Origin of the sequence: Aquisphaera insulae (assembly GCF_011064615.1) — a bacterium.
In the GTDB taxonomy this organism is placed as follows: domain Bacteria; phylum Planctomycetota; class Planctomycetia; order Isosphaerales; family Isosphaeraceae; genus Aquisphaera; species Aquisphaera insulae.
This window is the reverse complement of the sequence record NZ_JAALJH010000031.1, coordinates 1-57671: the sequence shown is the minus strand read 5'-3', so window position 1 is coordinate 57671 and position 57671 is coordinate 1. Positions and strand designations below refer to the sequence as shown.

The following is a 57671-nucleotide window of genomic DNA, read 5'->3' as shown; positions in this document are numbered from 1 at the left end:
ACCTCGGCCCGATCAGGGCTGGCCCTGCTTCATGTGCGTGACGTCGCGGCAAGCGGTGGCGCACTCCCTGAGGGACTCGATGACCTGGCCCTTCGCCTCGAACGTCGCCGCCTCGGCGATGGTCGCGGCGCGGTCGCAGACATACGCGCAGGACGAGCACGCCGGGGCGCGGAACGGGCTGTCGCGGAGGACCATGGTCGCGGCGAGCGTGGCGAACTCGCGGACGTCCACGAGTGCCCGATGCAGCTTGATCAGGGCGTCGCGATCGCCGCGGCCGGCCTTCATGTCGTCCAGGAGCTGATAGGCGATGACCAGGCAGAGCTTCGCGAGTCGCTCGCATCGCTCCAGGCAAGCCGTCCGCGGAGACTTGACGGCGACACCGACCCCGTGATTCGCCTCGGGCGGATCGTCGCCGTCGCCGGCTGCATCGCGCGCCACCGCCGCCGCCGCGACCAGCGGGCTCGCGCCCAGAGCTCCGAGCATCTCGCGACGTCGCATGCCCTACCTCCTCGGTTTCGGTGTGGTCGCCGCCCCTGCAAGGCTAGGGAAGCCAGGCCCCCCCGTCAACCCCGCGGCACCCCGGCGATTGCCGGGCCGTCGCCGGCCTCGATACACTACATGGGATCGGCTGCCAGCGAGGAGGTTTGATGACAAGCTCAAGTGACGCCAGCGTCGCCGGCGACCCGTTCGACCTGAATCGATTCGAGATCGCCCAGCGAGGCGATTACGATCAGGCCCTGGCGGAGATTCGCGCCGGCCGCAAGCGATCGCACTGGATGTGGTACGTGTTCCCGCAGCTCGAGGGCCTGGGCTTCAGCTCGATGTCGCGGCGGTACGCGATCACGAGCCTTGACGAGGCGCGGGCCTATCTCGCCCATCCGGTGCTCGGCCCGCGGCTGGTCGAGATCGGCGAGGCCGCGCTCGGCGTCGCGGACCGCTCCGCGCGCGAGATCTTCGGCTCGCCGGACGACATGAAGCTCCGCTCCTGCGCCACCCTCTTCGCGGCCGTCGCCCCGGCGGGCTCGGTGTTCGAACGCCTCCTGGTACGGTTCTTCCAGGGCCGCCCGGATGAGGAGACGCTCCGCCTCCTGGGCATCAAGCCGCCGGCGGAATGACCCATGGCAACGACGGGATCGCCGCCGCAACACGAGATCCGCCCTGGTGTCCCGGGCGACGCGTCGGAACTCTCTCGCCTCTTCGCCGAGTTGCGGCATCCGTCGTCGGCGGAGTCGATCGCCGGCCGCTGGGCGGAATGGTCCGCCGAGGGTAACTCCGCGCTGGTCGCCGCGATGCCCGATGGTGGGCTCCTCGGCGCGGCAATGCTCCATCGGACGATCGTCCTCCACCGGCCGAAGCCCGTGGGGCGGATCACGGCCCTGATCGTCGACGCGCGATATCGCGGCCAGGGCATCGGCCGGGCCCTCGTCGCCGCCGCCGAATCCGCCCTCTCGGCCTCCGGCTGCGGCCTCATCGAGATCACCAGCAACCGCCGGCTCGTCGAGGCCCATGCCTTCTACGAACGCCTCGGCTATGCGGCGTCGAGCTTCCGGTTCGTCAAGGAGCTCGCCGTACCGTCCCCGGATCGAGGATGACCATGCGTCGGATCGCCGGTTATCCCCTCTGGCTCGGTCATGCGGGGGATGCTCGGGATGTCGCCGGATTGCACGAGGCGGGACTCGGGGCCGTCGTCGAGCTGGCGATCGACGAGCCGCCGGCCTCCTTGCCGCGCGACATGATCCACGCCCGCTTCCCCCTGATCGACGGCGCCGGCAATCCGCCCTGGCTGCTGCGGGCGGCCGTGGAGCTGGTCGTCCTCCTGCTGCGTGCGGATGTCCCGACGCTCGTCTGCTGCGGCGCGGGCCTGAGCCGCACGCCGGCCGTCGCGGGGGTGGCCATCGCCCTGGTGCGGGGCTGCTCGCCCGAGGACGGCCTGGCGATCGTCACCCGGAACGGGCCCGCCGACATTGCCCCGGGCCTCTGGACGGAGCTTCGATCGGCCATTGTTGGGAAGGCCGGGGAGGAGAGCTTGGAGGGCGGTTGCTGACAATCTCCATCGCGTCCGCCCCTTTCCGTCAGCATTCCCGACGGCGGTCCTCGATTGTATCCGCTTGCGGCAGGAGCCTACGATTTCAAGAATCCATGGGGCGGTCCCGGCGCGACCGCGTCACGGTGGTGACTCTACCGGGAGATCCAAAGGTAGGAGAAGGTTGGTCCGCGGCAAGGGGGTGGAGGATGACGAGTCGCAGGGAGTTTCTCGGGATGTCGGCGGCGATGCTGGCGGCCGGCGGGGTGGGTGGAACGGCGATGGGCCGGGCCGACAAGTCGCGGTCGATCCTGATGCTGGGAGGGACGGGGTTCCTCGGGCCGCAGGTCGTCGAGGCGGCCGTCCGCCGGGGGCACCGGGTCACGCTCTTCAATCGCGGCAAGACGCGGCCGGGGCTCTTCCCGGGCCTGGAGAAGCTGCACGGAGACCGCGAGACGGGGGACCTCGAGGCGCTCAAGGGGCGAAAGTTCGACGCCGTCGTGGACACCTCGGCGAACGTCCCCCGGTGGGTGAAGCAGGCGGCGGACGTACTGGGCCCGGACCTGGGCCAGTATGTCTACATCTCGTCCGTCTCGGTCTACAGCGACCTGAGCAAGCCCGGCGCCGACGAGTCGGCGGCGGTGGCCACGATCGCCGATCCGAAGGTGGAGAAGGTGGACGGCCAGACCTACGGGGCCCTCAAGGCCCTGAGCGAGAAGGCGGCGGAGGCGGCCTGTCCCGGCAAGGCCGCGGTGGTCCGGCCCGGCCTGATCGTCGGGCCCGAGGATCCGAGCGACCGGTTCACCTACTGGCCCGTCCGGATCGCCCGCGGCGGCGAGGTGCTGGCACCGGGGGCGCCCGACGACCCGATCCAGCTCATCGACGTCCGCGACCTGGGGGAGTTCCTCGTCCGCCTGATCGAGGACCGGACCATGGGCGTCTTCAATGCCCTCGGCCCGGCGGAGTCGCTCTCGATGGGCCGGACCCTCGCCGCCTGCAAGGCGGCGTCCGGCAGCGATGCCACCTTCACCTGGGCCGACGCCGCGTTCCTGGAGAAGGAAGGCGTCCAGCCGTGGAGCGACATGCCCGCCTGGGTGCCCAACGGCGGCGAGTCGGCCGGGTTTGCGAAGGTCAGCAACGCCCGCGCCATCAAGGCCGGGCTGACGTTCCGGCCCATCCTGGACACGGCGAAGGCGACCCTCGACTGGTTCAGGGCCCAGTCGCCGGAACGTCGGGCCAAGCTGCGGGCGGGGATCACGCCGGAGCGCGAGGCGAAGGTCCTGGCGGCGTGGAAGTCCCGGCTCCCCCGGCCGTGATCGGCCGCGCGAGGTCCGCGTGTTCGATCCGGGTGCTGGTCGATGTCCGCGACGGCGAGGCCGGGCCGCTCCGCCGGGCGATGGCCTTCCTCTTCTGCCTCCTGGCGGCGAACTACCTAATCCGCCCGGTCCGCGACGCCATGGGGATCGCCGCGGGGCCGGCGCATCTCCCCGCGCTCTTCCTCGGTACGCTCGCGATGATGCTGGTGGCCGCGCCCGTGCTCTCGGCCCGGCTCCGCCGCCCGGGTCGTCCCCTCCTGCCCCTCGCCGCGCGGGGGGCGCAGCTCGTCCTGGTGGGATTCTACGTCGCCTTCCAGTCGCTCGGACCGGCCGGGTATGAGATCGCCGCCCGGGTCTTCTTCGTCTGGGCGAGCGTGGTGAACCTGCTGGCCGTCTCGGTCGGGTGGGGGACGCTGGCGGGGTGCTTCGGCAACGAGCCCGCGCACCGGCTCTTCGGCCTGATCGCGGCGGGCGGGACGCTCGGCGCCACCTTCGGCTCATCCGTCGCCGGCCTCCTGGCCGCCCGCGCCGGGGCCGCTTCGCCCTTGCTCGCGGCCGCGGCCTGCCTCGAGCTCGGCCGGCTCGCCGCGAGCAGGCTGCCGCGGCCGAACGCTCGCCCGGATCTCGCTGCCGATGGAGGCGACCTTCCCCGGCCGCCCGGGCAGGAGCCTCGCCGCCGTTCGCCCTACCCGATCGGCCTGGGGTTGTGGACCCTCCTCTTCACGTCGAGCTCCGCGATCATCTACATGGAGCAGGCGCGGATCGTCGCGACCTCCCTGGGCGAACCTTCCACGCGGGCCGCCTTCTTCGCGCGGGTGGACCTGTTGGTGAACCTGCTGGGCCTGTTCCTCCAGGTCGTCGTCGCCGGCCGCCTGCTCTCGATCCTCGGCGCGGGGGTCGCGACGGCCCTCCTCCCCATCGTCACGCTCGCCGGGGTGGTTTTCCTGGACCTGCGGCCGGGGCTGGCCACGCTCCAGTGGTTCCAGGTCGTCCGCCGAAGCGTCGACTACGCGATCGCCCGCCCCGCCCGCGAGGTCTTCTGCACGGCGCTCGCCCGCGACGAGATGCTCCGCGCCAAGGGGCTCATCGACACGGCCGTCTATCGCGCCGGCGACGCCGCGGGGGCATGGCTGTACGGGATCCTCGCCGCGATGCCGGGCCTGGGCCCGGCTGCGTCGCTCGCCATCGTGCCCATCGCGGTCGCCTGGTTCGCCCTCAGCCTGGCGCTCGGCCGGGCCATGAATCGGCGGACGGCCGAACTGGCGTCCGCGCCGTTCCACCCCGAGGACTTGCCGTCGGCTCCCCCTTGATCCGCGGCGAGCCGTGACGGATACCGGTGTCATGAGCGACGACCATCAGGATGCGACCTCGACGATCCCGTCCGCCGCGACGCCCGCACCGGCCTGGGCCGTGGCCGTCCGGCACCTTACCGACTTCCTCACGACCGACCTCGGCGGCGGCCCTCGGCCCTGGACGTTCGCCTGGGTGATCAACTTCCAGAAGACCGGCACGTTTCCCTTCCTGGCGCTGCTGATCGCCTGGTATCACACCACGAGCATCGCGGCGTGGATCTACCTGGCGATGCACGGCAGTTACGGGCTGGCCTGGTTCATCAAGGACCTGGCCTTCCCGGACCCGGCCTGGCAGAGGCGGATCACGATCCTGGGGGGGCTCAACGTCTTCTTCGGCGTGCTCGCCTGGTACTGGGTCTTCGGCTGGCTCCTGATCTCGGGGACGTCGCGGCCGGACTATCCGCTCCCCGATCGCGCCTGGTTCTGCCTCTGCATCAGCCTCTGCCTGGTCGGCACTGCGATCATGATCGCCGCGGACGCGCAGAAGTTCTTCACGCTCCGGCTGAGGAAGGGCCTGATCACCGATGGGATGTTCCGCCACGTCCGGCACCCGAACTACCTTGGCGAGATGATGATCTACGGGAGCTTCGCCCTGATGGTCTGGCACTGGCTGCCGTTCGTCGTGCTGGGCTGCGTCTGGGCCCTGGTCTTCGCGGTCAACATGATCACGAAGGAGGCCAGCCTGTCCCGCCATCCCGAGTGGGCCGAGTACCGCCGCCGGACCTGGTGGCTGTTGCCGCCGGTGCTGTAGGAGGAGCCCATGAGATTTCGACCGTTCCATGCGGGCGGGGTCCGAGGGCTTCGGGGCCTGCTCCGGAAATACGGCTATCCCGTGCTGGCGATACTGGTCCTCGTCTCCACGGGTTATGGATTCTGGTACTGGTATGAGTACATGGCTGAGGCGTCTCTGTCCGCGAGCGGATACCTGCGCGACGTGACCGAACCCATCTCGCTGGTGTCCTTCGAGGACTATCGAGGTTTCAGCGACAACCAATGGGTCAAGGTCCGCTTCCAGGATGCGAACGGCGTCGAGCGAGAGGCGACCTACGTAAGCTACCATTTCGGTTCGCCCATGCGTGAGTTCTTGCTGGGGGACAAAGAGGTCTCCCCGGGCGGCCGCGAGGAGCGGGCCTTGCTCGGGCTTCTCGAAAGGTGGTCTCGGAGCGATGCGGAGGCGGGAGAGATCTTCGACGGCCATTATGATGCGTACGATCGCTTTGCATTGAGCGATCGCATAGGTGCGAAACTCGCCGCCGTGTACCTGATCAAGGTCCTCCGCGGCCGAAGCAGGGTGCCCTGACGATCGGCGCATTGGCCGGCCATTGCCACGTCTCCTCTGCCGATCGACGAATTCCTCACGTCAGGATCTCGACGGCGATGGCGGCGCACGCGGCGAGCTGGGCGTCGTTGGTGAGGAACAGCCTGCAGCCATGCGTCGTCGCGGAGGCCAGGTGCAGGGCGTCGGGGAGCTTGATCTTCAGGCCAGAGGCGACCCGGATTTCGGCGGCACGCTCGCAGACGGCGGCCGTCAGGGGGAGCATCTCGACCGCCGCGCTAGAGAAGAACCGCTGGTAATCCGCAAGCACGGCGGGATCCCCCGCTCGGAGGGGACCAATCAGGCACTCCGAACGTGCCAGGTCGCACACGGCCAGGGTATATCCGTCCGCCCTGGCCTCCGCCAATCGGGCCACCAGCTTCGGCGCCCAGAGGGGGTTCCTCTCGACGAGATAGATGACGCAGTTGGTATCGAGGCAGACTCTCATGGCCGCCCCTCACGGAGGCGCCGGGATTCCGCCTGGAGCCGCTCGATGGCCTGGAGGCGTTCCTCCCAACCTTCCCTCATGTCACGCCGTTCCGCCTCCACCTGTTCGGCGGAACGGGGCACGAACCCACGAGCTTCCTGATCCGCCCAGATGGACTGCATCATGTCCCAAAATGAGTCGCCGGGCGGCACATCCGGTAGAGGTAGCACGATGAGCCGGACTCGACCCGCAGGCAGTTTCGCCGGCGCGTCGAGCACCAACGTCCCGTCGGGTTGTACGATCCCCTCGATGACGAAGTCGTGCGAACTCATGGCAACCTCCCGAAAGCGTCCTGCGGGATCTAATGGATTGTACCGGAGGGACTGCTGCCTGGTCAGTATGACAACGGCAGAGGAATCGCCGAATCCGCGGGATCTCCCTCCCCCTCCCGGAACGCTGCCTGGTCGGCACCGCGATCATGATCGCCGCGGACGCGCAGAAGTACTTCACGCTCCGGCTGCGGAAGGGCCTGATCACCGATGGGATGTTCCGCCACGTCCGGCACCCGAACTACCTTGGCGAGATGATGATCTACGGGAGCTTCGCCCTGATGGTCTGGCACTGGCTGCCGTTCGTCGTGCTGGGCTGCGTCTGGGCCCTGGTCTTCGCGGTCAACATGATCACGAAGGAGGCCAGCCTGTCCCGCCATCCCGAGTGGGCCGAGTACCGCCGCCGGACCTGGTGGCTGTTGCCGCCGGTGCTGTAAGGCCGGCCCGCGGGGCTGCGTCGAGGGTTGACCCGTCGGGGACAGGAATCGATGATAGGCCGAACGGCGCCGTCCCGCCGGGTCGTCTGCCTCTCCGGAGAGATCGTCCGTGACCGCCGGCCGCTGCCGAGGACCCATGGGCCGCAACCTCGCCCGCCTGCTGATGCTGGCGGCCGCGATCGCGTGCGCAATCGGCTCGCCGGCGACCGCGGCTCCGTCGATCTCCGCGTCCGCGACGCCGGCCGACGACCACGGGCGCCACTGCAAGTGCGGCGACTGCGACCCGAAGACCTGCTGCTGCGGCCCACTCAGGACCGTGGCTCCGGGCCCCGACGCCTCTCCGTCGTCGCCGAGTCCCTCGCGGCCGTCCCCCTGTCTGAGGTCGATCCCCTGCGGCAGCCATCCGGGGCTCCCTTCCAGCTCCATCGGCGTGCCGGGGGCGGCCTCCGCGACGCTCGCCGCGGGACTTGAGGCTCCTATCCTGCCGATCTGGCGACATCGCTCCCCGACGATCCCCTGCGATCGACCCGCACGGCGGGCCTCTCGCCTCGACGACCCGCCGGAAGCCATCGGCCGCGCCTGATCCCATCCGGGACGTCCGTTTCCGACGTGACGCGTCATGTTGGCCCGGCCTCGCCGGGGCGTCACGCCCGCGGCTCGTCGACCGCCATCGCATGGTACTCCGAAGTCAGCCCGATCCTGCAGCCGAGGAATCGTCGGTGCAGGCTCTGTTCGCGAGTCGGTCCGCCCGGTGGCGTTCCCTCGCGATGGCTGCGAGCAATTTCAGGGCGGGTTGTGTGGTTACATCGTCCGATTCCTGCGGATCGATTCGAGGAGAGGCATCCGTGATGAAGCACCTTGCATTCGCGATCCTGGCGATCGTCCTCGGCTGGGCCGGGATCGCTTACGCCCTGGCCAGGCTGCGGTCGGAGCTGGGGATCGAGCCCTTCCCCCAGCAGCCGCCCATCATCGTCGAGTCGATCAACTCGCACATCGCGACGGCGGAGATGCGGTCGGCGGCACGGTCGATGGAGAGCCGCGAGGCGCCGGCCTTCCAGGCCGAGGCGGACGACGGCAAGAGCTATTCGCTCCGCGACCTGGCCGGGGAGGGGCCCCTGGCGCTGATCTTCATCAAGGACGGTTGCCCGTGCAGCGTGGCCGCCGCCCCCTATTTCAACCGACTCCGCGACGACTACGGGGATCGCGTCCGCTTCTTCGGCATCATCGACGGCGATCCGCCGGTGGCGCGGCGGTGGGCGAAGGCCCACCAGCCGAGATTCCCGCTCCTCTCCGACCCGCGACTCGATCTGGTCCATGAATACAAGGTGGAGAACTCGGCGTACCTCGCCCTCGTCGCCCGGGGCGGGACCATCGTGAAATGCTGGCCGGGGTACTCGGTCGGCATGCTCGAGGAAGCGAACGCGGAGCTCGCCCGCCTCGCCGGCGTCGAGGCGAAGCCCGTGAATTCGACCGGCGCACCGATCGAGATGTACACGGGCTGCCCCTACTGACCGCGTACCATCAAGGGTGCCCTTCGACTTCCACAACGGGGGACTGCTGGATGATTGGCCCGAACAGGGGCGGCAACTCGCATGGAATACCCCCGGAAACCAAAGGCGACGGCGACGCCCGAATGACCGACCCGATGACTCGGGCTTATCCTCGTCCGAAACCACGAACCCGGAGCGCGACATGAAGCGAGTCTTGCTGCTGATCCTCATCTCCATCCCCGCGACGGCACGGGCGCACGACGCGTGGATCCAGTCCAACGCCAGCATCGTTCGAGTCGGCGATGCGGTGCATCTCGACCTGATGCTCGGCAACCATGGCAACGAGCATCGCGATTACAGGCTCGCCGGCAAGACCTCGCTCGAGGGGGGGACATTCGAGGTGATCACGCCGGACGGCAAGCGATATGACCTGAAGGAACGCCTGGCGGACACCGGATACACCCCTCAGGAAGGCTACTGGACGACGCGGTTCGAGCCGGCCGCGCCCGGCCTCCACGTCGCCGGCCACACCTCGGACCGAGTGATGAGCTATGCGCCGGAACGGTCCATCAAGAGCGCCAAGGTGTTCTTCCTCGCGAGCCCGAGCCTGGACAAGGTCCCCGCGGCCCATCCCGGCTTCGATCGGCCGCTCGGCCACGCCCTGGAGCTGGTCCCCATCGTCAGCCCCGTCGCCCCGATGGGCCCCGGGACCGCGATCCGGGTCCGGCTCCTCTACAAGGGCAAGCCGCTGGCGGGCGAGCGAGTCTCGTTCATCCCTCGGGGCGGATCCCTCAAGCCGGGCGTCGACGAACGCTTCGAGCGGACGACCGACGCCAACGGCGAGGCCTCGTTCGAGCCGACCGAGGCGAACTACTACCTGATCGCCGCCCACAGGACCGAGCCCGAGGAGGGGGGGACGCTCGACGGCAAGCCGTATCGGTTCACGAAGTACGGCGCCACGATGACCATCCTCGTGCCGCGGCTGTGTCCCTGCTGCGGCGGCTAGGCCGTCGCCCGCGAGGGCCCCATCTCGCCGCCTGAACCTCGAGCGGTGATCGCGGGGATTCGCCGGCGGGTGCACTTGCAGTCATCGCTGGGCTCTTCTAGGATTGCGTGATCACAGATCGATACCGACCTGCCGATGACCAACCGCGAAGAGGGGCCTACGATGTTGTCCGCCGCCTGGCTCACCCGGCAAGGGGATCGTGCTTGCTTGAGAAGGCGAGGCCGTCGCCCGCGCCGCAACATCGTGCCGCAAGGCTGGGTCGGCGACGTGCTCCTGGAGGGCCGCGTCCTGCTGGCGGGCCTCCTGATGCCGACGGACACCGTCTCGAAGGACGACGGCGTGAGCGCCGTCCTCCACGACGGCGGACTCGTGACGCCGACCCCGTCGACTCAGCAATACGTCAAGCAGATCACGATCACGAACAATAGCAGCGAGACGATCTACCCCTTCCTCGAGGATGCGAACAGCCGCACGGCGACCCCCGGCTCTCCCACGCCGGCCACGGACTATACCGGGACCGGGATGTTCGATCCGTTCGACCCGCTCAATCACGAATACCGGGGCTACATCGGCTATACCGAGCTGGTCAACGGCAAGACCGTGACCTACGCGGGCCTGCAGCCCGGCAGCGCCATCACGATCAACGTCCCGATCGCCTTCTGGGATGCGGGCCGCATCATCATCACGACGGACGCCGCCGACCTGTTCGGGGGGGGAGGGAACGGGAACCCGTTCCTGTACTACGACCAGGATACCCAGGTGACCTACTATGGGTCGGTGGCCGACAACACCCTCTCCTTCGCCCCGGTCTACAATTCGTTCGTCCTCGACAGCGGCGCCAATGCCTACGTGCCGTCCGCGGCCCAGTGGCAGCCGCCGACGAACCTGGCGACCGGGATGTCGGTGACCGGTCCCGGCATCCCCGGCGGCACCACCATCACGGTCGGGAGCGACACCCATAGCATCACCCTGGTTCCTCCCCAGGGGACCACGATCACGACCCCGACGGGCGTGCAGCAGTTCACCTTCACCAGCACCGCCCCGATCTCATCGACCCTCCGGTATTCCCAGCCCGGCTACACGATCACGACGGCGGGCTCGAGCAACACCAACGGCGCGGTGATGTGGTATCACTCCCTGACGGCCAAGAACCCCAGCAACGACGCGCCGTTCCAGCTCATCGAGATGAGCTTCCGGGGCACCTTCTACAACCCGAAGATCAACGTGGGGACGGGATTCGATTACCTGATCGGATTCGATACGAGTACGATCAATTATATCAGTGCGAACGACTTCGACCTGGTCAACTACGACGTCTCCTACGTGGACTCCATCGCCCTGCCGGTGGCGCTGCAGGCGGACCAGGTCCCCATCCCCAACACGCCGGAGGCGAAGCCTTTCGGCTGGGTGGGCGCCCCGCTGACGATCGACGAGATGCAGTCCGCGTTCTCGGCCTTCATCGGCGGCGGCGGCGGCAACGGGCTGGGGTCGTACTTCGGCGGCCAGGGCTATCCGAGCTATTACGCGCCCGCGGGCGAGGGCACCATCAAGCTCCCCTCCGGCCAGAACCTCTTCTTCCAGAGCCCGCTGAACACGGGGAGCAACCTGTCCTCGTTCTCCATCGACCAGACGTTCTCCGACGGGTCCAGGGTGAACCTCCCGCTCTTCGCGCTGACCGACGGCGGCACGGGCCCGTTCTCGTTCCCCACGGGGGGGGACACGGACCCGAACATCCCGAATCCGACCCCGACGCAGCTCATACTCCATCACACCACCTCGGCCGACAAGTTGATCCTCCAGCTCCTGGCCCAGGGGATCGCGTCGTATCCGTTCCAGCTCGCGGCCATCGACGGGAAGGCCGTGACCGGCGGCCCGACCATCACCAGCATGCTCTACGACCCGTCGAACCCCCAGCAGCTCGTGGGGGTGAACCTGAGCGGCCCGCTCGGCGTCAGCGACCCGCCCAACCACACATTCAACTTCAACAGGACCGTTGCCGATCCCATCGTCAAGGCGATCGCGAGCGTCTGGTATAGCTGGGCGAACTACTACGCGACGACCATCGCGCCCACGGCCAAGCCCGCGACGGGGGTGCAGGGGAGCATCGGCGCCGGGTCGAATCTCCTGATGCTGGCCGCGGCCACCCCGGGCCTGGTGCCGGGTATGGCGGTGACCGACGGGCAGGGGACGCCGCACGGGGTCATCGTGGCCGTCGCGAGCGACAACCGGACGATCACGCTGGACCAGGCCCAGGGGGGGGCCCTGGCCGACACGTTCAACTTCGCCCTCCCGTCCGTCTCGTCGATCGTGGGCTACGACCCGACCGGCCTGACGCCGATATTGACCTACACGTTCAAGGCCGACGAGCAGAACCGAGCCCTGGCCTTCGCGCAGAACGTGTACGCGGTGATGAGCACCATGGGGCGGACGGTGACGCCCGGGGCGGCGAATGCCGCGATCCCGCTGCTGGGCAACATCGTCGGCGGCAACGTCGGGCCGGCCTACCTCCCGAATCAGAACGCCGCCATCCAGGCCACGATCACCGACCAGATCAAGTCGGCCCTGCGCGGGGTGCCGGACTTCGCCAATCCCGCGTATTCCAACCCCTCGCTCTGGTATCCCGACCCGGCGCTGGCCGTCGGCGGTCAGGCCTTCAACGTCTACAACCTGGATCCGTTCATCTGGTTCATCCACCAGAAGCTCGGGCTCTCCGCCTATGCATTCGGGCTCGATGACGACATCGGCGACGTGGGGGCGGGGGGCTCGAAGAAGCTGAACGTGAGCGTCGGCGGCCTGGGCGGACTTTCCACCCAGATACCCACCTCCGCCTACCCGTTCCCGTTCGCGAACACGGCCAACTACGGCCCCGTGTCCGCGACGATCGCGCAGGCGCCTCCTCCCGGCTCGAGCGTGATCACCGGCCTGCCCCGGGACGTGGTCAATCAGCTCGTCGCCGCGAACTTCAGCAATCATACCGCCGGGACGCTGGTGAACGGGCCCGGCGTGCCGCTCGGGACGACCGTCCTGGTGTACGACAGCGTCCTCGGCACGGTGACGCTCTCCGCGCCGTTACAGCAGTCCGCTCCGGGCCCCGCCACGTACTACTTCTACGGCCCGATCGTCGGCACCGGGAAGGTCCTGGGGGCGGGCCAGGCGACGAACACGATCGTGGGGCTGGACCTGGACACGTACAACACGCTGCTCCAGGTCGGACCTCTCACGAATGTCCAGGTGACCGGGCCGGGCATCCCGACCGGGAGCGTGGTCAAGATCTCGACGATGTTCCTCAACGACGGCGTCCCCGTGGTCGCGCTGAGCCGGGCCCTGGACGCCAGCAAGATCTCCGAGATCGGCGGTTCATACGCCTACACCTTCGGCTATGCCGCGCTCGCCCCGATCGTGGACGGCGGCTTCGAGCAGCCGACGGGCGTGGCGAATGTCACCGACGGCATCCTCCACGGCAAGCAGCTCTCGGCGGGCGGGGACCAGCCCTGGACGTTCACCGACGGCAGCGGGTCCGACTACGCCGGCATCGCGGGCAACGGCAGCATCTACACGAAGAAGAATGCCCTCGCGCCCCAGGGCCTCCAGGTGGCCTTCATCGCGGGGCAGGGGAGCATCAGCCAGGCGATCACGCTGGCGAAGGGGAGCTACACGCTCTCGCTCGTGGCCGTGCAGTCGGCGGCGAACGGCGCGGGCACATCCCAGACCGTGAGCGTCTGGGTCGATGACACGCAGGTGGGGACCATCAACCCGACCGGCCCGCAGTACGCGCCGTTCCTGATCCCGTTCGACGTGAGCGCCGGCTCGCACACGATCACGTTTCGTGGGACATCGACCGTCGGCGCGACCATGCTCTTCGATTCGGTGTCGTTCCAGGCCCCGAAGTCCGAGGCGGAACCGCCGGGCTCCACGCAGCCGGCGAGGGTGGAGTTCCTCCTGCAGCCCGCCGCCGCCCCGGCCCGCAGCCCCTTGCCGCCGGTCCTCGTCCAGGTCTTCAGCCGATCCGGCAAGCTCGCGGACGGCGTGCCCGTCCGCCTGGTCCTGATCCGGGTGGGCAAGGGCTCTCGCGGTCATTTCGTCTGGGGCAGCCGCGTCCGCGTGAAGACGAAGGACGGCATCGCGACCTTCCAGAAGCTGGCCATCAGCGCGCCCGGCCGCTACATGCTCCGCGCCTGGGCCGGGGGGCGCCGCGTGAATTCCGCCGTGTTCGAGGTCGGGCCGCGGGCGACGGGTTGACGGAAGGGACGACCGCGGCTCCCTACCGCGAATCGACGAACGCAGCTCGACGGTAAGCGCCGGCTCCGACCCGCCAGTCGTTTCCCCCTGCTCGGATCTACCCTACAATAGGACCGATGCCCCGGCCGCGGTGCGGGGCAGGAGAACGGGAGGGGATGCGAGGAGGCGTTCCATGCCGATCGAGGTTCGCTGCGACGCGTGCGGCAGGTCATTCCGCACGGCCGATGCCTTCGCCGGGAAGCGTGGCAAATGCCCGCACTGCAAGGCGGTGATCATCGTCCCCGCGGCCCCCGCGAGCGTGGAGAAGGCCGCCGCCGCGGCCGTCGAGGACGACGAGGCCGGGACGTATGAGCTCGCGGGGTCGGGGCACCAGGCCAGGACTCGAAGGGCCGTCGAGGCGCCGGAGCCCCTGCGGGCGGCGAAGGAGTCCCTCAAGATCACGCATTCTCGGACGCCGCACGAGATCCTGGCGGCATTCCGCGGCGAGATACCGCCCGTCCGGCCGACCCTGGCCTATCGGCTCTGGATCCTGATCGTCGCCGTGGTGATGGTGATCCTGCCCCTGATCTACGTCGGCGTGGCCGTGGTCGCGGCCCTGGCCCTGTTCTGGCACGCGACGCACAGCCTCGTCGTGTTCCAGACCGTGAAGAACGCCCGGGCCGCCCTCTTCCTCTACGTGGCGCCGCTCATCGCCGGAGGATTCGTCGTTGCCTTCATGTTCAAGCCTCTGTTCGCGAGCCCGGCGAAGAGGCCGAAGCGGCGCGAGCTCGACCCTTCCAGCGAGCCCCTGCTTTTCGCCTTCGTCGACGGGATCTGTCAGTCGGTGAAGTCGCCCGTGCCGGCGACGGTCTACGTCGATTGCGAGGTGAACGCCTCGGCCTCTTTGGCGAGCGGGGCCCTCTCCCCGAGGAAGCGGCTGGACCTGACGATCGGGCTCCCCCTGGTCGCCGGCCTGACGCTCCCGCAGTTTGCCGGGGTCCTCGCCCACGAGTTCGGCCACTTCTCGCAGGGGGCGGGGATGAGGCTGAACGTCCTGATCCGGTCGATCAACCTCTGGTTCGCCCGGGTGGTCTACGAGCGCGACTCGTGGGACCAGACGCTGGATGCCTGGACCCAGGAGTGGGGCTACATGGCGGCCGTGGCGTGGGTCACCAAGCTGATGGTCTGGCTGACCCGCCGGATCCTCTGGGTCCTGATGCACGTGGGCGCGTTCGTCAGCTCGTTCCTGTCGCGCCAGCAGGAATTCGACGCCGATCGATACGAGGCGCGGATGGTCGGCGCGGAGACGTTCGCCTCGACGTTCTCGCGTCTCCGCGAGCTCGCCCTGGCCGATCGGGGTGCGCAGGCCGACCTCTCCCGTTCCTGGCAGGAACGGCGGCTGCCGGACGACTATCCCCGGCTGATCGTCGCCAACATCCCCCAGATCCCGCCCCCCGTGATGGCGATGGTGCGCGAGGCGGAGACGAAGGCGAAGACGGGCCTGTTCGACTCGCACCCCTGCGATCGGGACCGGATCGCGCGGGCGAAGCACGAGGGCGCCGGGGGGATCTTCCACCTGGACGGGCCGGCGACGGACCTCTTCCGCGACTTCGACTCCCTGTGCCGGTCGGCGACCTTCCAGCATTATCGAGGCATCCTCGGCAACGAGATCAGCAAGGAACAGCTCTTCGCCGTCTCCGACCTCCTCGACATCCAGGCCGAGGCGCACCAGGGGAGCGAGGCCTTCGACCGCCTCTTCCTCGACGCCTTCAGCCTGCTCCAGCCGCTCCCCCTGCCCGGCGATCTCCCCCTCGCTCCGGACGATCCCAGGTCGGCCAAGGCCGCCCTGATCGACGCGCGGACGTCGCTCGCCTCGGCGGTCGATGACAACCTCGCCGCGCTCGAGCGCTGGAACGAGCTGGCGCCGAAGGCCTCGGCCGCCGCCGCGGCGCTGACCTTGTGGAAGGCGAACGGGCGACCTCGGCCCGGAGACTTCGAGTTCAGCGGCAAGGATCGATCCGAGGCCGATGCAACGATCGACCGATGCGACGCGGCCGTTCGCGCCCTCCGATCGAGCCTCGATCCGTTCTCCGAGGCGGCGGCCCGGAGGATCGCGCAGGGCCTCTCGCTCCTGGAGCTGCCGAAGGTCATCGAGCGGATCCCGGAAGGGGCCGCGATCCGCGACGAGGCGCGTCGGGTCTATCCCTGCGCGTCCTTCCTGGCCCGGGCCATCCAGGAGTTCCCGGCCGCCCAGCGGTCCGCCTCGGTCCTCGGCCGCCTGCTCCAGAAATTCCAGTCGGGGAAGAACGAGAAGAACGAGCCCCTGATCAACGCCATCCTCCGCGCGGGTCAGTCGCTGCACCAGGATCTGACGCGATTCCGGACCCATCTGCCGACCGCCATCGACTACCCGTTCGAGCACGCCCGCGAGGGCATGACGATCGCGAAGTACGTCCTGGAGAGGGTCCCCGACGCGAAGGAGATCGGCGACCTGATGGATGCGATGTCGGGCGCGAGCGAGCGTCTCTTCGACCTCCAGAAGCGCTGCCTGGGCACGCTGGCCGTGGCGGTCCTGGCGGTCGAGACGGCGCTGAAACTGCCGCCCCTGGAGCGGCCGAAGGCCGAGGGGGGGCCGTGATCGTGGCAGATCGCGGACGCCCGTTCACCTTGGCCGACGCCCACCGGAATCGAAACGAGACGTCCGTGTTTCCGTTCCCGCCTTGGCCTTCCGACGCCAGGCCGGTACGATTCCGACCGGAGGTGAGTCATGCAGACCGCGAGCCTTTCGGAGCTGGCCGTAGCCATCCTCCGACTTCATGTCGAGAGCGAGAGACGACCGGCGACGGAGAGGAATTTCCCCGCCTACAGAGAGCTGGTCCAGGCTGGGATCATGGAACCTCTGCCGGGCGCGGAGCGGGTCTATCGACTGACCGTCAAAGGTAAGCGTGATCGAGTGGTCATCGTCGAGCGCGAACAGGAGCGAATCGAGAGCCAGCGGTACGCGCCGCCTGATTTGAGCCATCTTTCCGGTCCTGCCTGGGAACTCCTGCGACGGATTGCTGGCGGAGAAGAGGCCGAGCTCACGGCGCAGAATCGCTCCGAGTTCCGCGAGCTTGCCGATGCGAGACTGCTCCTGGTCATCAACACCTATGCGGGTGGCCCTGAATCCGCCTGGCGTTGGACCTATTGGGGCTGGAAGAAGAAGCCGGAGTGGGTTCAGAAGGCTTGCGCGAAAAGGGCGGTCGGATAGAGCCATGGAATCCCGTATGCCGAGCTACGAGAGGAACGAGAGAGCGTTGTCTGTTTCCTCTCGGTTCATCGACATTCCAGCCTATCTCGCCCTCGCCCGATTCAACCGCCGAGCTTCCTCGCTGATCGGGAGCCTGCTCCTGGCTGCTTCCCTGATCGCCTCGGCGTGGTTTCCGCCCGCGAGGAGTTCCTCGTATTCGTGAGAGATCGCCGAGTCGATACGGTCCTTGATCCGCATCTTCCGCCAGAGTCGACCGCCTTTGAATCCCTTCAGCAGATCGGGATTCAGTACTCCGGAATCCACCACCACGCCCGTCGTATTGGCTCCGCCTGCCCGTCCATTGGGATCGAACGCTCGCCACTTCCCATCCCCGCTGAACGTAGGCTGTCCGATCTGATCTTCGGGGATGCCGACCTGCTGCATACGCCTGCGGATATAGCTCTCGCCCACATCTTCCCATTCGCGGGCGATTTGCTGGGCGTGCAGGCCGGGGTCAGCCGGACGGCCACCTCGCGCGGAGGGCGGTGGCCCAATCATACCCGGTGGCGGCTTCTTACTCATGGAGCCATGTTAGCGGGGATTCAGGTCGGGCGCAAACGCTTTCCCTTGCCACCGGAGCGATCCATCCTCATAATAGGACCTTCGCCCTCCGCGGGCTGAACCGCGGTGCGCATGTAAAGACTTTCGCGGAAAAGCTTTAGGGGTTCGGTCATGAAGATCAAGACGCGTCATCGCAAGGGTTCGAAGTGGAAGAAGCGGGCGGCGAGCTCGCCGATCGCCAAGGGGCGGCGGACGAAGCTGCATGGCGTTCGCAACCCGAAGAAGCGCCGGCACATCGGCGGTAAGGGTCTGTAAGGCACGCGCGGGGCCCGGAGACGGGCCCGGTTTGATTCCCGGCCGGCGATCAGACGACCTGGCGGCTGATCAGCTCCTGGAAGGCGCCCGGCTCGGCGCGGAGCTGTTCGTAGCGGCCGGCCTGGACGATCTTCCCCTGCTTGACCACGTAGATGCGGTCCGCCTCGACGATGGTGGTCAGGCGGTGGGCGATGACGATCCGCGTGATGCCCCGCAGCTCCTGGGTGATGCTCCGGGTGACGATCGCCTGCGAGAGGTTGTCGAGCGCGCTGGTGGCCTCGTCGAACATGAGGATCCGCGGGCGGCGGACGACGGCCCGGGCGATCAGCAGGCGTTGACGCTGGCCGCCGGAGAGGTTGGAACCCCCCTCGCCGACGATCGTGTGCATCTTCATGGGCAGGTCCTCGATCTCCTTCTCGAGGCCGGCGAGGCGGGCGGCGCGCCAGGCGTCATCCATGGTGAGGCCCGGCGCGAAGCCGACGATGTTGCTGAAGATGTCGCCGGGCATGAGCTGGGCGTCCTGGAGGACCACGCCGATCTGGCGGCGGACCTCGCGGATGTCCAGCGTGGCGAGGTCGCGACCGTCGTAGGTGATCGTGCCGCGATCGGTCGACTCGAATCCCAGGATCAGCCGCAGGATGGTGGACTTACCCGACCCCGAGGCGCCGACGACGGCGACGAACTCGCCGGGGCGGACTTGCAGGTCCACGCCGTCGAGCACGCGGGCGCCGGTCTCCTGGCCGGGGTAGCGGAACGTCACCCCGCTGAGGGCGATCGCGCCGTTCAGGCGGAGCGGCTCCAGCGTCGCGGCCGGGAACTCCGGGGGCGTTTCCAGGACCGGTTGGATTCGCTCGTAGAGCGGCGGCACGTCGAGCAGACCCAGCGCCGTGTAGGCGACCGCCAGCACGGCGCCGATCAGGTTCGAGAGCGCGATCGAGAGGGCCAGGAAGTCCCCCGTGCTGAGGCCATCGGGATCCAGGCGGACGGCGCCGTAGTAGATGATCATCGCCAGGATCATGGGGAAGACGGCGAGGAACAGATGGAGCCGGTTGGCGAACCGCCGGGCCTTGATCATCAGGCCGAGCTGGTCGCGATAGAGGTCGGCCCAGCGCGCGAAGGCGCGATTCTCGGCGCCGGCGGTCCGGAGCTTGGCGATGCCGCCGAAGACCTCGAACAGGAAGCCGATGATGGAGCCCTCCACCTTGCGGATCCGCGCCTCCTGGCGGAGCTGGCCGGCCAGGAGCAGGGCGATCGTCGCCAGCATCAGCGCCAGGAGCGGGACGCAGATCGCGGCGAGCCGCCAGCTATACCAGAAGAGGAGGGCGACGTTGGAGAGGCTGAAGAGGCCGCCGACGAGGACCGTCGCCATGGCGCCGGACACCTTGCGGAGCACGATCCCCAGGCCGAGCGTCCGGACGGCCAGGTCGCCGGAGGAGAAGCCGCTGAAGAACCGCGTGGGGAGGCGTAGCAGGCGGTCCCAGACGGCCGGCAGGACGGTCGGGGCGACCTTCCCCTCGATCCGGAGCAGGGCCATCCCCTCGACGATCTGGAAGAGGGCCGTGGCGACCGCCAGGGCCACCAGGAAGAGGCAGAGCGAGGCCAGCCGCTGTCGACCCTCGCCGGTGACGCCGACCTCGGGGATGACCTGGTCCACGAGCACCCCGGCGCCGACCGGGAGGGCCAGGCCGAGCAGGCCCCCGAGCGCCGCCATGGCGAGGACCAGCCGCACCTCGCGGGCGACCCCGCGGCGGGCGAAGCGGGCGAGGTCGCGGAGGGTCAGGCGGCCGTCAGGGAGGGTGCGATAGAACGTCCATGCGTCCGGCGAGAGCCGTTCCGCCTGGTCCTGGCGGAGCGGCCCGCGGCGGTCCGTGGCGGGATCGTAGAGGTCATACCGGCGGGCCGCGAACCGTCCACGGCCGCGGTCCTTGCCGGGGAGCAGGGCCACGGGCCGCGGCTCCGCCCCCTCGTCCTTCAGTCGGGCGAGCAGGGGCTCGCCGCCGATGCCGGTCCAGCCGGAGGGCAGGACGACCTGGCGGGCGTGGAAGCCGGAAGCCCGGGCGATCTCCTCGAGCGACGTCGCGCCCGCCGGGCCATCATCGTCGATCACCCGTCGGGGCGCGCGGACCTCGATGCCGAGCTCCCCGCCGACGACCCGGCAGGCCGCCAGCAGGGCCTCCTCCTCGGCGGGCGGGAGGAGGTCGTCGGACTCGTTGGCCGCGGCGGCCAGCTCGACGGAGATCCGGCCCACCAGCGAGCGGTCGCCGATCACCGCCTCCTCGAGCTCCGCCCACCGACGCGTGGTCTCCCGATCCTGCACCCGGTCCAGGTCGTCGAGCGCGGCCCGGTGGAAGTCCATCAGCCCGCGCCAGGGGTCGCCGGAGCGGATCATCGTCAAGGTGTCCGAGGTGACCACACGGGCCGGGCCGTCGGCCGTGAGCCAGAGATGCTCGGTGACCGGGAATCGCGCCTGGTGCTCGGTGACCGGGAGGGGGTCGTGGTCGAGGAACCGGGAACGCCCCTGCAGGTGACGGACCCAGGCCACCCCGCGGCGGACGCCGTAGCGATCGCCGTCCGGCAGGTCGACCGGGGTGCCCGGGGCCAGCTCGCGACGGCCCAGGACTTCTCCTCCCGCGCCGATCGCCCGGCCCAGGCGGAAGATCCAGTCGTCCAGGAGGACCGCGACCTGCTCGGCCAGCGGCTCCTCGAAGCTGAGGCGGATCAGGTCGCCGCGGCGGAACTGGATCAGGTCCGCGTCCCCCGCGCCGACGGCCAGGAGCCGGCCGCCGAGCTGGCCGCGGACGCCGCTGATGGCGAAGATGGAGCCCCCTTCCTCCACCCGGCAGAGATGGCGACGCCGGCCGGGCCCGCCGTCGGGGGCCGGGAGCTGGAAGAAGACGTCCACCTGGCCGGAAGAGACCCACCAGACCGACTCCGGGTCATCGAGCGGCAGGGGGCGATTGGCCGCGGTGGTCTCCGCTCGCCCCGTCGCCCGCAGCTCGTCGATGAGGAACCGGGGGCCGTCCTCCGCGGCGGCGGCTTGCGGGCTCGGGGCCGGCATCGTGGTCGCGACGGATCCGGATGCAGGCCCGATTCGAGGAGCGGGCCGCTCCGCCACCGCATGGCCGGACGCCCGGCGGTGCATGGCCACCCGCCCCGACCGGCCCGCGGGAAATCCCTGGCCGGCCAGGAGCCGGGCGTATTCCCCCCCGGCGTCCTCGATCAATTGCTCGTGCGTCCCCCGCTGGAGGATCTTCCCCTGGGAGAGCACCACGATCTCGTCGCAGTCGCGGATCGTGCTCAGCCGGTGGGCGATGATCAGGCAGGTGCAGCCGCGGCGGCGGAGCTGGTCGTCCACGATCAGCTCCGTCTTCGGGTCGAGCGCACTGGTGGCCTCGTCCAGGATCAGGAGGCTGGGATCCCGGACCAGCGCCCGGGCGATCTCCAGCCGCTGCCGCTGGCCGCCGGAGAAGTTCCTGGCCCCCTCCGCGACCGCCGCGTCGTAGCCGCCCCGCCGCTGGAGGAGGTCCAGGTGGATCGCCGCGCCGAGCCCCGCCTGGATCAGCCGGCCGCTGGCGACCTGCTCGTCCCAGAGCGTCAGGTTGTCCCGGACCGACCCCTGGAACATGGCGATCCGCTCGTCGACCATCGCCACCGAGTTGACGAAGACCTGCCGCGGGATCGCGGCGATCGGCCGGCCGTCGTGGAGGATCTGGCCCTGTTGGGGCCGATAGAGGCCCGCGATCAGCCGGGCGAGCGTCGTCTTGCCGCTCCCGGATCCTCCCACCAACGCGACCCGCTGCCCGGGCTCGACGACCATCGAGAAGCCCCGGATCAGCGGCTCCTCCACCGTCCGGTAGTAGCTGAAGGTGACGTCCCGCAGCTCCAGCCGTCCGGAGAGCCGCGGCGACTCCGTCAGGATGGCCCTCGGCGCCGGCGTCGCGGGAGCCGGCAGATCGGCGGTCGTCTCACCGGCCGCGCCGTCTGCTCCGGCGGGGGCCACCATGGGATCGGCCTGGTGTCGGGCGACATCGTCGATGCGGTCCAGGTCGGCCCGCAGTTCCTGAACCTGGGAGCCCAGGCGTGCCATGGCCTGGAAGGGTTGGTGGAAGCTCGCCAGCAACGTCTGCAGGGCCACCAGCGCCCCGATCGGCAGGACGCCGTCGGCGACCCGGCGGCCCCCCAGCCCGAGCACCGCGACGGTGGTCAGCGAGGCCAGCAGCGGAGGGATTGCCACGAAGACGGCGTCGAACCTCCCGAGCTCCTGCTCGGCGTTCACCACCCGGGCCTGCTCTCCCGTCCATCGGATCAGGAGGTCGGTCTCAGCGCCGGTCGCCTTCACCGACTCGATCACCTGGACGGCCCACATGATCCCGCCGGCAAGCCGGCCTCGGATCTGCTCGATGACCCGGTTCTGGTCGATCCGCCGCCGGCTGAACCACCGCAGCGCGACCAGGTTCAAGCTGCCGATCGCCACGCCCACGCCGGTCAGCAGCCTGTCCTGGGGGAACATCGCGGCCGCGTAGACCACCAGCGTGAGGAAGCCGACGGCCGTGGTGGCGAGCTCGCCGGAGATCAGCCGCGCCACCCTCGCGGTGCTGACCACGCGGCCGACGATGTCGCCCGCGTACCGCCGCTGGAAGAAGTCGATCGGCAGGCGGAGGACGTGCTGGAGGAACCGCACGGCCTCGGTCAGGGCCAGCCGGACCTCCAGCCGCGTGAGGTAGACCTGCTGGAGCGAGACCGCCATCAGCCGGACCAGGGCCGTCGCCGCCATGGCCACCAGGAGCGTCCCCAGCCAGTCTCGCCTCCGCTGGATCAGGATCTCATCGACGAAGATCCGCTGGTAGCCCGCCGACGCCAGCGTCGGGATCACCAGGGCCAGCCCCGCCAGGATCACGAACGCGAGCGCCGCCTTGGAGCCGGTCAGGCGTTCGGCCAGCCCCAGCAGCGTGCTCGGCCTCCGTCCCTCCGGCTTGAAGCCGTCTCCCGGCCGGAACGTGAAGGCGATCCCGCTGTAATTCCTCGCGAATTCCTCCCGCGACACGCGGCGACGCCCGCATGCCGGATCATTCAGGTAGACCGCGTCGCGGGTGAACCCCTCGACCACCAGGAAGTGATTCCACTGCCAGAGCACCATGAACGGAGGCCGCCGCGTATCGATCCCCTCGGCCGACTTCCGGAACGCCTCCACCTCCAGGCCATACTGCCTCGCCGCCTCCCGGATATGGTACGCGTTGCTCCCGTCCCGCGAGACGCCGCAGACGCTCCTCAGCACGTCCAGCGGGATGTACTTCCCGTGATACTCGAGGATGATCCCCAGCGCGGCCGCTCCGCACTCGATCGCCTCCATCTGGAGCACGACCGGCGTCCGGACGGGCCGATACCTCTTCTTCCGCGTGCTCGCCATTCGCCCAGGACCCGCCCCGGCCTCCGACACCGACCCCCACGCCGCCGCCTCGATACCTCGGCACGCGACCATCCCTCCTCATCATCGAGGATTTTGCTTCTAGACTCTACCCAATTTGCCTATTTTACTCCCGGGGGCGTCGTGGCTCCGAGAGGATGTTGCACCCGTGCAGGTCGGTCGCGCAATGACTGCGTATCCGCAAGGTCCTGGTATCTCCGGGGAACAACGCAAGGAACCCGCCTGCTCAATTCGCCTCGGCGGAATGCGCTGGCGCTAATTTGTATTCATATTTGCCTTGCGAGTGGGTTGGGTCCGCCCAGGTCCGCCGTCCGGGCGTCATTCGGGGGAGTGGGCCCGCGGCTTCAAGGGATTGGCACGCCCGATGCGTAGACTTTTTTGACGTGCCAATCGTCATCCGGCGACACCTCAATCCGCCCGGCTCGCCGGATCCCGAATCTGCAATGTCAGTCATCTCACGCGGCGACCGATGCGGGGTGCAGCCACCGTGCGCGCCGGCCGCCGCGAGATTCACCCTTGAACAGAACCCACGTTGGGAGAATGAGGATCCGTCATGGCGAGCATCAGGGGCAAGGTCCGGTCGTTTCGTCCTTCGATCGATGGCATCGCGCTGGAGGAGCGCGTCGTGATGAACGCCGCGGGGACGGCGGCGTCCGCCCAGGCCCTCCTGTCGCGCCGCGAGCTGTATCAGTCGTATCGCGCCCAGTTCCGGGCAGCGGCCAATGACCTTCGTCAATATCTTCGGACGCAGATTGCCACGGCCTATGCCAATGGAACACCCGACGCGACGACGAAGGCGAACCTCCAGAGCCAGATCGGCGGGGCGGTCAACGCCACGGCCTTCCGCCTCTCGAGTCAGCTCGGCCTCCTGCCGGAGGCCAACGATCGACTGGTGGCCCGGCTCCAGACGTCGCTCCTCGGCAACGGGCGGAACAGCCTCACCAGCCGGCTCGATGCGCTCACGTCGTCGGGGCGAGCCAGTCGGTCGGCCTCCGCGCTCATGTCCGCCGTGGACCGTGCGATCACCCAGTCCACGGTCACCAACGCCGCCCAGGCGGGGAACTTCATCGCAAGGAGTCCGATCTACGCGAATTCGATCGACATCAACAGCGGGGCTCGGATCCCCGTCCAGACCTACATGGCCCAGCAGGTCGTCAATCAGTTCGCCAATACGCTGGGGTCCCTCAACTCGGGGTTCGGCAACATCGCCAATGCCGCGCTGGTCTCGGGCGGGATCATGAGCACCGACCCGGCGGTCCAGCAGACGTTCGCCAACCAGCTCAATGCGGCGGTGGGCATCGCTGCGAACCAGCTCGGCAACAACCTCGCGGTCTTCCCCACCGTCCAGAACCTGTTCCCCTCGTCCCCCAGTGCCGGCGGAGGGACGGGCACGACGACAGGCTCCAACCCGCTGAGCGGTGTGGGCAACATCCTCTTCGGCACGACGCCGGGAGGGACGCCCACGGCGATCACGACGCTCAGCGGCGCCCTCTCCGCCGCGCCTACGACATCGGACGCCTTCGTCCCCGCCGTCAACTCGGCCTTCAATAGCGCCTTCCAGAATGTCGCGTCGGGCCTCGGGTCGTTCTTCGGGACGACGACGAATGTCTCCAGCCTGCCGACCAGCAACTTCTCGAGCGTCTTCGCCCCGACCTTCGCCGGCCTCGGCAACGGCTTCAACGGCGGGACGTCGAACGGACCGATCGGCTTCGGGACGTTCAGCACGTCCACCGGCACCTCGACCGGGTCCGGCAACCTCAACAACTTCTACTCGGATCCGTTCGGGGGCGGCTTCTATGGCCTCACCACGAATCAGAACACGGCCCTGGGCTTCCCGACGTCCAGCTTCTCGGGCTTCGGCCTGACCAGCGGCACCACCACAATCATCCAGACTCCCGGTGGAGGGGAGACGGGCATCACGACCAACACCAACGGCATCTGAAGCCGGCGATCTTCGCCGGCTGATGACGGGCCCCGGCGTGACTGCCGCGCCGGGGCTCTTCTCGTTTCGAAGTCCGACCCGGGATCAGTGCCAGCCGAAGGCCCTCTTGAACCAGGGGATGACCAGCGAGATCAGGCGTTGCTGCTCGACGACGATCGCGGCGTCGCAGAGCGTGCCCGTCTTGAGGGGCTGCAAGCCGCCGGAGGAGGAGGACCAGACGAAGCGATTGCCCGACTCTGAGTCCGGTTTGTCCGGATCCTCCACGCCCGCCTTGGCGGGATCCCTCTCGAGCTGGACGTGGACGCGGAGCAGGACGCCGGGCGCGTATCGCTTGAGGAAGGTTTCCACCAGGTCCGGATGCTGGAGTGCGGCCTCCATGGCCAGGCGAGTGGCGGGGAGTTCAGAGACGGCGACGACCTTGCCCTTGAGGAATCCGTGCTCCTCCCGCTTGACCGTCGCGGGCATGATCTCGACGAGGTCATTTTCGTCGATCTTCTTCCCCTCGCCGGCCGGCACGAAGACGATCGACTCGTAGGGCAGCCCCACGTCGTCGAGGCCAGGCCCCGTCTCCTTGGGGGAGGAGAGCAGGATCACCGGTTGCCCCTCGCGGACGTATTCGTCCCGGGCCGAGAGGATCTGGGCCACGCGTCCGTTGCCGTGACTGACGATCCGGGAGGTGCGGTCGAACTTGGCCCGATCGAGCCCCAGCTTGGTCCTCAGCTTGCTGATCTCGAGCTGTCGCTGGAGCTTGAGCTTGGCCCGCTGATTCTCCGCGACGAGCTTCGTCAACTCGAGCTCCGCGAGCCGAGACTGGCCGTTGTCGAGATCGTTCTGGATCGTGTATTTCTGCTGCAGGTCCTTGAGGTAGTCGAAGTTGGAGAGCTGGCTGATGGATCGAAGGCGTTCCGAGCCGCCGACGATCTTCTCGGCGATGGCCAGCGCCGCCGTCGAGTTTCCCACGGTCCGCTCGATGGCGTTTCGGAGGCGGGCGATCGCCCGCTCCTGGGTCGACTGCTCGTTGGCCTCGAACTCGGTGAGCTTCTGGTCCTCGCTCTCGAGCTCGCGGATCCGCTCGGCCGACTCCTGGATGGCATCCCTGAGGTCGTCCTGGATGATCCGCCCGAGATAGGCTCCTTCCTTGACCTCCTGGCCCAGGGTGACCTTGAGCTCATCGATACGCCCGGTGCCGAGGGCGCGGACCTGGGCCAGGCGGTCCTTCTTGATGAGCAGGATGCCCTCGCCGACGACCTTCTTGGGGACGCGATAAGAGTAAGCGAAGATCAGGGCCCCCGCGCAGATCGCGAAGAGGGTCCCGAGCGAGAGCCAGGCCTGGATCGTCGTCACCCGGATCAGGGTGTCGAGCTGCTCGAGCGCCACGGTGGACGCATCGGAGGGCGCGTCGGCGGGGGGGCGAGAGGTGGCGGCGGGCTGGCTCATCGACGGCTGCACCCTCGGGCTCTCGAACGGAGATGGGCCGTGACGGGCGACACCGTCGCGGCCCCCTGGACGAAGCACGGCCCGCGGCCATGGACGTCACGGGCTTGTCGGGGGCGCCTTGGGGGGCGGGATCACGGGCCCCTGACTGGTGGCAGCCCCGCCGGAGATCTTACGCAGGTCGTCCGCGGAGAGATGGACCGTTTCGTCTTCCTTCTTCTTGCTGGGCTGTTCCTGCTCCGGCTTGGTCTTCTGTGTGGACATGCGTTCCTCCTGGGGAAGTCGGTTCGCGAGTCGGATGACATACTTCATTACGGACGCTCGCCCCGACATCTTACACTGCCGACGCGGTTTGGCCCCTATGCTCTCGGAATTCGGAAGTGGGGTGGGGATCAACGTCGGAACGGATCCCGGGGCAGGTCCGGAGACGGCTCATCCGGACTCGCCTGGCCGTCTCGGAGGAGGGGGCCGAAGACGGGGTCGGCCCGGAGCGAATCGACCCCCGGCAGGCCCCGGCGGACGGCGATCCGGAGGTGGGATGCGGCGGCGTCTCGATCCGTCCGCCGGGCCTGCTCGCCGGCCGGGACCAGGGGGGTCTTGCCGTAGCCGACAACGTCCGCCTCGACGACCTCGAGGCCGGCCAGGGCGTAGGGTTCCTGGGGGGGGCGGCCCTGCCAGAGGTTGGCCCGCTCGGCCCGAAGGCGATCGACCTCGATGGCGGGCCTGCCGGGGAGGGGGAGCAGGGCAAGGTCCCGGAGCGTTTCAGAGAGCGCCGCGCGGATTGAGGTCGCATCGACCCCGGCCGGATCCCTCCCGGGAAGGGCCTCGCGGGCGATCCCCGCGGCCCGTTTCAGGACATCCGACGACTCTTCCGTCTTCCCCTGCTCGGCCAGGGCCCTCGCCTTCCGGTCGAGCAATTGCGCCCGAAGTGCGACGAGCGTCCCGTCGTCCCCGGGGCCGGCCGGGATGCGATCGAGCGCCTCGAGGGCACGGGTGAAGGTCGCGACGGCCGCGGCCGGCTCGCCCCGCTGCCGCTGGATGTTCCCGAGCGTGACCGCCAGGGCGGCGAGCCGGGCGGCCTGGTCGGGCACGTCGGGCCGGCTGGCCAACATGGCAATCCGCCGCTCGAGTGCCCGCCGGTAGAAGGGGACCGCGAGGTCTGGTCGCCCCATGTCCGCGTAGGTCTCTCCCAGGTTCGCCAGGCTGACGCCGACCTCCACCTTGAGCTGGAAGTCGTCCTTGAGGTACGGCTCGAGCCCTTCCTGGATCTTGAGGGCTTCCTCGAAGAGCCCGAGGGCAGGGGCGTGCCGGTGGGCGTCGTCGTGGATCACCCCCTCGAGGACCGCGACCTGGGCGAGTTGCCTGCGGTAGGACAGCTCGTTCGGATCGTCGACGCAGAGCTTCTCGAGGATCTCCCGGGCCCGGGCCAGGTGGGCCTGGGACTCGTCGATCCGACCCAGATCGTGCTCGATGTGGGCCATCGCCCAGGAGGTGAGGGCGTAGCCGGCCCGATAGTAGAGCACCGAGCCCGCGAGCTCGACCATCCTGGCGCGGATCTTCTCGGCCTCCCGGTACGCCTCCAGGGCGGGCTCGCGGTGCCCCTGCCGCAGTTGGATCGCGCCGATGTTCTCATAGCTGATCGCCAGGAGTTCCTGGAATTCCAGCGGCCTGGGCCCCTCCTTCACGCCGTCGAGGATCTGCCGACAGACCTGCTGGAATTCCCCGTAGATCGCCATCGCCGCGTCCTCGCGCCCGCGATGGTATTCGACATAGCCGATGCGGTTGACGACCCGGGCGAGCGATTTCTTGTAGGCCAGTTCGTTGGTGGCGGTCGCGATCAGGTCCTCGAGGATCTTGCGGGCCTGGCCGAGCGCGCGGAGGGCATCCTCGTCCCGCGACGCGAGCGAGTGGCGGAAGCCGATCTCGGAGAGGGAGGTGGCGACCGACTGGAGGAGGCGAGGCTCGCCGGGGCGAGCCGCCGCGGCCTCCTTGTAGATCCCCACGGCCTCGGTCAGGCTGGCGATGGACTCCTCGAGATGGCTCGGGTCGGAGATCTCGCCGATGGCGAAGAGGCAGTCGGCGACCCGGAGCCGGCGGTCCAGGTCCCGGGGCGATGCCGCGGCCAGGGACCGCCAGAGGTCCAGGGACGATTGATAGTAGCCCAGCGCCTCGGGCGTCGAGCCGACGAATCGGGTGATGGCGCCCAGGCGGTAATAGGCGCCGGCCAGTTGCTCGCGGAGCCTGGGATCGTGGCCCCGCCTGGCCACGAAGTCCTTGTAGAAGGGGAGGGCGGCCTGCAGCAGTTGGCTGCGGAGGCCGCTGACGTCGAGCGTGTCGTACCTCTTGAGCAGCTCGTTCTCGCTGACTTCGGTAAGGTACTGGTTGACCGCGCTGATCGCCGCGTCGAAGCCGGCCTCGGCATCGCGGCGGGCCGCGTTCAGCCGGACCATGTACAGGGTGGAGACCAGCGTGATCGCCAGCAGCGAGGCCGCGGCGGCGTAGGTCCACGTCCGATGCTGACGGAGCCAGCGAGAGATCCGCTGGGCCCGCCCCTCCGGGAAGGCGGAGACCGGCTCGTCGGCGATCCAGTGCTCGAGGTCCAGCGCCAGGTCGCGGGCCGACGCGTAGCGATCCTCGGGGCAAAAGGCCATCGCCTTCCTGCAGATCGCCTCGAGCGCGGGGGGGATCGTCGCCAGGATCGTCCGGGGCGGCGGCACGTCCCCCCTCGCCACCCGGACCAGGATCTCCTGAGCCTTCAGGCCCGCGTGCACCCTCCTGCCGGCGAGCAGCTCATAGAGGGTAGCCCCCAGGCTGTACACGTCGGAGGCCGTCCCCAGCCGGTCGATCTCGCCGCGTGCCTGCTCCGGGCTCATGTAGGACGGAGTCCCCATCTTCGTCCCCTGGACCGTGTGCTCGGTCGGCGAGTTCGTGACGCCCCCGGCCGTGGGCGGCGGCGGGGGCATGGTCGCGTCGTCCGGGGGCGCGTCGCCGGGGTTGGCGTCATCCGCGGGGGGCGTCGGGACCGCCGCGGCGTCGGGCCGGCCCAGGACCTTGGCGAGTCCCCAGTCCACGACCAGGGTCTCGCCGTACTCGCCGAGCATGATGTTGGCGGGCTTCAGGTCCCGGTGCAGCACCCCCCGGCTGTGGGCGTACTCCATCGCGTCGCAGACCTCCAGGAACCGCCGCAGCAGTTGCTGGAACTCCACGCCCCACTCCGCCCGACGGCTCGCCGCGGCCTCCGCGCGGGCCCGGTGGAACGCCTGGATCGCCTCGGAGAGGCTATCCCCCCGGACGAAACGCATCGCGTAGAAGGGGCGGCCCTGGGAGTCGCTCCCCAGGCTGTATACCGGCACGATGCCCGGATGCTCCAGGTATCCGGTGATCTCCGCCTCGAGCAGGAACCGGTTCTTCTGGCCGGCCTGGCCGCCGAGATTCGGCCGGATCTCCTTGAGCGCCACCTCCCGATTCAGCTCCAGGTCCCGCGCCTTCCAGACCTGGCCGATCCCCCCGCGCGCGTGGAGCTCGATGCGCTGGAATCGCTGCTCGCGGGTGTACCTCGGCTGCTCGCGGCGCTGCGCCGTGGCGCCTCCCCCGGCCACGTCGCCGGTCGTGGCATTCGCGTCCCAGGCGACGGTCGCCTGCGCCCCCGGGTCGCCCCGGCTCTCCGGCGCCCGGATCGTGGAGCCGACCTCGACCTCCAGCGTCCGGGCCATCGTGAGACGCGACCCGGCCTCATCGATCTCCGTGAGGATCTCGTCCGTCAGGGCCTCTCCCTTCCACGCCTCCAAACTGGAGGCCAGGTCCCCCCCGTGCCGCGCCAGGTGGTCCGCCGCCAGCACCCTCATCGCGTCGACGCGCGACCCGTCCAGCAGGCCTCCCTCCAGGAGGACCCGCCCCAGGCCGGCGTCCGGCCGCGCCGCCAGCGCGGCCATCGCGGCCCGCAGCTCGTCCCGGGGCACGACGCCGGTCAACACCGCCAGGGCGGCGAGCAGCAGGTCCTCATTCGGATCGGGCACGCGGGACTCCTCTGCGGGCCGGCCTACCCCGGCCCCGCTCGGCGGTATCGAAGGCACGCCCCCCTGAGACGCGGGGTCGACCCCGCGGATTTTTTGCACTTTATTTTGTGAAAATGGCGAAAATCGACCGTGGGGTGATGGACGGAGCCGGGGGCTGAACTTACAATAATAACCTGTGGACGGGGTTGCGTGCAGCGGCAGACGCCGACTGGCGCTTTCTCGTCGGGTAGGACGATCGGGTCGGCGAGGGGCCGTGTCGATGGCGGAATCGTCGGATCGCGACTTGCTGGACCTGATCCGCCGCCGCGGCCCGATGACGGTGCCGGAGATCTCCGGCGCCATCGGCGTCACGGGGACGGCGGTGCGGAATCGCCTGGCCCGGCTCCTGGGCACCGGCCTGGTGGAGCGGAAGGCGGAGCACGTGGGCCGGGGACGTCCCCGGCATCTCTACCAGGTGAGCGTGGAGGCCCACAAGCGGCTCGGGCAGAATTACGCCGACCTGGCCGTGGCGCTCTGGGAGGAGATGATGGCCGGCGTGGCCGACCGCAAGCTCCGCCGGCTCCTCTTCACGAGGATCACCGACCGCCTGGCGGAGGCCTATCGCAGCAAGCTCACGGGGGACGCGTGGGAGGGCCGGCTCGTCCAGCTCAGCCGGGTGCTCCACGATCGGGGTGTCGAGGCCGAGGTGGCGCGGGACGACGCCGGCCTGGCCGTGATCCTCCGCCAGCATTCCTGCCCCTACTACGAGCTCGCGGAGGCCGACCGGGCTATCTGCGCCCTCGAGCGGAAGATGCTGGAGAAGGTGCTGGGTCGGGCCCTCAGGCTCAGCCAGTGCCGGCTCGACGGCGACCGCTCCTGCGACTTCCGGCCCAAGGCCGATCTCCCGACCATCCCCGAGGCGGCCGCGGGCTGACCGCCGGTCCCTCGGCATCCCCGGGACGAATCAAACGACTTCGTGGACGCACCAGCGACGAGCCGCCCCGGCGCACCCAGCGGCCGGGAAGCGGACCAGATCTGAACAGGAACAGGGCAAGCGACTGATGACCAAGGAACTTCGCATCGAGGACCTGCGGGTGGGGATCGAGGGCAAGGAGATCCTCCGGGGGGTGAACCTGACGCTCCGCCAGGGGGAGGTCCATGCCCTGATGGGCCCCAACGGCTCCGGCAAGAGCACCCTCAGCTACGCCCTGGCCGGCCACCCCAATTACGAGGTCCTGGGGGGCTCGGCCACGCTCGACGGCGCGGACCTGCTGGAAATGGAGGCCGACGAGCGGGCCAAGGCCGGCCTCTTCCTGGCCTTCCAGTATCCCACGTCGATACCGGGCGTCACGGTCGCCAACTTCCTCCGCCACGCCGTCACCAACGTACGCAACCCCGGCCGCAAGGAGGGCGAGGACCTGATCCCGATGCGGGACTTCCGCAAGGAGCTCCGCGACCAGATGGACGAGCTCGGCATGGACCACGAGTTCGCCCGCCGGTACCTCAACGAGGGCTTCTCCGGCGGCGAGAAGAAGCGTGCGGAGATCCTCCAGCTCGCCATGCTCCGGCCGGCCTTCGCCATCCTCGATGAGACCGACAGCGGCCTGGACATCGACGCCGTCCGGATCGCCTCCGAGGGGGTCAACAAGGTCGCCGCCAAGCACGGGACCGGCGTCCTGGTCATCACCCACTACGAGCGGATCCTCACCTACATCAAGCCCCAGTTCGTGCACATCCTCTTCGGCGGCCAGATCGTGGAGAGCGGCGGGCCGGAGCTGGTCACCCACCTCGAGAAGGAGGGCTACGACTGGGTCCGCGAGAAGTACCCCGAGGCCGCCCGCAACGAGCAGGCCATGGAGGAATCCGCCCGCAAGCAGCTCCAGGGCGCCGGCCATCCCTCGTTCTGATCGCGGGCCCGATGCCGTCTCGCCCCCGTCCGGCCGCCGCGCCGTCCGCCTCGAAATCGAACATCCGAATCGAACCGCAGAGGATCACGAGTCATGTCGACCGATCTCAATCTCCAGGTGGCCGGGATCAAGGACGAGTACAAGTACGGCTTCCGCGACTCCGACGACCACTACGCCTTCAAGAGCGGCAAGGGGCTCACCCGCTCCATCGTCGAGCAGATCTCCGAGATGAAGTCCGAGCCCGACTGGATGCGGAAGTTCCGCCTCGAGGCCCTCGCCGCCTTCGAGCAGAAGCCGATGCCCAACTGGGGCGGCGACCTCTCGGAGCTGAACTTCAACGATATCCACTACTACATGAAGGCCGCCGACCGCCAGGGCAAGTCCTGGGACGACGTCCCGGCCGACATCAAGAACACCTTCGACAAGCTGGGCATCCCCGAGGCCGAGCGCAAGTTCCTGGCCGGCGTCGGCGCCCAGTATGAGTCCGAGGTCGTCTACCACAGCCTCCGCGAGGACCTCCAGAAGAAGGGGGTCATCTTCGTCGACACCGACACCGCCGTCCGCGAGCACCCGGACCTGGTCCGGGAGTACTTCGGGACGATCATCCCGATCCACGACAACAAGTTCGCGGCGCTCAACTCGGCGGTCTGGAGCGGCGGCTCGTTCGTCTACATCCCGGCCGGCGTCAAGGTGGACATCCCCCTCCAGGCCTATTTCCGCATCAACGCCCAGAACATGGGCCAGTTCGAGCGGACCCTGATGATCATCGAGGAGGGGGCCCAGGTCCACTACGTCGAGGGCTGCACGGCCCCGGTCTACTCCACCGAGAGCCTCCACTCGGCCGTCGTCGAGATCGTCGTCAAGAAGGGGGGCCGCTGCCGGTACACGACCATCCAGAACTGGGCGAACAACATCTACAACCTGGTGACCAAGCGCGCCGTCGCCCACGAGGACGCCCTGATGGAATGGGTGGACGGCAACCTCGGCAGCAAGCTGACGATGAAGTACCCGGCCGTCTACATGATGGGCAAGGGGGCCCGCGGCGAGATCCTCTCGATCGCCTTCGCCGGCAAGGGCCAGCACCAGGACGCCGGCGCCAAGGTCGTCCACGGCGCGCCCTACACGAGCTCCCGGATCATCTCCAAGAGCATCAGCAAGAACGGCGGCCGGGCCAGCTATCGCGGCCTCCTCAAGGTCGCCGACGGCGCCAAGGGCTCGAAGTCGAACGTCGTCTGCGACGCCCTGATCCTCGATCCGGCCAGCCGGTCCGACACGTATCCGTACATCGAGATCGACGAGGACGACGTCAAGATCGGCCACGAGGCCAGCGTGTCCAAGATCGGCGAGGAGCAGCTCTTCTACCTGATGAGCCGCGGCCTCTCCGAGGCCGAGGCCTCCACCCTGATCGTCAGCGGCTTCATCGAGCCCCTGGTCAAGGAGCTGCCGATGGAGTATGCCGTCGAGATGAACAAGCTGATCCAGCTCCAGATGGAAGGCTCCGTGGGCTGAGCGGACGACGCGGGCTCACCCGACGGATGGGCGGGCCCCCGCCGAGCCCGTCCCGCCGGTTCGACGATGAGCGTCGCCGCCGCCACCCACGAGTCGACCATCCGCGAGTCCCGATAAGTCCCCCGAATCGAATCCACCATGAGCAGCGCATCCGTGAGCACCACGACCCCGGGCGGGTTCACCGAGTCCGCCTTCGAAGCGTTCCTGGAGCGGCGGGATGAGCCCGCCTGGCTCGTCGACCGCCGCCGCGAATCCTTCGCCCGCTTCCGGGCCTTCGCCTGGCCGGGCTCCCGCGACGAGGAGTGGCGGCGGACCGACATCCGCGGCCTCAAGCTCGACCAGTTCTCCCCCGCGGCGACCCCCGGAGATGAGGCCGCCCCGGCCCTCGATCACCTCTGGGATCGCCTGGGCGCCCACTACGCCACCGGGATCCTCCACGTCAACGGCCGGGCCGTCCGCCAGGCCGAGGCCGGCAAGCTCGGCGGCGCCGTCTTCCTGGACATGGATCGCGCCGTCAGGGAGTGCCCCGAGATCCTCGAGCGGCACTTCATGACGTCGGCGGTGAAGCCCTCCGACGACATCTTCGCCGCGCTCCACGGCGCCTACTGGTCCGGCGGCACCCTCCTGTACGTCCCGAAGGGGGTCAAGGTCGAGGGCCCGCTCTTCAGCGTCGCCGGCATGGCCGGCGCGGGGAACCTGGACCTGGGCCATACGCTGGTCGTCCTGGAAGAAGGGGCGGAGGCCACCCTCGTCCGCGAGACGGCCTCCGACCGCCGGGGCGAGGCGCAGGGCCTCCACATCGGTGCGCTCGAGGTCGTCCAGGCCGCGGGCTCGCGGTTCCGGCTGGTGAACATCCAGAACTGGGACGACTCCACCTGGCATCTCAGCCGGGAGCGTGCCGTCCTCGGCCGCGACGCCTCGATCCAGTGGACCGTCGGGGCCGTCGGCTCGCGGCTCGCCAAGGTCAACCAGGAGGTGGCCCTCGCCGGCCAGGGGGCGGACGCCCAGGTCAACGGCGTCATGTTCACCGCCGGCCGCCAGCACCTGGCGTATTTCACCCGCCAGGACCACATCGCCCCCAACACGACCAGTGATCTCCTCTACAAGGGGGGGCTCAAGGGCCGCTCCCGCGTCGTCTGGAGGGGCATGATCCGCGTCGAGAAGGATGCCCAGAAGACCGACGCCTACCAGAAGGATGACAACCTCATCCTCTCCGACGCCGCCCGCGCCGACTCGATCCCCGGCCTGGAGATCGAGGCCAACGACGTCCGCTGCACCCACGGCGCCACCGCCGGTCGCGTGGACGAGGAGATGATCTTCTACTCACAGGCCCGCGGCATCCCTCGCGACGAGTCCATCCGGCTCATCGTCGAGGGCTTCTTCGCCAACGTCTACGACCGGATCACCCTGGAGCCGGTCCGCGAGACCCTCCGCCAGGCCGTCGCCGCCAAGCTGGGCATCGCCGACTGAGCCCGGCAGGTCCAAGATCGATCAAGGAGAAACCCATGGCAGAACCGTACGCTCATCCCGAGGCGCTCGTCTCGGCCGATTGGGTCCAGGCTCACCTGGACGATCCCCACGTCCGCGTCGTCGAGAGCGACGAGGACATCCTCCTGTACGACCTCGGCCACGTCCCCGGCGCCGTCCGGATCGACTGGCAGGGGGACCTCCAGGACCAGGTGGTCCGCGACTACATCAACCCCGAGAAGTTCGCCGCCCTCTGCTCGCGGAACGGGATCGCGCCGGACACCACGGTGGTCTTCTATGGCGACAAGTCCAACTGGTGGGCCTGCTATGCCTTCTGGGCGTTCACCCTCTTCGGCCACGACCGCTGCAAGGTCATGAACGGCGGCCGCAAGCTCTGGATGGACCAGAAGCGGCCCACGTCGACGGAGATCTCCGAGTACTCGCCCACCAAGTACCACGTATCCGGCGACCGGGAGGCCCAGATCCGCGCCTTCCGCGACGAGGTCCTGGCGCACCTGAAGGCGAAGCGGCCGCTCATCGACGTCCGCAGCCCCAAGGAATTCACCGGCGAGATGCTCCACATGGAGGACTATCCCCAGGAGGGCTCGCTCCGCGGCGGGCACATCCCGGGGGCGAAGAACGTCCCCTGGTCGCGGGCCGTCAACGAGGACGGCACGTTCAAGTCGGTCGAGGAGCTGAGGGCGATCTTCGAACAGGAGATCGGCCTCAAGCCGACCGACGACGTCATCGCCTACTGCCGGATCGGCGAGCGATCGAGCCTGACCTGGTTCGTCCTCACCTACCTCCTGGGCTACCCCCACGTCCGCAACTATGATGGTTCGTGGACCGAATGGGGCAACCTCGTCCGCGTGCCGGTCGCCACGGGCGCCTGAGCCGGGCCCGGCCCGCAACCAGAAAGAGACCCGACCCCGACCGTAGCTGCTGAGGACGACATGCCGGCCGCACTCGACGCGATCGTCGCGGAGCTGAGCGAGTCCGATCGCCAGGAGCGGATCGACCTGCTCATCGACTTCGCCAGGAACCTCCCCGCCCTCCCCGAGCGGCTGGCGGCCCACAAGGACGCCTCCCACCGGGTCGAGGAATGCCAGTCGCCGGTCTATCTCTTCGTGGAGATGGTCGGCGACCGCGCGGCCCTCTACGCCGACGCCCCCATCGAGGCCCCCACGGTCCGCGGCTTCGTCTCGCTCCTCCTCGAGGGCCTCAACGGCTCGACCGTGGAGGAGATCCTCGAGGTCCCGAACGACCTGGTGAATCAGTGCGGGCTCCAGGAGGTCCTGGGCATGCTCCGCGTCCGGGGCCTCGCCGGGGTGCTCCGGCGGATCAAGGCCGAAGTCACCCGCGCCGCCATGGGCCAGGCCCAGCCCCAGGCCGCCGGAGGCCCGCCGCCGGGGAACGGGCCTCTCTCCGATCTTCCCTGAACCCGGCCCGTCCCGCCGACTCGTATCTCTTGGAGACATCCGTTCATGCCAGGGCCCGTCAAGGTCGCCGTCCGAGGGGACATCCCCGCCGGCGGGAAGCTGCTCGCCGAGGTCGATGGCCGGGCGATCGCCGTGTTTCGGATCGGCGATGACTTTTACGCGATCGACGACGTCTGCACCCACGACGGCGGCCCGCTCGCCGAGGGAGATCTCCTCGGCTGCGAGATCCGCTGCCCGCGTCACGGCGCCCGCTTCGACGTCCGCGACGGCCGGGCCCTCTGCCTGCCCGCCATCGAGCCCGTCCCGTCCCATCGGGTTGAGATCCGGGGCGACGACGTGCTCGTCGAGATCGACGATTGACGCCGAACCCTCGCCTCGGATCCCCCCAAGGAGCTCTCATGGCCGCCGACCAGGAAGCGATCGTTACCGCCCTCAAGACCGTCAAGGACCCGGAGCTGAACGTCAACGTCGTCGATCTCGGGCTGGTCTACTCGATCCAGACCCGCGATGACGAGGTGGACGTCGAGATGACCCTCACGTCGCCGGCATGCCCCGTCGGGCCGGAGATGCTCCGCAACGCGGTCGCCGCGGTGGAGAAGGTGGAAGGGGTCTCGAAGGCCAACGTCCGCCTCGTCATGTCTCCCCCATGGTCGCCCGAGCGCATGAGCGACGAGGCCCGCGACGAGCTCGGCTATTTCTGATCTGCTCACGCCCCGGCGGGTGGCCGGCTCCGGCCACTCCCACGCCTTCGGCCGAGGATTCCCCGCTCCGCGTGCCCGCGAGCCATCACGTTTGCCACGCGATGTCGTCGCAAACGTACGTAGTTGTCGGTTTTCGGCACCATTACCCCCTCGGCGTGACTTCATCACGAGTTTATGCTAGCTTGATCCGGCGTGGCGGAGGCATGTCGAGGTCGACACCCGCTCCGGTTGAGGCCTTGATTCGCGGTCTCGCTCGGGGACGGGTTAGTAAGGCGAGCTCTCGGCGCGGCTCCACCGATTCGTCCCCATGGCTTTCCTGGCCCTCCCCGGAGGTTCCCGCTTGCGGGATCGAGCGCCGTGGCTCGCAAGAAGACACCGAAAGTCCGCGTCCATCTCAAAGCATCGCTCTCCCGTCGACTCCGGGAGATCCGCCAGGAGATCTTCGGGGAGCATGGCGGCCCGGAGCTGGCCCGCCGCCTGGGCCTCCCGGCGCGGACCTGGTACAACTATGAGACCGGGGTCACGGTGCCGGCCGAGGTGCTGCTCAGCTTCATCGAGCAGACCGGCGTGAACCCCATGTACCTGATCTCCGGCGAAGGCCCGAGGTATCGGCTCGCCGAGCGGGAATCCTCGTTCGCGAGCCTGACCCCGCTGGAGCTGATCCGTCGTGGGCTGGAGCAACTGGAGCGGACCCCGTCCGACGGTGTCCTCCTCGGCAGGCCGAGCGGCCCTCACGGCGAGGATTCCCCGGACTTCGCCGCCGTGACCGTCTTCCCCCCCGAGCAGATCGCCGGCCGCGCGTACGACCCGTCACGGGCCGAGGGGCAGGTGATGGCCTTCCGGCGCTGGATCCCCAATCCCTCGCAGACGGTCGGCATGCGGTTGCGGGATGACGCCATGAGCCCGATCCTGCCGCACGGCTCGGTCGCGGCCATCGACACGTCGGTCACCGATCCTCGCCAGCTCCACGGCCGGATCGTGGCGGCCCGCGTGGAGGGCGAGCCGGTGATTCGCTGGCTGGAGGTCAGCGGCCGGCACATCATCCTCCGGCCCAATTCGCAGTCCCGCGAGTTCCCTCTGGTCCCGCGGGACCTCGACACCGAGTCCGACGACCTCATCCTCGGCCAGGTCGTCTGGTCCTGGAGCCTCTTCCGCGAGGGGTGACGGCCCCGGCCTTGATCGTCAAGGGCGTCGCGAGGCCGCGGCTCGGTGGCGCTTCCCGATCAGCATGCCCAGCCCGGCGACCACCGTCACCAGCGCGCCCGGTTCGGGCACCTCGCTCGACGAGGGGGCGTCGAAGTTCACGTTGAGCGTGAGGTAGTTTGCCGACCCGCCGCTCACGTACACAGAATAATGGACGTGGTCCGGATGCTTGAGGGCGTCTTGCAGGACGGCAGGCAGCAGTGAGACGTCCTGAGAGCCGGCCCAGTCCAGGCTCACGGACGTGGCCGTGCCGCTATATCCGCCGGACCATCGCCAGTAAGTGCCGCCGTAGCCCGGACCCTCGATGGTCCCCGTCGCGGAGCCCTGGATCAAGATCCCCGGCCCCCGATATTCATCCGAGGACCCGGGCGTGAGGGTCCCGATCAGCGCGGAGAAGCTGGCGGAGATGGGGTACTTTATATCGTCCGTGGCGCCGGACCCGTTCGAACCCATGTAGCCGACGATGGGTATGTTGAGGGAAGCCGACCCGTCGGCAGACACGTTCAAGGTCGAATCATAGGCCTTGGTGCCCCAGATCGAGCCGATGCTGGACTGCTCGCCATTCGATGTCGTCGTGTTGACGTTCGGTAGGACGGACACCGAGATCTTGTCCGCCTCGGCCTTTGGGACCAGCAGGCCGAGAGTCGCCAGGGCGAGCGCCGGGGCAAGTAACGATCGCATCCGACCCCTCCTTGGGTGAATTCCTTCATCGAGAGAGCCGCATCTTCGGCTCATCCTCGAGATACGTCAAGGTGAGCCAGCCCTCCCGCAGCAGCACGGCAGCACGGTCGATGCGGCCCCGGGGCCATGTGCGGTCCGGGGCGGGGCGCCCGGGCGCCACCTGACGATCTCGGGTTTTCGGCTTTTTGCTTGCCTTGGCTCGCGGCGCGAGCGATGTTGAGCGAGGGCGGCGAGGCGTGGCGAGGTCGTGGACGCCCCGGCGGCCCTGGGCTTCTCCCGGCAACCAGGATGCACCCGGTCTCATGGCGGCCACACGCGTCAACGCATTTCGTCCCGAACAACTCTGGCAGCAGGCACGGGAGCCGATGTTCTGGATCGATCCCGCGCTGCGGATCGTCTGGGCCAACCGGGCCTGGGAAGCCTTGACGGGGCAGTCGGCGGAGTCGCTGGCGGGTCAGACCTGCGGCGCCCACGGGCCCGACCGCGGAGGCGACTCGGTCGACCTGGCGGCCAGCCATTCGCCACCGCCGGAGGCCCTCGCCGGCGAGCCGGCCGGGACCACGGCGCTGGTCCCCACCGCCGACGGGGAGCTCTCCTGGCGACGGGTCGAGTTCTGGCCCTTCCGCGACCCTCAGGGCGCGGTGCTCGGGCTGCTCGGCCAGCTCCGGCCCGCCGACGAGACGGCGAGCGTCCCGGAGTCGCGTGCCCACTCGCACCGCGTCCGCCTGATGGGCCTGCGAGAACGGCTCTACCGCGACCATGGCATGGACGCCCTGATCGGCTCCGGGCCGTGGCATGATCGGCTCCTGAGGCAGGTCCGGGTGGCCGCCGCCACGGACGTCCCGGTCCTGATCGTCGGCGAGCCGGGCACGGGCAAGCGGCTGGTCGCCCGGGTCATCCACGGCCTCGGCGCCGGCAGGGATCGCCCGCTCGTGCCGATCGACTGCGAGGCCCTGCCGGCGGACGCGCTCGACCGCGAGCTCTTCGCCCCCCCCGACGACGCCGATGATTGCGATCCCGCGTCGGCACGCCCCCGGCTTGCGCTGCCGGACGGATCCACCCTCCTGATCGGCGACATCCGGGCCATGCCGCGCGACGTGCAGGCCCGCCTCGCCGCCGTGATCGACCGGAACGGCCACGGCCGGGACGCGAGCCGGCAGAACGGACGCGGCCCTTCCCACGTCCGCGTCCGCGTGATCGCCGTCACGGCCGGCGACATCGAGGAGGCCGCCCGGCGCGACGTCGTCCGGGCCGATCTCCACTGCGCGATCAGCGTCCTGGTCCTCCGGCTGCCGCCGCTCCGCGAACGACCGCACGACCTGCCGCTGCTGGCCCAGCATTTCCTCGAGCGGGCCAACCGCCGGACCGGCGGCCGCGCCTCGGGCCTCACCGGCCCGGCGATGGCGGCCATCCAGGCGTACGACTGGCCGGGCAATCTCCGCGAGCTCGACCGGGTGGTCGTCGCGGCGGAGCGGACGTATCGGGATCGGAGCCGGGGCGAGGTCCACGACCAGGGAACCGATCGCGATCCGAGCCCCGCCGACGGCGGCTCGCCGGAACGGGACGGGAGCCTCCCCCTGATCGACCTCGCCGACCTGCCGGCCGCGGTCCGCGGCCACCTCGCCGGCGCCTACCTGCCGCCGGCCGCCCCCCGCCAACCCCAGCCGCTCGACGAGCTCCTCGCCGAGATCGAACGCCGGCTGATCGAGTCCGCGCTGGCCAGCGCCCGGCAGAACAAGTCCCGCGCCGCGGAGCTGCTGGGCATCTCCCGCCCCCGCCTCTATCGCCGCATCAAGGAGCTGAACCTCCCCGACGCCGAGGGCGGCGACGCCTCCGGGGAGAGGGTAGAAACGAGGGAGTAGAGAGCCGAAAGACGGAAAGGTGGGAGCCCTTCTCGTGCTCTGCTCTCCCCTCCCTCCCGTTCCTACTCTCGACTCTCTCGCAGAGGGTGTTATTCGCCGATCTTGATGAGCTGGACCTCGAAGGTGAGGACGGCGTTGGGGGGGATGGGGCCGCCGGGCCGGGGGCTCTCGCCGTAGGCGAGCTCGCTGGGGATGAAGAACTGGTAGGTGGAGCCCACCGGCATGAGCTGGACGCCCTCGGTCCACCCCTTGATGACGCCGCTGAGCGGGAATTCGATCGGCTCTCCGCGCTTGATCGAGCTGTCGAAGACGGTGCCGTCGAGGAGCTTGCCCTCGTAATGGACCGTGACCGTGTCGCTGGCCTTGGGCTTGGGGCCGGTCCCCTGCTTGATGACCTTGTACTGGAGGCCGCTCGCCGTGGTGGTGACGCCCGGCTTCTTCTTGTTCTCGGCCAGGAACTTCACGCCCTCCGCCTTGTTGGACTCCGCGGCCTTGCCGGCCATGCTCGCCTGCTTGGCCTGGACCTGGCGGGCGAACTCCTGGATGCTGGCCTGGATCTCGGGCTCCTTCAGGAGCGCCTCATTGCCGCCGAAGGCATCGGCCAACCCCCGGGCGAGCAGCACGGGGTCCAGGTCGACCCCCTGCTTCTTCATGTTCTGGCCCATCATGAAGCCGTAGCCGTAGCTCGCCTTCTCCTTCAGGCTCTTGAGCTGGACCGGCGCGGCCGGATCCTGGGCCATGGCGGAGGTGGCCATGAGGCCCGTCGCCAGCGCGACGCAAACCAAAACCTTCATCGAACATCCTTTCTGTCTGCAATGAAGCGGCCCCCGGCGGTCCGCCGGCCGGCCCGCGGGCGCCTGACCCACAGGCGCCGGAACCTCGGATTGTATCGAATCATGCGCCCGAAGTCCCGCCCCTTGCCGGCGGTTTCCGCCGCTCACGGCCCCGGATGCGGATCCAGCTCGCCCACGACCATCGAATGGACCTCGAGCCGGGGCACCACGACACGGCTCCCCGCGGCGGTCCGCTCGACGGCGAGCTCGATCCCTTCGGGCTCGAGGTGGACCCGCCGCAGCGCGTAGGCGGATTCGAAGGTGACGCGGATGTCGTGGATGGGGACGGCCTCCTCGCGGAGCGGGACGTCCTGGTCGGGCAGGGCGTGGAAGGCGGTCGTGTTGAGGTCGCTGTAGAGGTGGAGGATCAGCCGTTGGCCGGCCTTATCCTGCCTCATCAGGTTGGCATGGACGCACATCGGCGCCTCCACCGCGACGGGCGGCGGCGCCGAGGCCGCCCACCGGATCGCATCCGCCAGCAGGAGCCGGTGATAGGGGTAGCCGTAGAGGTAGTAGGCCGCGTCGAAGCCGGCCGCGAGGTACACCACCTTCCCCTTGCCGTGTCGCCGGGCGACGACTGCCGGGATCGCGGCGTCGGGGGCGGACGGGCCGTCGCCGGGCCTCGGTTGCAAGGTCCCGAGGACGGTCCTGCCCTCGCCCGTCGTCGCCACCCGCACGGCCGGGCCCTTGAACACGACCGGCTCCCGGCCGACGTAGCCGCCCGGTCCGCGATCCAGGAACGATCCCGGCTCCTGGCGGTAGTCGAACACATTCCTGCGCTTTTCCCAGTAGTCCGGCCCGATCGACTTCGCGAAGTTGACGTCAAGCTCTGCCGGACGCGCCGCCGCTCCGCCGAATTCGGGCGGGCCGCGATGCGCAACGCCCAGGGCCGGGCCGAGCGCGAAGCCCTCGCGAGGGTCGCCGAACTCGTCGAAGAGCGAAGTGTCCAGGCTGGCGACGAGCCCGCCCCCCGCGCGGACGAACGCGTCGATCCCGGCGGCCTGGGCGGCGTCCAGGCAGGCGGTGTTGGGGAGGACCAGGACCCTGTACCGCGCGAGGTCTCGCGCGTTCAGGTCCCAGTCGTTGACGATCGTGGCGGGCAGGTGCTCCTCGACGGCCGCGCGGAAGGCACCCAGCACGTGGGCGAGGTATCGTTCCTCCACCTTGCCGGGATCCCGGCCGTAGAAGTTCCGCGTGTTGTCGCCGAGGGCGATCGCGGCCCAGGGCTCCGGCCGCTTGTGGCCGAGCCAGGGCTTGCGCCTCTTGACCTCGAGGAGTCCCGCCTCCACGGCCCCTCGGAGGTTCTCCGGCTGGGCCACGGCGATGCTCGGCGAGGCGCCGTAGGTCACCGCCAGCAGCATCCGGCGGAGGACCTCGTGCGGCGGGAAGCTGTCCTTGCCGTAGGGGTTGCCGTGTGACATGAGGTAGGGTTCGCTGAACGCCACGCGGTGATTCGTCATCGCCCAGATCGTGGCGTTCGCCAGCGCGGGGAGGATCGTCGCGCCCCGGTTCGTCTCGTCGAGCCAGAACTCCTGGTCGGGTGCGTCCAGCAGCAGGTTCATCCGCGCGGGCATGTTGCGCGGGATGCTCAGGAAGTGGCCGAACCGGCCCGCGTTGGTCGTCCAGGTGACGAGCGCGACGCCCGGCTTGATCCCCTTCAGCCGCGTCTGCATGCGGACGATCAGGCCCTCCATCCGCCGGTCCGCCCAGTGCTGATAGCGGCGGAAGGCGGGATCGTTCATGTCCACCTTGGGGATCTCGCCGCCGGTGTCCTTGCGGAACGCCGCCCGGCAATTCCCGCAGTAGCAGACCCCCGCGTAGTGCAGGCCATCGAAGCTGAAGGCGTCCACGTCCGGGAAGGTCGCGAGGATCTCGGCCAGGACGTCGATGAAGAAATCGCCGTAGGGACCCAGCAGGCAGAGCATCCCACCGTGTGGGTATTTCCCCAGGTCCACTTGGGGGATCGGTCCGTCCTTCTCCGCGATCCGCCGCCACTCCGGGTGAAGCTCGTAGACCTCGCCCTGGAGGCACGGCGGATAGACGCCCAGGATCCGGACGCCCAGCCGCTTGTACTCGGCGATGTCGCGGCCGAGCCGATCGGGCGGCACGTGAGGGCTCCGCCGCTTCAGGAGCTTGCTGTCGTAATACGCGTAGAAGGGATCGACGAACCCGATCTCGCTGATCCCGACCCCCAGCGACGCGGCCTTCTCCCTCCCCTTCGAGTCCATCCCGGAGAGCGTGTAGCCGCAGCCGGTGACGTCCTCGAGCCAGGCCGGGACGCGGACCTCGCGGAAGGGACGCGAGTCGAAGGGCTGGGGCATGATGACCTCGCCCCAGATCGCGGGATTGACCACCTGGGCGGGGGCGGGGACCAGGGGCCGGACGACGGTCAGGGCGACGCAGAGGAGAGTCGTGGTGGCGAATGGCCTCATCGCAATCTCCACATCGGCTCCCTTCCCGCCCGGTCCCATGCTATCCTTTCACGCGTCATTATCCTTGCGGGGGCTCCCCCATGAAAGAGACCGCCACTCCGGACCTCCTCCGGCCGAATCCTGACGGGGTATCCCCCATGAAAGAGACCGCCACTCCGGACCTCCTCCGGCCGACGCGCGCGGCGGCGATCCCGTCGGTCGCGGCGGTCCTGCTCCTCTTCACCGCCACGGGCGCATCGGGGTTGATGTTCGAGGTGGTCTGGACCCGGATGCTCGGCGGCCTGCTCGGGGCGACCACCTGGTCGGTCATGGCGGTGCTGGTCGCCTACCTGGGGGGGCTCGGCCTGGGGGCGATCTTCTGGGGCAGGCGGGTCCAGGGGATCGCCCGTCCCCTCCGGCTCTTCGGGATCCTCGAGCTGCTGATCGGGCTCTATGCCCTGGCGGTCCCGCTGATCTTCCCGGCGCTGGGCATGCTGCTGGCGAGGGCCGCCCCGTGGATCGGGGACGCGCCGGCGGCCTCGACCGCGGCCCGGGCCCTGGTGGCGGTGCTCGCCCTCGCGCCGCCGACGCTGATGATGGGCGGCACGCTGCCGATCCTGGCGCGGTCGGTGGCCCGCGGGGCCGCCGCCGCGACCGAGGGCCCCGGGCGTCTCGCCGGCCGGCTCTACGCGGCGAACACCGCCGGGGCCGTCGCCGGATGCCTCGCCACCGGATGCCTGCTGATCTTCTGGCTGGGCGTGGCCGAGACCAACGCGGCGGCGGCGCTCATCGACATCGCCGCCGGGGCGGTCTCGCTGCGCTGGGATCGCCGTTCCCGCCTCGAGCGGGGGGCGATGCCGGCCTCCTCTCCCGACCGATCGGCGCCGATCGCGGGCGCCGACGCACCCGCCGGCCGTCGCGACGACCGGCTGGCGCTCGCGATCGCGGCCGTCTCCGGCTTCTGCGGCCTGGCCTACGAGGTGCTCTGGACGCGCGCCTTCCAGGCGGCCGTGACCGACGACACGACGTATGCGTTCACGCTCATGCTGACCGCGTACCTGATCGGCCACGCCGTCGGGGCCGCGGCCGGTGCCAGGCTCGGGGGGGGGCGGTCGCGAGGCTGGCGATGGCTCGGCGCGGCCCAGACGCTGGCGGCCTCGGCCGCGCTGCTCTCGATCCCGATGCTGGTGGTCCTCTGGGGGCCGATCAACGCCCTGGCGTTCGTCGAGTCGATGACGTTCTGGGGGGGGCAGATCCCGCTCCACCTGGGGCTCAGCCTGCTGGTCTTCGCCCCCTCCGCGTTCTTCCTGGGGGCGAGCTTCTCGATCGCGGCCGGGCTCTACGTGGGCGCCGACGCCGTCGGCCGGCGGACGGGCCGGCTTTATGGGGTGAACACCCTGGGCGCGATCGCCGGCGCCGTCGCGGCGACGGCCTGGCTGATCCCGTCGATCGGCACGCAGCAGGCCGTCGCCGCGCTGGCCGTCGCCCAGGGCACGCTCGGGCTCCTGACGCTGCAGGCCTGGCGCGATCGCTCCGCACGGCCCGGCTCGCTGCTCCCGGCGGCCCTCGCGGCCCTGGTCGTGGCCTGCTGGCTGCCGAACGAATTCCTGTCGCTAGAGGGCGTCTATGCCCGCCGCGAGCCCGGCAAGCTGCTGGCCCTCGTGGAGGGCTCCGACGCCGCGGTCACGGCGCACCAGCTCCCCACGGGCGATCGGATCATCTCGGTGAACGGCGTGAACGTGGCCGGGACCAACGGCGTGCTCCGCGCCACCCAGAAGCTCCAGGGACACCTCCCGGTCTGCCTCCACCCATCGCCCCGCGCGGCGCTCCAGATCGGGTTTGGCTCGGGCGGGACCTGCTACGCGGTGAGCCTCCATCCGGAGGTGCTCTCCATCGAGATCGTGGAGCTGACCCCGGACGTCCCCAGGGTCGCCTCGCAGTGGTTCGCCGACATCAACCACGGCGTCCTGAAGGACCCGCGCGTCAGGCTGACCATCGCCGACGCGCGGAGCCATGTCGCCGTCACCGATCGTACCTACGACCTGATCCTCTCGGATTCGACCCATCCCCGGTTCCGCGGGAATGCCGCACTCTACGGCTACGACTACTTCCGCAACTGCGCGAGGCGGCTTCGGCCCGGGGGGATCCTCTCGACGTGGCTCCCGCTCTACGGCATGTCGCCCGACGACGTCCGGGGGATCCTCCGGAGCCTCCAGGCGGCCTTCCCCCACGTCCAGGTCTGGTATCCCAACCTCGAGCCGCACGAGAACACGATCCTCCTCGCCTCGACGGACCCGATCGCCATCGACCCCGATCGCCTGGCCCTCCGCCTGGCCGCTCCCCCCGTCGCCCGCGATCTGCTCGAGGTATCGATCGGGTCGACGATCCAGCTCCTGGACTCCTTCCTGGTCGGGGATCGCGGCGTGGCCGAGCTGGCGGCGCGGGGCATGCTGAGCACGGACGACCACCCTCGGCTCGAGTTCCTCGCCCCGCGGACCCTCCGCCGCAGGCAATCGTGGGCCGAGAACCTGAACCTGGTCCGCACGGCTCGCGAGCCGATCGATGCGTATCTCGTCGGCGCTGGCGACGCGTTCCGCGGGCAGCTCGATCGATGGTATCGGGGGACCACGTTCAAGCTCGAAGGCCAGTGCAACGAGCTCGAGGGCCGTCTCGACGAGGCCCTCAGGGATTACGAGGAGGGCGTCCGGATCAACCCCGAAGACACCCTCGCCCGCATCCGCCTCGATCGGTTCCGCCGGGGCGTCTCGGCGCTGACGCGTGCCGGGACGCCCTCGGCCGAGCGATGAGCCGTGTGCCCGCCCCGCATTACTTGCCGGGCTCGACCTTGACCCGGATCATCCAGTCTCCCTGTTCGAAGGGGCGGAACTCCTCGCCGGGCAGGCCGACGAAGGAGCCCTTGCCGGCCGCGGCGTCGTGGCTGACATAGACCCCCTTGGTCGCGGTCGGGTCGAAATCGACCCCCACGACGAACGTGCGGGGGACCTTCGTCGGCTTGACCTCGAGGGTCAGCCAGCGGGAATCCCCGCGCTCGAACTTCGAGTAGGGGAACTCGAACTCGGCGATCTTCCGGAACTTCTCGTCGCAGAGGAAGACCGCGAAATTCTCGCGAGGGGCGCGGGGATAGCCGTAGCGGGCGCCGTGGATCCGGACCGAGGTCAAGGTCCAGTCGTCGCCCGGGGCCTCGAAGCGGACCGCGTGGCCGCCGCCCGCGATGCTCCTCTTGCCCGCCATCTTGCCGTCGTCGAGGGCCAACTCGCGGCCGGCTTCCTTGCGATCCGACTTCGCCTTCGAGGTCGCCGGCGTGGGGCTGGGAGCGGCCGCCTGCGACGGGGATGGTGCCGGATCCGGTGTCGGTGTAGGGGCCGGTGTCGGCGTCGGCGTCGGTGTCGGGTCCGGGGCCGCGGGGCGGAGGCCGCCACCGAGGGCGAATCCGCCCAGGATCAGGGAGGCCGCCGCGGCGATCAGGCTCTTCTTCACGTTCATGACCTTCAACGCTCCTTCCGCAAGGGACAGGGCGGCGGCCGAGGCCACCCCGGCCGCGGCGGACCGTCCATTCGAGTACGCGCAACCGGCGCGGATGGTGGACTCGAGCCAGGCGGCCGGTGCCTCGGCGGTCGCGGCGAGCGAGGCCGCGCCGAGGGCCGCCGACGGGACCACGCCCCGCCGCAGGAGTTTCTCCCGGAGCCGGGCCTTGCCTCGGGCCAGGCGGGTCTCGACCGTCCGCGGCGGGCAGCCGAGCCGGCTCGCCGCCTGCTCGTGGGTCAGCCCCTCGAGGTAGCAGAGCACCAGCGGGACCCGATACCGCTCCGGCGGCCGGTCGAGCTCCTCGTGGAGCTCGGCGGCCGGGACGTCATGCGAGTGATCCGCCTCGAACGTCGGCCTCTCCTCCCCCGCCAGCGACTCGACCTCGCGCCGCCGGGCCGAGACGACCCGCGAGCGCACGGCGATCCGCCGGGCGACGCGATAGAGCCAGCCCGCCGCCGAGTTACTCCGCTCGATCGAGCCGGCCCGCCTCGCCAGGACGAGGAACGCCGCCTGGGCCGCATCCTGGGCCTCGTGCCGGTCGCCGAGCACCCCGCGGCAGACCCGCAGGACCATCGGCCCGTGCCGGTCCACGATCGCCGCGAACGCCCCTTCGTCCCGCCCCGAGGCGAACCGCCCGAGCAGCTCCCCGTCGGTCAGGTCGCCGGTCGCCCCGCGATCGAAGATCGCCTCCAGCCGCTTCAGGGCCGCTCCTTTCGCCGTCTCCGCCATGAACCACCCGACCGTTTCCCGTGAGGCTGTCTATTGGTGAAGAGACGGCTGATGCGGCCATCTACTTCAAGATTCCGAAGGGACTTCGGGCACGATCCGAGAACAGGGTCGCAAACGTCGTCGTTTGTGTTGTCCTGGAGGGGGATGACGTCCCCGCGACCTTCAACGGGAATGACCTCACCAGTCGAATCGATCAGGGGACGAAAATCTCGGCCAGGATGCTCGACAGTTCGGTCATCAGAGGACTGGACTGGAAGAGAGGGTGCTCTCTCAGCCTTAGGATGCCAATCGCCGCGGGGTTCGTGAAGTCCTCCGAGACGATGTCGCCGGCTCGCTTGACGTGGGGATCCCCTCGATTCTCGATCGCCAGCGCCCTCGCACGGTCGTACTCGAGCTCGGTCATCATTCCCACGATCGTGTACACGTCCAGCGCGTGATGGCGACCGAGATCCTTGTCCGCGTCCTCTTTCCGATCACCGAATGCGTGGAGCTTCATCATCAGGTAAGGAAACGCCTCGGGCACCAGGACGACACTTCGATAGAGAGTGCCATCAGAAGCCTCTCCCTCGACGGCAACCTCTACCGGCCGGTCCTCAAGGTGGAGGGCCTCCTCGACGGTGTGGGCATGAAACTCGATCGCCCCCCGCGGCCTCACCCTGGGACGGCTCACTTTCAAGAGATTGCGGTAGGGCCCGAGGGGCCCGACCAGGACGTCGATCTTCACGTCTTGCGTCGTCCCCGCGATCGTGACGGGCCTTCTCCATTGCAAGAACTTGGCCGCTTCCACGGGCAGAAATCCCAGGCGCCGGATCGCGTCAGCAACCCCTCGTGCCCGGTCGAGATCCGCGAGGATGTCCGCCCGGAGGAAGACGTCGAGGTCGTTCGTGGAGCGTACCGGGGGGAGCGACGGGAAGAGGATCCGAAGGCCGATCCGGTCGACGTGCATGCGCTTCAGGTAGAGGCCGAACCCGCCGCCCACGATGAGCGGGACGCCCTGGACATCGAGCTCGCGGAGGAGGTCGATCAGGCTCGCGATCAAGGGCCCGGTCATCGATCGGAGATCATCGCAGTAAGGAGGGGTTCGAGGATGGCACGACGCACCTGTCCGGCCGTCTCCCGGGACCGCTTGTCCCCGGTCGCCAGCTCGAGATAGGCCTGCACGGGCGAGGCCACGAGGCCCGGCCTGGGGTCGAAGTACACGGTGAGGTCGTCGGTCTCGTGGAATGCGAGGTCCGCGAATCGCTCGGCAGGTGCGAACGCGTCGCCGAGCGCCGCGAGCGTCTCATCGAGGTTCGTCGTGTAGAACGGCTGCTCGGGCTCCGCGGCCATGACGGCATAGGAGTGCAAGGAACCAAATCCGGTCCGGACGACGCGTGCGACCGAGGGCTTCATCGCCGCCAGACGCTCGTGGATCTCGCCTAATGGTCGCCTCGCCTTGCCTCGCACGATCCGCGACACGACTGGGAGTGTGAAATTCTGCACGAGCAGGTCCAGAAGGCGGTCCGGTTGAAGGAGCCGCAGCCTCCGCTCCGGCCCGCTCGCCGACCGGGTCCGTTCGAGCACAAGGTGCGACTCAAGGTTCTTGCATACCTTCGACACCGTCGGCAAGGAGATGCTGCCGCCCCGCTCGCGGATGAAGTCGGCCGCGTGCTGAACCGATCGGAATTCCGGGACGATCAGCAGGGCCCGCGATACCAGCGAGCTATTGCCGCGGAAGACATTCTTGATCTCGGACTCGGACCGAAACCGATTCGCCCGCCCGGTGCGCTGCACGAGCAGTTCGCCCGGGACCATGACGACGCCATTACCGCAGAGGTCGACGCCACTCACGCCGGCCGATTCCAGCTCCGCGAGCCCTTCCTCCGAAAGATAAGGGACCACGAGCAGCGGGTGAAATTCCGGCGGCCTGGCATACCGAAGGGCCTGCGCGATCCCTTCCGAAATCGCCTTCGGGGTCCAGAGCCTCTTCACCTCGACCACAAACCGATGACGCCGTCCCTTCCATTCCGTCTGGGCAAACCCGTCGGGCTGGTTGGCGTCTCGCAATTGCGTGTGTGGCTCCATGCTGAAGCGGAGCGGTGGAAGCTCGACCTGCCCCTTTCGGAGCAGGTCGATGATCTCAGCCTCGAATGGCGTTTTCCTGAAATCCATGGTTTGCCTGCTCAGGAAAACGAGCCTCATCACGAAAAAACACTGCTTTATTTCCTATATCTTATCCTTTTCCTGATGGGAATCCAGTCTCGTTCCGGGGGCGTCGGGGCACGCGATCCTCACCCCGTCACCTTCAGCGTCGCCGGATCCCATCCCTTGACCGCTCCGGTGGCCTGGCTCTCGTTGCAGAGCAGGGCGGGGGCGGCGGCGCGAAGGCCGAAGGTGGCATTCTCGTAGACGGGCTTCTTCTCGCGGACGGATGCGAAGAAGTTGACGAAGTGGTCGTACCGCTCGTCGTAGCCCGCCGGGACCCTGAATTTCGCCGGGAACGACGTGCCGCTCGCCTTGCGGGGGACGAACGGCGGATCAACCTTGAGGGTCTGCGCCAGTTGCTCCTGCACGGCGTTCGAGAAGGTGACGACCGAGTTGTAGCCCTTGAGGACGGCCTCGCGGCTGGGGTCGACGATGCCGGTCTGATTCAGGGTCAGCTCGGTGAAGTTGACGCTCAGGACGCCGTCGCTGCCGACGAACCGGAACAGGGTGCCGTCGCCGCCGCCGTCCTCGAAGTTGCACTGGAGGGCCAGGGTGAAGGCCGGGTGCTCCTTCGTCTCCGGGTAGTCGAGCAGGGCCATGATCAGGTCATAGACGTCCCGACCGTCCTTCCAGTAGCGCTGGCCGCCGACGCCGAAGATCCGATTCGGGCCCAGCGAGCTCGTCGCCTTGTGGATGCCCGTGAGCAGGTGGACGAACAGGTCGCCCGCGACCGCGGTGCCGTAGTCGCTGAAGTTCCGCCAGCGGAAGAACCGCTCGGCGTCGAAGGGGCGCTTCGGGGCCGATCCCAGGAATCGGTCCCAGTCCAGGGTCTCCGGCGAGGCGTCCGGCGGGATCGTGTACCGCCAGGCCCCCATCGGCGAATTCCGGTTGTAGCGGGCCTCGATCGAGTTGATCGCGCCGATCGCGCCGGCGGCGATCAGCTCGCGGGCCTTCTCGTAGACGAGCGAGCTGGCGAACTGGCTGCCGACCTGGAAGACGGCGTTCGTCTCCTTCTCCGCGGCGATGACCTCGTGCCCCTCCGCGATCTTCTGGACCATCGGCTTCTCGCAGTAGACGGCCTTGCCCGCCTTCATCGCGTCGATCGACATCTTCGCGTGCCAGTGATCCGGGACGCAGAGGAGCACGGCGTCCACGTCCGGCCGGGCGAGGACCTCGCGGTAGTCGACGTACGCCTTGACGTGGTCGCCGAAGACCTCGCGGGCATGGACCCGCCGGCCCTCGTAGAGGTCGGCCACGGCGACGAGCTCCGTCCCCGGCACCTTGAGGGCGCAGGTCGTGTCGATGAACCCGATGATCCCCATGCCGACCGTCGCGATCCGCACCCGGTCGTTCGGCCCGGCGGGCCGGGCGGCTTCGGCCGACGCCTCCCGCCTCAGCTCGAACACATTCGCCCCCTTCGCGGTCGTCGCGACCGCCGGCAGGAGCGAGGCGACGGACGCGGATTTCAGGAAGGATCTCCGGGTGTCCGCACCAGGCGTGGCGGACGGATCGTTCTCGGTATGCTGCTGCGTTGTCATGATCATGTCTCCTCAATCGGCCTGCGCATCCGCGCGTCGCGGGCTGCAAGTCCCGGCCCACGGGGACGAGGCCCGCACGCCTCCGACTTTAGGGCAACGGGCTGACGATTCCAATCCTGTGGCCATGCTGAGGAGAGAAGATCGACCGAATTGCTTCGGGGCCCTTGAATTCGACGCCCGCGGCAACTAGCATTTCACCCATTGTCCCTTCAGAGACAAACCGACCGCCCAGGCCTGCGAGCCACGATGGTAACCACTCCCAGTCGAGCGAGGTCTGTCCTCGTCGGAGCGAGCTTCTTGCTCCTGCTCTCCGCTGGGTCTCTGCCTGCGCCGGTCCAGGCGGGATGCGGCCACGGCGCGACTTCCGACACGGCCCCGCCGATGGTCGGCGACCTGGCTCACCTGGCCCCGTTCCTGCCCGCGTCGGATGCTCCCTCGGTCCCGTGGCCTCGCCGCCGATTGCCGTGCGACGGCCCGCATTGCTCGGGCGGGCAAGGAGCGCCGTCGGCGCCGGCACCGACGGCAGAGCCCCGGAATGAGCCGTGGTGCTCCAGCCTCCTCGCCGCGACGCTGACGATCAACGCTCCATCAGACCGCGTCGGATCCTCGTCCGCGCCGCAGCCGCGGCACTCGTCATCCCCTCCCGATCGTCCCCCTCGCCTCGTCTGAGGAACAGCCTCCGTGGAAGCCGGCTCGGTCCGACGACCGCGCGAGTCCTCGCTTGCGCATTGATCGGCCGAGGCCGACTCCGGCAGGGCGTTTGCGCCATGCTTCTACGGCTCGCCCTGGCGTGCGGGAATCCGTCGACACAGCGGCGGAGTCCCCCGGGAGTTGACGTGTGGTGAAGGTGCGCGCCGCGCACCGGCTTGATCCAGGCGAGACCACATCGCGGTAGACGGTTCCGCGACGAGTGCGCGCCCACGATTCGCCGCTTGGGATCGTGTGGATGCGTCGCGTCGTCCGCGGGCGATCTCGGTGCGCGCCCAGCAAGACGGGGAGTCTCGCCGGGTGCGGGGTGATCACGACGAACACAACGCGGAAAATGTGAGGGATCAATGACGCAGATGCGACCACCGTTCCGGAGCCGGCTCGAAGTGGGCAGGATCATGGGGTTCACGATCCTCTTGATGCTCGGCATTGCGGGGGGGATCTCCCTGTTCCTGAGCCCCGCCGTGGCAAGCAAACGACCGCGGATCGTCCGCACCGGGGCGTACCGAAGTGCGATCCGTCCCGAGGTCGACTCCCGACCGGGTACGGCCGGTGCAAGGCCGGAGCCTCGCCAGAATGTCGACACGAGCGGGTTCAGCCCGCTGATGAGCGCGATGTCATGGCCCGCGTACTCCACGCTCGATCAGGTCGCCGAGATCACCAAGCAGGTGGCACCGTCCATGCTCTCCCGGGCCAGGTCGCAGATCGATGGTGGCCGGATCCGCGGCGATGCGAGAGCCCAGATTTCGGGCCTCCTCGTCCACGCCATGATCATGCAGAGCGAGCGGGAGCCCGGACGTGCCTATGAGGACCTGGTGGAGGCCCGGACGGTCGCCTCGCGGGACGAAACCTTGAAGTCGAAGGCGCTCGCCACGATCATCTATTTCCAGGGCGTCGCCGCGATGCGCCGGGGCGAGAACGAGAACTGCATCGACTGCCGCGGCGAGAGCTCGTGCATCCTGCCCATCGCCGAGTCCGCCGTCCATCGGAAGACATCCGGCTCGGAGACGGCGATCCGGCATTTCACCGAGTACCTCGCACTCTTCCCGGATGACCAGGAGGTTCGCTGGCTGCTGAACGTCGCTCACATGACCCTGGGGACCTATCCCGAGCACGTCGATTCGCGATACCTGATCTCCCTGGATCGCTTCACGAAGTCCGAGTTCGATATCGGCCGGTTCCGGGACGTGGGGGCGGTGGTCGGTGTGAACAAGCTCAATCAGGCCGGAGCTGCGATCATGGAGGACTTCGACAACGATGGGCTGCTCGACCTGGCGGTCAGCAGCTTCGACCCCACGGCGCCGCTCTCCATCTACCGGAATCGGGGGGATGGAACCTTCCAGGAACGCGGGAAGGATGCCGGCGTGTCCGATCAGCTCGGCGGCCTGATCTGCGTCCAGGCGGATTACGACAACGATGGATTCATGGACATCTTCGTCGCCCGGGGCGCCTGGCTCTCCAGCCCGATTCGACCGAGCCTGCTCCGCAACAAGCGGGACGGCACCTTTGAGGACGTCACCGAGGCCGCCGGGCTGCTCGAACCGGTGAATACGAACTCCGCTTCGTGGGGAGACTACGACGGCGACGGCTGGATCGACCTGTTCATCTGCTGCGAACGGCAGCCCAACCGGCTCTACCGCAATCGCCGGGACGGCACCTTCGAGGAGGTCGGCCTGCAGGCCGGCCTTGCCTTCGGGGACGGAAAGCCCTTCTCCGGCAAGGGCTCTACCTGGATCGACATCGACAACGACGATCACCCCGACCTGTTCCTCAACAACCTGGCAGGCACGGCCCTCCTCTATCGCAACAACGGCGACGGCACGTTCAAGGACGTCACCGGGGAGATGGGGATCGACGGCCCGAAATACGGCTTCTCTTGCTGGGCCTGGGACTACGACAATGACGGCTGGCTCGATCTCTTCGCCACGTCATACGAGCGTGGGGTCGGCGATGTGGTCCGAGGGCTCGAGGGGAAGCCCCACGGCCGGGAGTCCGGCAGGCTCTTCCGCAACCGACAGGGCCATGGCTTCGAGGATCGGTCGCGCGAGGCCGGGCTCGACGCCGTCTACGCCTGCATGGGCAGCAACTTCGCCGACTTCGACAATGACGGCTACCCGGACTTCTACCTGGGGACGGGAGATCCCAGCTTCGCAACCCTGATCCCCAACCGGATGTTCCGGAACGTCGCCGGCGAGCGCTTCGCGGAGATCACCGGGACCTCGGGGACCGGCCATCTCCAGAAGGGCCACGGCGTCGCCTGCGGGGACTGGGATCGCGACGGCGACGTCGATGTCTTCATCCAGACGGGAGGTGCCGTGAATGGAGATAAGTATCATAATATCCTGTTTCAGAACCCGGGGCAGGCCAATCGATCCCTGACGGTCAGGCTGCACGGCACGAAGACCAACCGCGCGGCGATCGGGGCGCGGATCAAGGCCGTCACCGCGGGGCCGAAGCCCCTCACGGTCCATCTCCTGGTCTCCTCGGGCAGCAGCTTCGGCGCCAATCCGCTGGAGCAGACCATCGGCCTGGGGACCGCGGACCGGATCGCCGCGCTGGAGGTCCACTGGCCGGTCAGCCGGACAACTCAGGTCTTCCACGACCTGCCGGCGGGGCAGGTCGTGGAGATCACCGAGCTGTCGGACGTCGTCAAGTCGACACCCCGCAGGCCGCTGTCCCTGCCGGAATGAACGCCTCAACAACGCTCGGGGAGGGCCATGGCGGCCCTCCCCGTCAGCTCTCGAGATCTCTTGAGGAAACGCAACATGAGCACCGCACTCTTCATCATCGCCGAGCGAGACGTCCCCGGCCTGAACCCGTACGTCAACGGCAAGCCGCTGGCGCATGAGCCGAATCTGGATCGGGTCGCGAAGGCGGCCGGGGTCAGGCCGCTGATGGAGTTCTTCAGCGTGGACCCCGAGGAGGCCGCCGCCATGATGGAGGACCTCGGCCAAGATCCCCCCGCCGAGGGCTTCCCGGCGGAGGCCTGGTTCGAGGCCGCCGAGGGCCTGGCGACGGTCCGCGGCCTGTCCCGGCAGGTCGGGGCCGACCCGTCCGCCGTCCGCGACCCGGAGGCCGTCCTTGAAGACCTGCGCGGGTTCGAGGAGGTCCTCAGCGGCCTGCAGGCGGCCGGCGTCCGCTGGCACCTGTCCGTGGATTTCTGAGCCGGCCCGGCCCGTCAATCCGTCGAGACGCCGAGCGGCTCCGCGGCCTGCGGTGCTGGCGACGTCGACCGGGGCTGCGAGGGGAGCACGGACGAAATCAGGGCCTCCGACGGTTTCCTCGGCCTCCAGGTGTTGGCCGAGAGGCAGAGGCCGACGACCGCGAACCGGAGCACCCAGCCGGACCACTCGGGGAACGCGCCGGTGCCGTCGTGGCCGTCGCCGCCGGTCATCAGGGAGAGGTCCTTGGCCATCATGTCGGCGGCCGTCCAGGCGAGGACCGCCGCGCCGGCGTAGGCGATCCAGCGATAGCGGGCCATGATCTCCATGATCAGGGCGCTCAGGAGCAGCAGCATCGAGATCGAGAGCACCAGGCCGATCATCACGCGGGGCGGGTCGGAGTCGCTGGCGCCGGCGATCGCCAGGACGTTGTCCAGGCTCATGATGAAGTCGGCCATGGCGATCCGGCCGATCGCCTTGAACAGGCTGGTCGGCGAGGCGTCGGGGTGCTCGTCGACGTCGGTCCCCTCCTGGAGGAGCTTGGCGGCGATCCAGGCCAGCAGCAGGCCGCCGATCATCCGCAGCCCCGGCAGCAGCAGGATCTCGGCGACGACCAGCGTGAGCGAGATCCGCATCACGATGGCCAGCCCGCAGCCCCAGAGCATCGCCTTAGCCCGGTGGCCGGGCGGCAGCAGGGATGCGGCCAGGCCGATGACGACCGCGTTGTCGCCCGAGAGGACCAGGTCGATCAGGACCAGCTTGAGGATCGATCCGATGTACTCCGCGGTCATGGCGATCTCTTACGTCCGCGACGCTCCCGCTCATCCCTCGGGCCTTGTGAGGTGACTCGATCGCGCCGGCTCGCCGAGTCATGGAGGGAGGCTCGCGGCTTCCTGATCCCCGCGGCCGTTCTTCTGACTCTAGTGTCGCCCACGGGGCCATTCCGCACAAGCCTGCCAGGGGCCGAGGCCCCCAGCC

45 protein-coding genes are annotated in these 57671 nt (G+C 69.0%); 29 read left to right on the top strand and 16 right to left on the bottom strand.

Going from position 1 to position 57671, the window contains the following annotated elements:
* Positions 1–12: 12 nt before the first annotated feature.
* Positions 13–498 carry a four-helix bundle copper-binding protein gene (locus G6O54_RS17590; RefSeq protein ID WP_165226973.1) on the bottom strand — a complete coding sequence of 162 codons (486 nt, stop codon included), beginning with the start codon at positions 496–498 and terminating at the stop codon, positions 13–15.
* 149 nt (positions 499–647) lie between these two features.
* Here G6O54_RS17590 and G6O54_RS17585 point away from each other — a divergent pair, with 149 nt between their 5' ends.
* The 7 genes from G6O54_RS17585 to G6O54_RS17555 all read left to right on the top strand — a co-directional run bounded on the left by G6O54_RS17585 (position 648) and on the right by G6O54_RS17555 (position 5991).
* The gene (locus G6O54_RS17585) at positions 648–1115 is read left to right on the top strand and encodes a DUF1810 domain-containing protein (RefSeq protein WP_165226972.1); all 468 of its coding nucleotides are present in this window, start codon (positions 648–650) and stop codon (positions 1113–1115) included.
* Between the two features lie 3 nt (positions 1116–1118).
* Complete coding sequence (locus tag G6O54_RS17580; protein ID WP_165226971.1) at positions 1119–1592, top strand: GNAT family N-acetyltransferase; 474 nt, start codon at positions 1119–1121, stop codon at positions 1590–1592.
* Between the two features lie 2 nt (positions 1593–1594).
* Entirely contained in the window at positions 1595–2044 is a 450-nt protein-coding gene (locus G6O54_RS17575; protein WP_165226970.1) for a protein-tyrosine phosphatase family protein, read from the top strand.
* A gap of 188 nt (positions 2045–2232) precedes the next feature.
* Complete coding sequence (locus tag G6O54_RS17570; RefSeq protein WP_165226969.1) at positions 2233–3339, top strand: NAD-dependent epimerase/dehydratase family protein; 1107 nt, start codon at positions 2233–2235, stop codon at positions 3337–3339.
* The gene (locus G6O54_RS17565; RefSeq protein ID WP_165226968.1) at positions 3312–4649 is read left to right on the top strand and encodes an NTP/NDP exchange transporter; all 1338 of its coding nucleotides are present in this window, start codon (positions 3312–3314) and stop codon (positions 4647–4649) included. The genes G6O54_RS17570 and G6O54_RS17565 overlap by 28 nt, the downstream gene beginning before the upstream one ends.
* A gap of 31 nt (positions 4650–4680) precedes the next feature.
* A complete protein-coding gene (locus G6O54_RS17560) occupies positions 4681–5442 on the top strand; it encodes a methyltransferase family protein (protein WP_165226967.1) in 762 nt (253 codons plus the stop codon).
* A 9-nt stretch (positions 5443–5451) separates the two neighbouring features.
* Complete coding sequence (locus G6O54_RS17555) at positions 5452–5991, top strand: hypothetical protein (RefSeq protein WP_165226966.1); 540 nt, start codon at positions 5452–5454, stop codon at positions 5989–5991.
* A gap of 55 nt (positions 5992–6046) precedes the next feature.
* On the opposite strand, the gene G6O54_RS17550 is transcribed toward G6O54_RS17555, so the two are convergent.
* Entirely contained in the window at positions 6047–6454 is a 408-nt protein-coding gene (locus G6O54_RS17550) for a type II toxin-antitoxin system VapC family toxin (protein ID WP_165226965.1), read from the bottom strand.
* On the bottom strand, positions 6451–6765 hold the full coding sequence (locus G6O54_RS17545; RefSeq protein WP_165226964.1) for a hypothetical protein: 315 nt from the start codon (positions 6763–6765) through the stop codon (positions 6451–6453). The genes G6O54_RS17550 and G6O54_RS17545 overlap by 4 nt, the downstream gene beginning before the upstream one ends.
* A 92-nt stretch (positions 6766–6857) precedes the next feature.
* Between G6O54_RS17545 and G6O54_RS17540 the strand changes: the two genes are divergently transcribed.
* The 7 genes from G6O54_RS17540 (at position 6858) to G6O54_RS17510 (ending at position 17163) form a co-directional block, all read left to right on the top strand.
* A complete protein-coding gene (locus tag G6O54_RS17540; protein ID WP_369432145.1) occupies positions 6858–7199 on the top strand; it encodes a methyltransferase family protein in 342 nt (113 codons plus the stop codon).
* A 136-nt stretch (positions 7200–7335) separates the two neighbouring features.
* Positions 7336–7782, top strand: a complete 447-nt coding sequence (locus G6O54_RS17535; protein WP_165226962.1) for a hypothetical protein — start codon at positions 7336–7338, stop codon at positions 7780–7782.
* A 265-nt stretch (positions 7783–8047) separates the two neighbouring features.
* Complete coding sequence (locus tag G6O54_RS17530) at positions 8048–8710, top strand: peroxiredoxin family protein (protein ID WP_165226961.1); 663 nt, start codon at positions 8048–8050, stop codon at positions 8708–8710.
* A 181-nt stretch (positions 8711–8891) separates the two neighbouring features.
* The gene (locus G6O54_RS17525) at positions 8892–9695 is read left to right on the top strand and encodes a DUF4198 domain-containing protein (RefSeq protein WP_165226960.1); all 804 of its coding nucleotides are present in this window, start codon (positions 8892–8894) and stop codon (positions 9693–9695) included.
* Positions 9696–9902: 207 nt separating this feature from the next.
* On the top strand, positions 9903–13934 hold the full coding sequence (locus G6O54_RS17520; protein ID WP_165226959.1) for a hypothetical protein: 4032 nt from the start codon (positions 9903–9905) through the stop codon (positions 13932–13934).
* A 172-nt stretch (positions 13935–14106) separates the two neighbouring features.
* The gene (locus tag G6O54_RS17515; protein ID WP_165226958.1) at positions 14107–16551 is read left to right on the top strand and encodes a M48 family metallopeptidase; all 2445 of its coding nucleotides are present in this window, start codon (positions 14107–14109) and stop codon (positions 16549–16551) included.
* 129 nt (positions 16552–16680) lie between these two features.
* The gene (locus G6O54_RS17510; RefSeq protein WP_165226957.1) at positions 16681–17163 is read left to right on the top strand and encodes a hypothetical protein; all 483 of its coding nucleotides are present in this window, start codon (positions 16681–16683) and stop codon (positions 17161–17163) included.
* Between the two features lie 81 nt (positions 17164–17244).
* Here G6O54_RS17510 and G6O54_RS17505 read toward each other — a convergent pair whose 3' ends face one another.
* Entirely contained in the window at positions 17245–17724 is a 480-nt protein-coding gene (locus G6O54_RS17505; RefSeq protein ID WP_165226956.1) for a hypothetical protein, read from the bottom strand.
* A gap of 150 nt (positions 17725–17874) precedes the next feature.
* Here G6O54_RS17505 and G6O54_RS17500 point away from each other — a divergent pair, with 150 nt between their 5' ends.
* Entirely contained in the window at positions 17875–18018 is a 144-nt protein-coding gene (locus tag G6O54_RS17500; protein WP_165226955.1) for a hypothetical protein, read from the top strand.
* A 49-nt stretch (positions 18019–18067) separates the two neighbouring features.
* On the opposite strand, the gene G6O54_RS17495 is transcribed toward G6O54_RS17500, so the two are convergent.
* Positions 18068–23425, bottom strand: a complete 5358-nt coding sequence (locus G6O54_RS17495; RefSeq protein WP_165226954.1) for an NHLP family bacteriocin export ABC transporter peptidase/permease/ATPase subunit — start codon at positions 23423–23425, stop codon at positions 18068–18070.
* A 571-nt stretch (positions 23426–23996) separates the two neighbouring features.
* Here G6O54_RS17495 and G6O54_RS17490 point away from each other — a divergent pair.
* Complete coding sequence (locus G6O54_RS17490; RefSeq protein ID WP_165226953.1) at positions 23997–25385, top strand: hypothetical protein; 1389 nt, start codon at positions 23997–23999, stop codon at positions 25383–25385.
* Between the two features lie 84 nt (positions 25386–25469).
* On the opposite strand, the gene G6O54_RS17485 is transcribed toward G6O54_RS17490, so the two are convergent.
* From G6O54_RS17485 to G6O54_RS17475, 3 genes are all read right to left on the bottom strand, one after another.
* On the bottom strand, positions 25470–26822 hold the full coding sequence (locus tag G6O54_RS17485; RefSeq protein ID WP_165226952.1) for an NHLP bacteriocin system secretion protein: 1353 nt from the start codon (positions 26820–26822) through the stop codon (positions 25470–25472).
* A 96-nt stretch (positions 26823–26918) separates the two neighbouring features.
* Complete coding sequence (locus G6O54_RS17480) at positions 26919–27083, bottom strand: hypothetical protein (protein WP_165226951.1); 165 nt, start codon at positions 27081–27083, stop codon at positions 26919–26921.
* 128 nt (positions 27084–27211) lie between these two features.
* Positions 27212–30835, bottom strand: coding sequence for a serine/threonine-protein kinase (locus G6O54_RS17475; RefSeq protein WP_165226950.1), 3624 nt, complete (start codon positions 30833–30835; stop codon positions 27212–27214).
* 259 nt (positions 30836–31094) lie between these two features.
* Between G6O54_RS17475 and G6O54_RS17470 the strand changes: the two genes are divergently transcribed.
* From G6O54_RS17470 to G6O54_RS17430, 9 genes are all read left to right on the top strand, one after another.
* Complete coding sequence (locus G6O54_RS17470; protein ID WP_165226949.1) at positions 31095–31748, top strand: helix-turn-helix transcriptional regulator; 654 nt, start codon at positions 31095–31097, stop codon at positions 31746–31748.
* 127 nt (positions 31749–31875) lie between these two features.
* A complete protein-coding gene (gene sufC / locus G6O54_RS17465; protein ID WP_165226948.1) occupies positions 31876–32721 on the top strand; it encodes a Fe-S cluster assembly ATPase SufC in 846 nt (281 codons plus the stop codon).
* 93 nt (positions 32722–32814) lie between these two features.
* Positions 32815–34230: a Fe-S cluster assembly protein SufB gene (sufB, locus tag G6O54_RS17460; protein ID WP_165226947.1), complete on the top strand. Its 1416-nt coding sequence runs from the start codon at positions 32815–32817 to the stop codon at positions 34228–34230.
* Positions 34231–34368: 138 nt separating this feature from the next.
* On the top strand, positions 34369–35700 hold the full coding sequence (gene sufD / locus G6O54_RS17455; RefSeq protein WP_165226946.1) for a Fe-S cluster assembly protein SufD: 1332 nt from the start codon (positions 34369–34371) through the stop codon (positions 35698–35700).
* Positions 35701–35735: 35 nt separating this feature from the next.
* On the top strand, positions 35736–36590 hold the full coding sequence (locus G6O54_RS17450; protein ID WP_165226945.1) for a sulfurtransferase: 855 nt from the start codon (positions 35736–35738) through the stop codon (positions 36588–36590).
* A gap of 60 nt (positions 36591–36650) precedes the next feature.
* Positions 36651–37136 (top strand): SufE family protein, encoded by a 486-nt coding sequence (locus G6O54_RS17445; protein WP_165226944.1) that lies wholly within the window; start codon positions 36651–36653, stop codon positions 37134–37136.
* Between the two features lie 45 nt (positions 37137–37181).
* Complete coding sequence (locus G6O54_RS17440; RefSeq protein ID WP_165226943.1) at positions 37182–37496, top strand: non-heme iron oxygenase ferredoxin subunit; 315 nt, start codon at positions 37182–37184, stop codon at positions 37494–37496.
* A gap of 38 nt (positions 37497–37534) precedes the next feature.
* Positions 37535–37837 (top strand): metal-sulfur cluster assembly factor, encoded by a 303-nt coding sequence (locus tag G6O54_RS17435; protein WP_165226942.1) that lies wholly within the window; start codon positions 37535–37537, stop codon positions 37835–37837.
* 357 nt (positions 37838–38194) lie between these two features.
* Positions 38195–39001: a helix-turn-helix domain-containing protein gene (locus G6O54_RS17430; RefSeq protein WP_165226941.1), complete on the top strand. Its 807-nt coding sequence runs from the start codon at positions 38195–38197 to the stop codon at positions 38999–39001.
* Positions 39002–39019: 18 nt separating this feature from the next.
* Here G6O54_RS17430 and G6O54_RS17425 read toward each other — a convergent pair whose 3' ends face one another.
* Complete coding sequence (locus G6O54_RS17425; RefSeq protein WP_165226940.1) at positions 39020–39721, bottom strand: hypothetical protein; 702 nt, start codon at positions 39719–39721, stop codon at positions 39020–39022.
* 302 nt (positions 39722–40023) lie between these two features.
* Between G6O54_RS17425 and G6O54_RS17420 the strand changes: the two genes are divergently transcribed.
* Entirely contained in the window at positions 40024–41583 is a 1560-nt protein-coding gene (locus tag G6O54_RS17420; RefSeq protein WP_165226939.1) for a sigma 54-interacting transcriptional regulator, read from the top strand.
* Between the two features lie 89 nt (positions 41584–41672).
* Here the strand turns inward: G6O54_RS17420 and bamJ are convergent, their stop codons facing one another.
* Positions 41673–42377, bottom strand: a complete 705-nt coding sequence (bamJ, locus tag G6O54_RS17415; protein ID WP_165226938.1) for a BamJ family beta-barrel-assembly machinery protein — start codon at positions 42375–42377, stop codon at positions 41673–41675.
* Positions 42378–42520: 143 nt separating this feature from the next.
* On the bottom strand, positions 42521–44848 hold the full coding sequence (locus tag G6O54_RS17410; RefSeq protein ID WP_205678872.1) for an alpha-amylase family protein: 2328 nt from the start codon (positions 44846–44848) through the stop codon (positions 42521–42523).
* Between the two features lie 137 nt (positions 44849–44985).
* Here G6O54_RS17410 and G6O54_RS17405 point away from each other — a divergent pair, with 137 nt between their 5' ends.
* Entirely contained in the window at positions 44986–47634 is a 2649-nt protein-coding gene (locus G6O54_RS17405) for a fused MFS/spermidine synthase (RefSeq protein ID WP_165226937.1), read from the top strand.
* 19 nt (positions 47635–47653) lie between these two features.
* On the opposite strand, the gene G6O54_RS17400 is transcribed toward G6O54_RS17405, so the two are convergent.
* From G6O54_RS17400 to G6O54_RS17385, 4 genes are all read right to left on the bottom strand, one after another.
* Positions 47654–49102: an RNA polymerase sigma factor gene (locus tag G6O54_RS17400; protein WP_165226936.1), complete on the bottom strand. Its 1449-nt coding sequence runs from the start codon at positions 49100–49102 to the stop codon at positions 47654–47656.
* Positions 49103–49295: 193 nt separating this feature from the next.
* Positions 49296–50153 (bottom strand): hypothetical protein, encoded by an 858-nt coding sequence (locus tag G6O54_RS17395; RefSeq protein ID WP_165226935.1) that lies wholly within the window; start codon positions 50151–50153, stop codon positions 49296–49298.
* Entirely contained in the window at positions 50150–51253 is a 1104-nt protein-coding gene (locus G6O54_RS17390) for a hypothetical protein (protein ID WP_165226934.1), read from the bottom strand. The genes G6O54_RS17395 and G6O54_RS17390 overlap by 4 nt, the downstream gene beginning before the upstream one ends.
* Positions 51254–51372: 119 nt before the next feature.
* Complete coding sequence (locus G6O54_RS17385) at positions 51373–52824, bottom strand: Gfo/Idh/MocA family protein (RefSeq protein WP_165226933.1); 1452 nt, start codon at positions 52822–52824, stop codon at positions 51373–51375.
* 1064 nt (positions 52825–53888) lie between these two features.
* Between G6O54_RS17385 and G6O54_RS17380 the strand changes: the two genes are divergently transcribed.
* Complete coding sequence (locus G6O54_RS17380; RefSeq protein WP_165226932.1) at positions 53889–56222, top strand: CRTAC1 family protein; 2334 nt, start codon at positions 53889–53891, stop codon at positions 56220–56222.
* Positions 56223–56297: 75 nt separating this feature from the next.
* Complete coding sequence (locus tag G6O54_RS17375) at positions 56298–56696, top strand: hypothetical protein (RefSeq protein ID WP_165226931.1); 399 nt, start codon at positions 56298–56300, stop codon at positions 56694–56696.
* Positions 56697–56710: 14 nt separating this feature from the next.
* On the opposite strand, the gene G6O54_RS17370 is transcribed toward G6O54_RS17375, so the two are convergent.
* The gene (locus G6O54_RS17370) at positions 56711–57484 is read right to left on the bottom strand and encodes a TerC family protein (RefSeq protein WP_165226930.1); all 774 of its coding nucleotides are present in this window, start codon (positions 57482–57484) and stop codon (positions 56711–56713) included.
* Positions 57485–57671 lie beyond the last annotated feature (187 nt).

Excerpts from the sequence above, each read along its gene's own strand:
- G6O54_RS17590 (WP_165226973.1), bottom strand. The coding sequence starts at position 498 with ATGCGACGTCGCGAGATGCTCGGAGCTCTGGGCGCGAGCCCGCTGGTC.
- G6O54_RS17585 (WP_165226972.1), top strand. The coding sequence starts at position 648 with ATGACAAGCTCAAGTGACGCCAGCGTCGCCGGCGACCCGTTCGACCTG.
- G6O54_RS17580 (WP_165226971.1), top strand. The coding sequence starts at position 1,119 with ATGGCAACGACGGGATCGCCGCCGCAACACGAGATCCGCCCTGGTGTC.
- G6O54_RS17575 (WP_165226970.1), top strand. The coding sequence starts at position 1,595 with ATGCGTCGGATCGCCGGTTATCCCCTCTGGCTCGGTCATGCGGGGGAT.
- G6O54_RS17570 (WP_165226969.1), top strand. The coding sequence starts at position 2,233 with ATGACGAGTCGCAGGGAGTTTCTCGGGATGTCGGCGGCGATGCTGGCG.
- G6O54_RS17560 (WP_165226967.1), top strand. The coding sequence starts at position 4,681 with ATGAGCGACGACCATCAGGATGCGACCTCGACGATCCCGTCCGCCGCG.
- G6O54_RS17555 (WP_165226966.1), top strand. The coding sequence starts at position 5,452 with ATGAGATTTCGACCGTTCCATGCGGGCGGGGTCCGAGGGCTTCGGGGC.
- G6O54_RS17550 (WP_165226965.1), bottom strand. The coding sequence starts at position 6,454 with ATGAGAGTCTGCCTCGATACCAACTGCGTCATCTATCTCGTCGAGAGG.
- G6O54_RS17545 (WP_165226964.1), bottom strand. The coding sequence starts at position 6,765 with ATGAGTTCGCACGACTTCGTCATCGAGGGGATCGTACAACCCGACGGG.
- G6O54_RS17535 (WP_165226962.1), top strand. The coding sequence starts at position 7,336 with ATGGGCCGCAACCTCGCCCGCCTGCTGATGCTGGCGGCCGCGATCGCG.
- G6O54_RS17530 (WP_165226961.1), top strand. The coding sequence starts at position 8,048 with ATGAAGCACCTTGCATTCGCGATCCTGGCGATCGTCCTCGGCTGGGCC.
- G6O54_RS17525 (WP_165226960.1), top strand. The coding sequence starts at position 8,892 with ATGAAGCGAGTCTTGCTGCTGATCCTCATCTCCATCCCCGCGACGGCA.
- G6O54_RS17515 (WP_165226958.1), top strand. The coding sequence starts at position 14,107 with ATGCCGATCGAGGTTCGCTGCGACGCGTGCGGCAGGTCATTCCGCACG.
- G6O54_RS17510 (WP_165226957.1), top strand. The coding sequence starts at position 16,681 with ATGCAGACCGCGAGCCTTTCGGAGCTGGCCGTAGCCATCCTCCGACTT.
- G6O54_RS17505 (WP_165226956.1), bottom strand. The coding sequence starts at position 17,724 with ATGAGTAAGAAGCCGCCACCGGGTATGATTGGGCCACCGCCCTCCGCG.
- G6O54_RS17500 (WP_165226955.1), top strand. The coding sequence starts at position 17,875 with ATGAAGATCAAGACGCGTCATCGCAAGGGTTCGAAGTGGAAGAAGCGG.
- G6O54_RS17495 (WP_165226954.1), bottom strand. The coding sequence starts at position 23,425 with ATGGCGAGCACGCGGAAGAAGAGGTATCGGCCCGTCCGGACGCCGGTC.
- G6O54_RS17490 (WP_165226953.1), top strand. The coding sequence starts at position 23,997 with ATGGCGAGCATCAGGGGCAAGGTCCGGTCGTTTCGTCCTTCGATCGAT.
- G6O54_RS17485 (WP_165226952.1), bottom strand. The coding sequence starts at position 26,822 with ATGAGCCAGCCCGCCGCCACCTCTCGCCCCCCCGCCGACGCGCCCTCC.
- G6O54_RS17480 (WP_165226951.1), bottom strand. The coding sequence starts at position 27,083 with ATGTCCACACAGAAGACCAAGCCGGAGCAGGAACAGCCCAGCAAGAAG.
- G6O54_RS17470 (WP_165226949.1), top strand. The coding sequence starts at position 31,095 with ATGGCGGAATCGTCGGATCGCGACTTGCTGGACCTGATCCGCCGCCGC.
- sufC (WP_165226948.1), top strand. The coding sequence starts at position 31,876 with ATGACCAAGGAACTTCGCATCGAGGACCTGCGGGTGGGGATCGAGGGC.
- sufB (WP_165226947.1), top strand. The coding sequence starts at position 32,815 with ATGTCGACCGATCTCAATCTCCAGGTGGCCGGGATCAAGGACGAGTAC.
- sufD (WP_165226946.1), top strand. The coding sequence starts at position 34,369 with ATGAGCAGCGCATCCGTGAGCACCACGACCCCGGGCGGGTTCACCGAG.
- G6O54_RS17450 (WP_165226945.1), top strand. The coding sequence starts at position 35,736 with ATGGCAGAACCGTACGCTCATCCCGAGGCGCTCGTCTCGGCCGATTGG.
- G6O54_RS17445 (WP_165226944.1), top strand. The coding sequence starts at position 36,651 with ATGCCGGCCGCACTCGACGCGATCGTCGCGGAGCTGAGCGAGTCCGAT.
- G6O54_RS17440 (WP_165226943.1), top strand. The coding sequence starts at position 37,182 with ATGCCAGGGCCCGTCAAGGTCGCCGTCCGAGGGGACATCCCCGCCGGC.
- G6O54_RS17435 (WP_165226942.1), top strand. The coding sequence starts at position 37,535 with ATGGCCGCCGACCAGGAAGCGATCGTTACCGCCCTCAAGACCGTCAAG.
- G6O54_RS17425 (WP_165226940.1), bottom strand. The coding sequence starts at position 39,721 with ATGCGATCGTTACTTGCCCCGGCGCTCGCCCTGGCGACTCTCGGCCTG.
- G6O54_RS17420 (WP_165226939.1), top strand. The coding sequence starts at position 40,024 with ATGGCGGCCACACGCGTCAACGCATTTCGTCCCGAACAACTCTGGCAG.
- bamJ (WP_165226938.1), bottom strand. The coding sequence starts at position 42,377 with ATGAAGGTTTTGGTTTGCGTCGCGCTGGCGACGGGCCTCATGGCCACC.
- G6O54_RS17410 (WP_205678872.1), bottom strand. The coding sequence starts at position 44,848 with ATGAGGCCATTCGCCACCACGACTCTCCTCTGCGTCGCCCTGACCGTC.
- G6O54_RS17405 (WP_165226937.1), top strand. The coding sequence starts at position 44,986 with ATGAAAGAGACCGCCACTCCGGACCTCCTCCGGCCGACGCGCGCGGCG.
- G6O54_RS17400 (WP_165226936.1), bottom strand. The coding sequence starts at position 49,102 with ATGGCGGAGACGGCGAAAGGAGCGGCCCTGAAGCGGCTGGAGGCGATC.
- G6O54_RS17395 (WP_165226935.1), bottom strand. The coding sequence starts at position 50,153 with ATGACCGGGCCCTTGATCGCGAGCCTGATCGACCTCCTCCGCGAGCTC.
- G6O54_RS17390 (WP_165226934.1), bottom strand. The coding sequence starts at position 51,253 with ATGGATTTCAGGAAAACGCCATTCGAGGCTGAGATCATCGACCTGCTC.
- G6O54_RS17385 (WP_165226933.1), bottom strand. The coding sequence starts at position 52,824 with ATGACAACGCAGCAGCATACCGAGAACGATCCGTCCGCCACGCCTGGT.
- G6O54_RS17380 (WP_165226932.1), top strand. The coding sequence starts at position 53,889 with ATGCGACCACCGTTCCGGAGCCGGCTCGAAGTGGGCAGGATCATGGGG.
- G6O54_RS17375 (WP_165226931.1), top strand. The coding sequence starts at position 56,298 with ATGAGCACCGCACTCTTCATCATCGCCGAGCGAGACGTCCCCGGCCTG.
- G6O54_RS17370 (WP_165226930.1), bottom strand. The coding sequence starts at position 57,484 with ATGACCGCGGAGTACATCGGATCGATCCTCAAGCTGGTCCTGATCGAC.